The sequence below is a fragment of the Collinsella tanakaei genome, from assembly GCF_021531055.1.
Taxonomy (GTDB): Bacteria; Actinomycetota; Coriobacteriia; order Coriobacteriales; family Coriobacteriaceae; genus Collinsella; species Collinsella tanakaei_B.
In genome coordinates this window covers 1-57,671 of sequence record NZ_JADYTL010000010.1, presented here as the reverse complement: position 1 = coordinate 57,671, position 57,671 = coordinate 1, and the positions used below count along the sequence as shown (strand labels likewise).

General features: G+C 64.7%; 45 protein-coding genes (1 of these 45 running past the window's edge). 19 read left to right on the top strand and 26 right to left on the bottom strand.

Going from position 1 to position 57,671, the window contains the following annotated elements; genetic code table 11:
* Positions 1–1,290, bottom strand: partial view of an ATP-binding protein gene (locus tag I6E04_RS09325; RefSeq protein WP_235422923.1) — the 5' portion only. Its footprint begins 3 nt before the window's first position; the window shows 1,290 of its 1,293 coding nt (coding positions 1–1,290); the start codon lies at positions 1,288–1,290; its stop codon lies beyond the left edge, outside the window.
* A gap of 831 nt (positions 1,291–2,121) precedes the next feature.
* Between I6E04_RS09325 and I6E04_RS09320 the strand changes: the two genes are divergently transcribed.
* Positions 2,122–2,331 (top strand): hypothetical protein, encoded by a 210-nt coding sequence (locus I6E04_RS09320; protein ID WP_235422922.1) that lies wholly within the window; start codon positions 2,122–2,124, stop codon positions 2,329–2,331.
* Between the two features lie 50 nt (positions 2,332–2,381).
* A complete protein-coding gene (locus I6E04_RS09315) occupies positions 2,382–6,776 on the top strand; it encodes a hypothetical protein (RefSeq protein WP_235422921.1) in 4,395 nt (1,464 codons plus the stop codon).
* A gap of 196 nt (positions 6,777–6,972) precedes the next feature.
* Here the strand turns inward: I6E04_RS09315 and I6E04_RS09310 are convergent, their stop codons facing one another.
* Positions 6,973–8,241, bottom strand: coding sequence for an ATP-binding protein (locus I6E04_RS09310; RefSeq protein ID WP_235422920.1), 1,269 nt, complete (start codon positions 8,239–8,241; stop codon positions 6,973–6,975).
* 102 nt (positions 8,242–8,343) lie between these two features.
* Complete coding sequence (gene guaA, locus I6E04_RS09305; protein ID WP_235422919.1) at positions 8,344–9,942, bottom strand: glutamine-hydrolyzing GMP synthase; 1,599 nt, start codon at positions 9,940–9,942, stop codon at positions 8,344–8,346.
* Between the two features lie 331 nt (positions 9,943–10,273).
* On the opposite strand from guaA, the gene I6E04_RS09300 reads away from it, so the two are divergent.
* On the top strand, positions 10,274–11,320 hold the full coding sequence (locus tag I6E04_RS09300) for an asparaginase (RefSeq protein WP_235422918.1): 1,047 nt from the start codon (positions 10,274–10,276) through the stop codon (positions 11,318–11,320).
* Between the two features lie 104 nt (positions 11,321–11,424).
* Here the strand turns inward: I6E04_RS09300 and I6E04_RS09295 are convergent, their stop codons facing one another.
* From I6E04_RS09295 to groES, 6 genes are all read right to left on the bottom strand, one after another.
* Complete coding sequence (locus I6E04_RS09295; protein ID WP_235422917.1) at positions 11,425–11,823, bottom strand: DUF1648 domain-containing protein; 399 nt, start codon at positions 11,821–11,823, stop codon at positions 11,425–11,427.
* A gap of 43 nt (positions 11,824–11,866) precedes the next feature.
* On the bottom strand, positions 11,867–12,943 hold the full coding sequence (gene ychF, locus I6E04_RS09290; protein ID WP_235422916.1) for a redox-regulated ATPase YchF: 1,077 nt from the start codon (positions 12,941–12,943) through the stop codon (positions 11,867–11,869).
* 110 nt (positions 12,944–13,053) lie between these two features.
* Positions 13,054–14,319 carry a 4Fe-4S binding protein gene (locus tag I6E04_RS09285; protein ID WP_235422915.1) on the bottom strand — a complete coding sequence of 422 codons (1,266 nt, stop codon included), beginning with the start codon at positions 14,317–14,319 and terminating at the stop codon, positions 13,054–13,056.
* Positions 14,320–14,463: 144 nt separating this feature from the next.
* Positions 14,464–15,495, bottom strand: a complete 1,032-nt coding sequence (locus I6E04_RS09280) for a YitT family protein (protein ID WP_235422914.1) — start codon at positions 15,493–15,495, stop codon at positions 14,464–14,466.
* A 287-nt stretch (positions 15,496–15,782) separates the two neighbouring features.
* Positions 15,783–17,420 (bottom strand): chaperonin GroEL, encoded by a 1,638-nt coding sequence (gene groL / locus I6E04_RS09275; protein WP_235422913.1) that lies wholly within the window; start codon positions 17,418–17,420, stop codon positions 15,783–15,785.
* Between the two features lie 52 nt (positions 17,421–17,472).
* Positions 17,473–17,760 carry a co-chaperone GroES gene (gene groES / locus I6E04_RS09270; protein ID WP_235422912.1) on the bottom strand — a complete coding sequence of 96 codons (288 nt, stop codon included), beginning with the start codon at positions 17,758–17,760 and terminating at the stop codon, positions 17,473–17,475.
* 286 nt (positions 17,761–18,046) lie between these two features.
* Here groES and I6E04_RS09265 point away from each other — a divergent pair, with 286 nt between their 5' ends.
* On the top strand, positions 18,047–19,264 hold the full coding sequence (locus I6E04_RS09265) for an amidohydrolase (protein WP_235422911.1): 1,218 nt from the start codon (positions 18,047–18,049) through the stop codon (positions 19,262–19,264).
* A 139-nt stretch (positions 19,265–19,403) separates the two neighbouring features.
* Here I6E04_RS09265 and I6E04_RS09260 read toward each other — a convergent pair whose 3' ends face one another.
* From I6E04_RS09260 to I6E04_RS09225, 8 genes are all read right to left on the bottom strand, one after another.
* Complete coding sequence (locus I6E04_RS09260; RefSeq protein WP_235422910.1) at positions 19,404–20,663, bottom strand: DUF4013 domain-containing protein; 1,260 nt, start codon at positions 20,661–20,663, stop codon at positions 19,404–19,406.
* A gap of 278 nt (positions 20,664–20,941) precedes the next feature.
* Complete coding sequence (locus tag I6E04_RS09255) at positions 20,942–21,823, bottom strand: MetQ/NlpA family ABC transporter substrate-binding protein (protein ID WP_235422909.1); 882 nt, start codon at positions 21,821–21,823, stop codon at positions 20,942–20,944.
* 53 nt (positions 21,824–21,876) lie between these two features.
* Positions 21,877–22,542 (bottom strand): methionine ABC transporter permease, encoded by a 666-nt coding sequence (locus I6E04_RS09250; protein WP_235422908.1) that lies wholly within the window; start codon positions 22,540–22,542, stop codon positions 21,877–21,879.
* A complete protein-coding gene (locus tag I6E04_RS09245) occupies positions 22,535–23,422 on the bottom strand; it encodes a methionine ABC transporter ATP-binding protein (RefSeq protein WP_235422907.1) in 888 nt (295 codons plus the stop codon). Before I6E04_RS09245 ends, I6E04_RS09250 begins: the two co-directional genes overlap by 8 nt.
* Before the next feature lie 496 nt (positions 23,423–23,918).
* Entirely contained in the window at positions 23,919–24,476 is a 558-nt protein-coding gene (locus I6E04_RS09240) for an Asp23/Gls24 family envelope stress response protein (protein WP_235422906.1), read from the bottom strand.
* Positions 24,477–24,509: 33 nt separating this feature from the next.
* Positions 24,510–24,887 carry a DUF2273 domain-containing protein gene (locus I6E04_RS09235; RefSeq protein ID WP_235422905.1) on the bottom strand — a complete coding sequence of 126 codons (378 nt, stop codon included), beginning with the start codon at positions 24,885–24,887 and terminating at the stop codon, positions 24,510–24,512.
* Positions 24,877–25,422 (bottom strand): hypothetical protein, encoded by a 546-nt coding sequence (locus tag I6E04_RS09230; RefSeq protein ID WP_235422904.1) that lies wholly within the window; start codon positions 25,420–25,422, stop codon positions 24,877–24,879. Before I6E04_RS09230 ends, I6E04_RS09235 begins: the two co-directional genes overlap by 11 nt.
* 195 nt (positions 25,423–25,617) lie before the next feature.
* Entirely contained in the window at positions 25,618–26,424 is an 807-nt protein-coding gene (locus tag I6E04_RS09225; protein ID WP_235422903.1) for a YebC/PmpR family DNA-binding transcriptional regulator, read from the bottom strand.
* Between the two features lie 328 nt (positions 26,425–26,752).
* Between I6E04_RS09225 and I6E04_RS09220 the strand changes: the two genes are divergently transcribed.
* The 4 genes from I6E04_RS09220 (at position 26,753) to I6E04_RS09205 (ending at position 31,798) form a co-directional block, all read left to right on the top strand.
* On the top strand, positions 26,753–27,220 hold the full coding sequence (locus I6E04_RS09220) for a zinc-ribbon domain-containing protein (RefSeq protein WP_235422902.1): 468 nt from the start codon (positions 26,753–26,755) through the stop codon (positions 27,218–27,220).
* 209 nt (positions 27,221–27,429) lie between these two features.
* Positions 27,430–30,357: a cation-translocating P-type ATPase gene (locus I6E04_RS09215; RefSeq protein WP_235422901.1), complete on the top strand. Its 2,928-nt coding sequence runs from the start codon at positions 27,430–27,432 to the stop codon at positions 30,355–30,357.
* 118 nt (positions 30,358–30,475) lie between these two features.
* The gene (locus I6E04_RS09210) at positions 30,476–31,129 is read left to right on the top strand and encodes a potassium channel family protein (RefSeq protein WP_235422900.1); all 654 of its coding nucleotides are present in this window, start codon (positions 30,476–30,478) and stop codon (positions 31,127–31,129) included.
* A gap of 9 nt (positions 31,130–31,138) precedes the next feature.
* Positions 31,139–31,798: a potassium channel family protein gene (locus I6E04_RS09205; protein WP_235422899.1), complete on the top strand. Its 660-nt coding sequence runs from the start codon at positions 31,139–31,141 to the stop codon at positions 31,796–31,798.
* Positions 31,799–31,840: 42 nt separating this feature from the next.
* Here I6E04_RS09205 and I6E04_RS09200 read toward each other — a convergent pair whose 3' ends face one another.
* The 4 genes from I6E04_RS09200 to I6E04_RS09185 form a co-directional block, all read right to left on the bottom strand.
* Positions 31,841–33,946 (bottom strand): DUF6020 family protein, encoded by a 2,106-nt coding sequence (locus I6E04_RS09200; RefSeq protein WP_235422898.1) that lies wholly within the window; start codon positions 33,944–33,946, stop codon positions 31,841–31,843.
* A 110-nt stretch (positions 33,947–34,056) separates the two neighbouring features.
* Positions 34,057–34,875 carry a prolipoprotein diacylglyceryl transferase gene (gene lgt, locus I6E04_RS09195; protein ID WP_235422897.1) on the bottom strand — a complete coding sequence of 273 codons (819 nt, stop codon included), beginning with the start codon at positions 34,873–34,875 and terminating at the stop codon, positions 34,057–34,059.
* A gap of 147 nt (positions 34,876–35,022) precedes the next feature.
* Positions 35,023–35,304 carry a NifU family protein gene (locus I6E04_RS09190; RefSeq protein ID WP_235422896.1) on the bottom strand — a complete coding sequence of 94 codons (282 nt, stop codon included), beginning with the start codon at positions 35,302–35,304 and terminating at the stop codon, positions 35,023–35,025.
* Between the two features lie 172 nt (positions 35,305–35,476).
* Entirely contained in the window at positions 35,477–37,177 is a 1,701-nt protein-coding gene (locus tag I6E04_RS09185; RefSeq protein ID WP_235422895.1) for an OPT/YSL family transporter, read from the bottom strand.
* A gap of 140 nt (positions 37,178–37,317) precedes the next feature.
* Between I6E04_RS09185 and I6E04_RS09180 the strand changes: the two genes are divergently transcribed.
* Positions 37,318–38,103 carry a type III pantothenate kinase gene (locus I6E04_RS09180; RefSeq protein ID WP_235422894.1) on the top strand — a complete coding sequence of 262 codons (786 nt, stop codon included), beginning with the start codon at positions 37,318–37,320 and terminating at the stop codon, positions 38,101–38,103.
* A 68-nt stretch (positions 38,104–38,171) separates the two neighbouring features.
* On the opposite strand, the gene I6E04_RS09175 is transcribed toward I6E04_RS09180, so the two are convergent.
* Complete coding sequence (locus tag I6E04_RS09175) at positions 38,172–42,797, bottom strand: acyl-CoA dehydratase activase-related protein (RefSeq protein WP_419179995.1); 4,626 nt, start codon at positions 42,795–42,797, stop codon at positions 38,172–38,174.
* On the bottom strand, positions 42,790–43,488 hold the full coding sequence (locus tag I6E04_RS09170; RefSeq protein WP_235422893.1) for a TetR/AcrR family transcriptional regulator: 699 nt from the start codon (positions 43,486–43,488) through the stop codon (positions 42,790–42,792). The genes I6E04_RS09175 and I6E04_RS09170 overlap by 8 nt, the downstream gene beginning before the upstream one ends.
* 224 nt (positions 43,489–43,712) lie before the next feature.
* On the opposite strand from I6E04_RS09170, the gene amrA reads away from it, so the two are divergent.
* Complete coding sequence (amrA, locus tag I6E04_RS09165; protein WP_235422892.1) at positions 43,713–45,167, top strand: AmmeMemoRadiSam system protein A; 1,455 nt, start codon at positions 43,713–43,715, stop codon at positions 45,165–45,167.
* Between the two features lie 90 nt (positions 45,168–45,257).
* Entirely contained in the window at positions 45,258–46,121 is an 864-nt protein-coding gene (amrS, locus tag I6E04_RS09160; protein ID WP_235422891.1) for an AmmeMemoRadiSam system radical SAM enzyme, read from the top strand.
* 83 nt (positions 46,122–46,204) lie between these two features.
* Here amrS and I6E04_RS09155 read toward each other — a convergent pair whose 3' ends face one another.
* Together I6E04_RS09155 and I6E04_RS09150 are read right to left on the bottom strand one after the other, a co-directional pair.
* The gene (locus tag I6E04_RS09155; RefSeq protein WP_235422890.1) at positions 46,205–47,050 is read right to left on the bottom strand and encodes an HAD hydrolase family protein; all 846 of its coding nucleotides are present in this window, start codon (positions 47,048–47,050) and stop codon (positions 46,205–46,207) included.
* A 170-nt stretch (positions 47,051–47,220) separates the two neighbouring features.
* A complete protein-coding gene (locus I6E04_RS09150; protein WP_235422889.1) occupies positions 47,221–48,033 on the bottom strand; it encodes a ZIP family metal transporter in 813 nt (270 codons plus the stop codon).
* A 327-nt stretch (positions 48,034–48,360) separates the two neighbouring features.
* Here I6E04_RS09150 and I6E04_RS09145 point away from each other — a divergent pair, with 327 nt between their 5' ends.
* Positions 48,361–49,275: a LysR family transcriptional regulator gene (locus I6E04_RS09145; protein ID WP_235422888.1), complete on the top strand. Its 915-nt coding sequence runs from the start codon at positions 48,361–48,363 to the stop codon at positions 49,273–49,275.
* A 22-nt stretch (positions 49,276–49,297) separates the two neighbouring features.
* On the opposite strand, the gene I6E04_RS09140 is transcribed toward I6E04_RS09145, so the two are convergent.
* Positions 49,298–49,492, bottom strand: a complete 195-nt coding sequence (locus tag I6E04_RS09140) for a hypothetical protein (RefSeq protein WP_235422887.1) — start codon at positions 49,490–49,492, stop codon at positions 49,298–49,300.
* Between the two features lie 347 nt (positions 49,493–49,839).
* Between I6E04_RS09140 and I6E04_RS09135 the strand changes: the two genes are divergently transcribed.
* The 7 genes from I6E04_RS09135 to I6E04_RS09105 all read left to right on the top strand — a co-directional run bounded on the left by I6E04_RS09135 (position 49,840) and on the right by I6E04_RS09105 (position 57,484).
* Positions 49,840–50,760 carry a DUF3100 domain-containing protein gene (locus tag I6E04_RS09135; protein WP_235422886.1) on the top strand — a complete coding sequence of 307 codons (921 nt, stop codon included), beginning with the start codon at positions 49,840–49,842 and terminating at the stop codon, positions 50,758–50,760.
* Positions 50,753–51,211 carry a hypothetical protein gene (locus tag I6E04_RS09130; protein WP_235422885.1) on the top strand — a complete coding sequence of 153 codons (459 nt, stop codon included), beginning with the start codon at positions 50,753–50,755 and terminating at the stop codon, positions 51,209–51,211. The genes I6E04_RS09135 and I6E04_RS09130 overlap by 8 nt, the downstream gene beginning before the upstream one ends.
* Positions 51,212–51,423: 212 nt before the next feature.
* On the top strand, positions 51,424–52,755 hold the full coding sequence (locus I6E04_RS09125) for an amidohydrolase family protein (protein WP_235422884.1): 1,332 nt from the start codon (positions 51,424–51,426) through the stop codon (positions 52,753–52,755).
* 145 nt (positions 52,756–52,900) lie between these two features.
* Entirely contained in the window at positions 52,901–53,689 is a 789-nt protein-coding gene (locus I6E04_RS09120) for a sulfite exporter TauE/SafE family protein (protein WP_235422883.1), read from the top strand.
* Between the two features lie 223 nt (positions 53,690–53,912).
* A complete protein-coding gene (locus I6E04_RS09115; RefSeq protein ID WP_235422882.1) occupies positions 53,913–55,703 on the top strand; it encodes a 1-deoxy-D-xylulose-5-phosphate synthase in 1,791 nt (596 codons plus the stop codon).
* 138 nt (positions 55,704–55,841) lie between these two features.
* Entirely contained in the window at positions 55,842–56,780 is a 939-nt protein-coding gene (locus I6E04_RS09110; RefSeq protein ID WP_235422881.1) for a D-2-hydroxyacid dehydrogenase, read from the top strand.
* A 68-nt stretch (positions 56,781–56,848) separates the two neighbouring features.
* Complete coding sequence (locus tag I6E04_RS09105; protein ID WP_235422880.1) at positions 56,849–57,484, top strand: flavodoxin family protein; 636 nt, start codon at positions 56,849–56,851, stop codon at positions 57,482–57,484.
* The last annotated feature ends 187 nt before the right edge of the window (positions 57,485–57,671 follow it).

Sequence of the window (57,671 nt, the reverse complement as noted above, 5' to 3'; positions counted from 1 at the left end):
TATCCCGGCGAGGCTGTTCTCATCGAGCAGGAAGTCGAACACGCTCATCGTGACCACACCCCGCTCATCGCGCAGGGGCTTCACCACGTCGCGCACGAGCACAACCTTCCTGAAGCTGTCGCTGATGCCGAGCAGGGATGCCTTCTCCTGGGCCGCCTTCTCGGGCGTCCTCATCTCCAGCGCCGACTGAATATAGACGCGGTCGGAACCCCTGTTGGCGACGAAGTCGACCTCAAGCTGCTTGCGAACGTCCCTGCCCTCCTCGCGGACGCGCTTCTCGACCACGCCAACGTCCACCGAGTACCCGCGCGCCCTGAGCTCGTTGTAGACCACGTTCTCCATGATGTGGCTCTCCTCGACCTGCCGAAAGCCGAGCCGCGCGTTTCGGAGCCCCACGTCCTCGAAGTAGTATTTCAGGGGGCTGCCGATGTAGCCCCTCCCCTTCACGTCGTAGCGCCGCGCCTCCTCGATGACGAAGGCGTCCTCGAGGTAGCCTATATAGCTGGAAATCGTGTTCGAGGAGATCTTGGAGTGGAGCACGCTTCGGAAGGTGTTCTCGAGCTTGCTCGGATTCGTGAGCGTCCCGATGCCTGAGGCGAGCACGTTCACCAGGTCGTCAAGCTCACCACGCTTCCTGATCTCGTGCCTCTCCACAACATCCTTTAGATACGTTTCCTCGAAGAGACGTTCGAGGTAGCGTGCCTTCTGCTCATCTGTATGCATCGAGAGCGCAAGCGGCATGCCGCCGTACACCGTGTACTCCGCCCAACCCTGGTAGCGGTCGCCGTCGAAGCCCTGCATGAACTCGAAGAAGGACAGCGGTCGCACGCGTACCTCGTCCCCGCGCCCCCGGAACTCCGTCATGACGTCATGCGAGAGGAGCTTCGAGTTGCTCCCTGTCACGTACACGTCGACGTTGCCCATGCGCAGAAGCCCGTTGAGCACGCCGTAGAGCCGGGGCGGGACGTCCGGGCTCTTGAGCTCCTCGCGCGAAATGGCATACTGGACCTCGTCGAGAAAGACATAGTACTGCTCGCGCCCGTTCGCGATCTTCGAGCGCAGATGGGCGGACAGCGCGTCGGGGTTGCGGAGAGCGGCGTTCTCCTCGACATCGAGCGCGACCTCGATGATGTGCCCGTCGTCGACGCCCTCCGAGCGCAGATAGTCGCTGAAGAGGTTGAAGAGCAGATACGTCTTCCCGCAGCGGCGGATACCCGTAACCACCTTGACCATGCCGTTGTGCATGCGGTCGATGAGCCTGTTGAGATATCGATCCCGCTTGATTTCCATGTGTGCCTCGCCTTGATTCCCGATCGACTACTATTGAGCAATTTTGCCGTATGCGGCATTTTTTCTCAATAGAAGAAAACGGGCCCTGGGAATCACGCAAATTAACGCATCGAGAACGCCGAGGGTTACGCGAAACACTTCAGCACTTTGACAGCGGAATAACGTCTAGACAGGACGGGGCACAACCCACCCGGCATGATTCGAGCTGTCGGAACAAGAGGGACATCGTGGAGGAGGTCAAGGTCGTCCGCGAGGGCCATGCCGAAGCCCTAACCTGCACGAAGCTCCACACCGCCCGCTGGAGGAGAATCGGTGCAAGCAACGCTTCCGAGAGACCGAACCGGGAATCCGCCGCGGACCAAGGGCGGAGGCGTCTTCCCCGACGGGAGATCAGCCCTGATGCTTGTCGCCGTCCGGCTCAGACACGTCGCCAAGAGTGAGTGGAGATCGAGGCGTTACCTAGATGTGACGCCGCTGGAAGAGGGTCCGTACCGATGACGGGCCTAGAGGACTATCGAAAAGTACACAAACTAGATACTTGACGATGCCAAGGAATGCGGCAACACCTTCGGACAGCTCTAGACATCGAGAACGATAGCGCCCCAGATGTCTGCGGCACCGCGAGCTCGATGACGAATCGCGCCGTTAACGGCTTTATCAGTTCGTCAATAGCAGACGACCGCAAATACGTTCAGCACTGCTTTTCAACGCGCACGGGGCCCCGTTTCGTGATTCTTGCTTGAGAGCCGGCGGCTAATCCTCTTGCCACTGTAGCCCGCTAGAATGTACTTAATTCTGAATTTGCACACGATTTACGTAGTAAGGAATCATATGAACTACAAGGAGCTCATAGAATCTGGCGCTTCGACCCCGGAGATGCAGTCTTACCTCACAGACTCAGAATTAGTGACTGTGACACTTCGCTTGCCACGCACGATGCGCGACTCAGCCAAAGAAGATGCTAGGCTTGGCGGTTTGAACTTCACCTCGCTCTTTAAGCTATGTCTGATCGAAAAGCTTTCCAAAACACAGAGCATCTAGTTTTTATCCAACGATAGGAACCACCTTGCGATTGGTTGAGGAGCCGTTGAGTGAGCATATTTGAGAAGTTCAACAACCAGGGTCTGGGAGATAAGGAGGCATTCGAGGAGCTGTGCTGCCAGCTCTTCGAGACATGGGGTACGCATACGATGAACTTCGATTCCAGCTGGACTTATCGTGACATACGTGGGGATGGCGGAGACGGCGGAATTGAGGCATGCTGGCACAATACGAGCAGCGATGAGTTCATTGGTGTCCAAGCAAAGTGGTTCAGGAAGTCAATAACGCCTTCCCAGTATGGACAGATCAAGAAATCAATAGACAAGGCCAGAGAGGTGCGGCCAAACTTAACGAAATACATCGTTTGTATACCGCATAATCTTACCTCGCTCAGAAAAAGCAAGAACGAGACAATCTCCCCCGGCGAGGAAAGTGCTTGGGAGAAATTCAAAGATTCGATAGAGCAGGCTTATCCAAACCTTGAGCTCGTTCTATGGAACGAGCACTTCGTACTGACCCTCTTGCAGAAGCTCGAAAACGAGGGGTGCTGGCGCTTTTGGTTTGAGAAGACTGCAATCAATTCAGAAGGGATACACCTTGCACTTCGACGTGCAGTAGAGGGCTTGAAAGACCGTTATGTGCCAGAAGTCGTAGGCGACGGTGATATGGCAATCTTTCTCGGCAACTTCTTCGGAACAATCGAGAGTAGAGCCGCCCTTATCAAAGAGATAGACATCTGCCTTAATGTATGCCACGACCTTGCCTATGTGGCCAACTCTTTGGTAAACGTCGAAAACGAGCTATCTGACACATTGAAGGATTCTGCTACAAAGTGCTGCGATGCTGTCACCGCGTATGCTGACCATCTGAGTTTATGGAGACGCATGCTCGTGACAGAGCCATATGGATTGGTCGAAATCGACAACATTATCGTCGACTATGGGGCAATCGAGCGCTTTGAGTTCGACATGCAGGACCTGAAGAGGAAGTACAAGCTAACAGGACATGCAGACGAGCTTATTAAACTGATAGACAGGTTCAAAGAGCTGCCGAGCGAGTACGATATCTGCAGGGCGGTACGTGAAGCGTTTTGCTATCCGCACTGCCTCGTTATTGGTGAGCAGGGAACCGGCAAGACCTGTGGCTTCGCCAGTGCAGCAGTTGGATTCCTGAAGGATGGTAAGCACCTGCCTATCTTTATTCGAGCTGGAGAGATCAACGAGCACGATGGGTGGAGGGAAATTATATGCAATGCTCTCGGTCTATCTGACTGGGATGAAGCCGAACTGTGGCAGGCATTGAGCTCGTCCGCCGCAATGCGCGACGCGCGCGAAGGCTGCGTTACTGTACGAGCCAAGGTCGCTGTGTTTGTCGATGGTCTCGACGAAAGGCCGCCGGCATCAAGCTGGACCTCTTTGGTCAGGCAGGGCGATGCCATTTCATGCGAGTACCCTAGGATTAGGTTTGCCTACTCGTCTCGTCCTTACGGTATTGAGCGCAGCCTCACCGATGATGCCTGGGAATGCACTCATCATGTCGATGACGAAGGCGACGTGCCCGCTCACGAGCTTTTTGACCGCTACATCGAGCGCTACTCAATCGATATTGTCAGCAACAAACACTACAGATGGACGCTCCGTACACCCATGGAACTTCGCATGTTCTGCACCGCTTACTGCGGGAGACGGATAGATAAGGAGGTATCAACCTGCCTAACTGCTCTGGTCAACGCTGAGGTCGACAGACTTGATGAAGAATACGCCGCTCGCACCGGTAAAACTGTCGGACTGTATCAGAAGCCGGTCAGATCCGCACTCTCTGAGCTTGCAATAGCGTTTTTGGAAGACGACAGCAAGAGGAACCGGTCAGCAATCAGCGACGTTATCGAAAAAGCCGGCATTCAGCGCGAATACGCTGACAGAATGCTCGACTTTCTCGAGGGATATGGAATACTCTCCACTTCCCAACAAGCAGGACCAACGAGCGTTTCCCCACCAATTGTCATGTACCAGCCTGGATCGCGTCACCTGTGGGATTACTTCATGGCCGTCGTGCTCATAGAGACGGAAGAAGCTACGGTGGCCAACGCGCTCCTTCATCATGGCGACGTCGCCTACATGTACGCGATACGGCTCATCGAGAAACGTGGCATCCTGCCCTTAGAGAGCAATGAGCTTATCGGATCTCTTGGCACGGCGAGAGTGCGCCAACTCACCATTGATGCACTTGCAGATGCGGAGAAGAGTGCTGCGGGAAAGTTTCGCCAATGGGCCCTTGACGAAATGGCCAAGAGCAGTGATTCGCTTCGCGATATTGTCAATGGGATTGTTGTCCAGGTTGCGGACGTACAGGGACATCCGCTTGGGCCTACTCTTTTAGACGAGTACATGAGGGCATTTCGGACTTCGGTTGAGCGTGATGAGGTCTGGTCGATACCTATCAAGTTGTACGACAACTACAGCCTATCCATGTACTACGAACGAGGTGGCGCAAGGCGTCTACCTCGCTTGCACGGCGACGACATGTGGAACCAAATGCCACTACTGCTTGCCTGGTGCCTTGCAACGATCAGTAACCTGAGGAGACGACATTGCAGAAGCGAGCTCGTAACGTGGGCCATGTATCGCCCAGATGAGTACGTGAAGCTCTTCGACCATTTCAGCGAATGCAACGACCCGCAGATTCGCGAGGATCTGTTTGCCATTGCAGGGGAAGTAATATGTCAGGGACTGGTTGATGACGCGACCGAAAAGCGCTTCGCCAAAATCGCCATCGCCTCGGTTTTCAGTGCACCAGACAAGCCGGGCAACAGAGATGCGTCCATACGACATTATGGAAGGATGATCGTCGAGAAGTGTTGTGTGGACGGTGCCATAGATCCCGGCGCGGCAAAATGCTGTCGTCCGCCGTTTGACGTTGATGCCGCAGCGGGCGCACTTCCCATCTATGTGGATGCCGCTAATGCGAGCAGGATGGAAGGATTCCAGACCATTCATTATGATCTTGCGCGCTACGTACTCGTTGACAAGCTGGAGATGGCGTTTGGTATTTCTCGCCATCGTACAAGCAACGACCACAACGCGGATGATATTCAGCGTATCGTAGAGAATTCCGCCGAAATGATAGACATTGAGCCGCCGGAGTTTGAAGGCTGGGTCATTGCCGCGGCTTATCAGTACCTCGTTGACCATGGATATGATCCGGATGTATTCGTTGGACCGGTCGGAGAGGATGGGTATCGCCTGGGCGGTATCGATCGTAGGATATCGGGCTCTTTCGGCAGTGCCGACCACGGCTTGCAGAGCACGATCATGACCGTTGCAGAAAAATACGTATGGTGCGCGAGGAATGAAATTTGCGGTTTCATGGCAGACAGAGTGCCCGTATTTGCGAGCAAGTGGCAAAATGGACCCGACCAAAATGCCTACGAGCTTGCGTCCGACTACAACGACTTACTGAGCTACCGGAGCCCGCTATTCGAGGCAACCGTGAACCGCCTTTCCGCTGAGAGAGCGGGCATCACCCCATCCTTCCCGGCCTCTTTCTCGTGCGATGACGGCGATTCAATTTGCACCGAACAAAAGCTCAGCGATTGGATTGGCTCCGGGAGCGCTGATGTCCTCATCGCCCTTCTCAGATACAAGCCCAACGTCAGCATTTCTATCTCTGATGACGTGATGCCCGTCGCGCTATATGCTAGCGATTGGGGCATTTGCGGCAAGCAAGCCTGCTGCTGGGCGTACTGCGGCGCCATGGATTCTGCCAATCTGGCAAAACTTGCAGAGAATAGAACGGCATCGATAGATGGCTACGACCATGCTTCCGCGTTTTCCACCAGCATCAACATTGAGGCCACCTATATTTCACCGGTCGAATTCATGTCGGCACCATGGATCAGCGAATACGACGAGGGACACGAGCACGACAAGATCGCCGATGCCCATGTCGTGGCTTCTCCGCTATCAGGAAGCGGTGCCGACAACCTGACTGATATTGGAGACTGCTGGTATCGATTTCCCTCGAAGCTCGCGATGGACCTATGCGACGTGGCACACACCGACGGATTGCGCTATTTCAATTCTGACGGCGACACCATATTCGAGGACGTGGAATATGGCGAGCCGTACAGGCAGCACTATCAAGCATTGCTTGCTAACAAGAACCTACTCTTCGAAGCCCTGTGCGCTCGCGACTTGCATCCTGTTTGGTACGCAACTCTCCAGAGAGGCGGCAACCGGCTTGCAGAGGAACGACTCTCGAAGACCGAAGCGTGGTCTGAGCTATCATGGCTAATCTGGATTGATGAAGATGGTAATTACCATTCGTGCCACATGTCCAATGAATATCCGATGCCGGAAGAAATATATGAGCCTGCAGGATTTCTCAAAGAGCTGCTAGATGAATACTCTACCTGCACCGATGAGGACGAAGGAGCAATTAGGTAAAGCTACTACAACGACAAATTCGTCTTGAACTTGTGGCAGTCCGCAAACCTTCAAGAAGGTTTGCGGACTGCCTTCATGTCGGCCGCCCGACAACGCGAAAGGCAACGCAGCATGGACAGCAAGAACGATAGCAGCCAGGGAGCCACACGGAGCGCGCGGAAATAGACATAAGAGTGACGCAGGTAAGAGCAACTTACTAGCAGTCCGCTCCCGGCGAGACACTCACTTGCTCCAACCCGAACGTCCGCCCCTCCCCGATCAGCTCCGTCACGTTCTCGTGCACGATGCCGCCGCGGTGCTGTATCGGGTCGCCGCGCGTGATGACGAACTTGGGCCAGCTGTCCCGTATCTGCTCGAGCGGGCGGTACTCGCGGTCCTCGGTCTTCAGGTCGTTCATGATGGTCATCGCCACCTGCACGTAGGCGTACTCCATCTCGGGCGAGCGCATGACGAAGTCGCACTCGAGCTTGCCGATGCGACCCACGCTCACCTCGTAGCCCAGGCTCCTCGCGTAGCAATAGACGATGTTCTCCAGCACGGGCCCGTAGTTGATGCGGTTGTCCGTGTTGAGCGCGAAGTAGAAGCTCAGGTCGGCGAGGTAGTACTTCTGCTCGCCCTTGAGCGACTTGCGCGACTTCATGTCGAAGCGTGCGCACTTGCTGATGATCTTGGCATCCTCGAGTATCTGAAGGTAGCGGTTGAGCGTCTCTCGCTTGATGCGGACGCCCTGCCGTTCGAGGTCGGACTGGATGTTCGTCAGCGAGGTCGTCGCACCGAAGTTGTTGATGACGTAGTCGCGCACCTGGTTGAAGACCGAGACGTTCTTCACCTTCACGCGCCTGCGGATATCCTTCTCGAAAATCTCCTTGATGACGGAGCTCACGTAGGCGCGCTTGTCCGCCATCTTGGGGTAGTCGAGCGCCTTGGGGAAGCCGCCCTCGAGGATGTAGCGGTCGAGCTCGGCCACAGGGTTGGAGTCGACCGCCTGCCCGAGGAAGCGCTTCATCTCGCGATACTCCTTGAAGCTGAGCGTCTGCACCTCGAACTCGACGTAGCGCCCCGTCAGCTTGGTGGCGAGCTCGCCGGAGAGCAGGTAGGAGTTCGAGCCGGTGATGAAGATGGAGAATCCGCCCTCGGCGCGGAACTCGTTCACCACCTCCTCGAACCCCTCGACGTTCTGGATCTCATCGATGAAGAGGTACTTCATGCCGTCAATCTTGAGCGCGGGCTCGATCAGCGCCTCGAGCTGGTCCGGCGTCTTCACCGAGCGGAAGCCGTACCGGTCGAGGTCAAGGTAGATGATGTGGTCCTCCCGCACCCCCGTGGCCTTGAGCTCCCCGGCGATGGTCTGCATGAGGCACGACTTGCCGCACCGGCGGACCCCGGTGAGGACCTTGATCACGCCGTCGTCGTGGTAGAACCCGCGGATCTTCTCGAGGTAGTCCTCGCGCTCGAACAAACGCATACTGGCCCCAATCTCTCGACTGGAGCCAGTATAGCAAATATCTCGTTTATCGGGGTATTTTTAGCAGATTTGACGATTAATACCCCCATAACTGCTGATTTTCTACTCCCACTCGATGGTCGCGGGCGGCTTCGAGGTGATGTCATAGGCCACGCGGTTCACGCCGGGGACCTCGGCCACGATGCGGCTCGAGATGCGCGCCAGCACCTCGTAGGGCAGCTTGGCCCAGTCGGCGGTCATGGCGTCGCTCGACTCGACGGCGCGGATGATGACCGGACGCGCGTAGGTGCGCTCGTCGCCCATGACGCCCACGCTCTTGATGTCGGGCAGCACGGCGAAATACTGCCAGCAGCTGTGCTCGGAGTTGCGCTCGCCGGTCGCCTCGAACAGGCGCGCGTTGTAGGCATCGAGCTCCTCGCGCACGATCGCGTCGGCGTTCTTCAGGATCTCGAGCTTCTCGGGGCTCACCGAACCGATGATGCGGATCGCAAGGCCGGGGCCGGGGAACGGCTGGCGGTACACGATGTGCTCGGGCAGGCCGAGTGCCAAGCCAAGCTCGCGCACCTCGTCCTTGAAGAAGTGGTCGAGCGGCTCGATAAGGTCGAAGTGCACGCCCTCGGGAAACGGGATGAGGTTGTGGTGGCTCTTGATGGTCGACGCCTTGCCACCCGTCTTGCGCGCGCCGCTCTCGATGATGTCGGGATAGATCGTGCCCTGGGCCAGGTACTTCACGCCGTCGAGCTGCTGGGCGACGGCGAAGAACTCCTTCCAGAACTGCGTGCCGATGATGCGGCGCTTCTCCTCCGGCTCGGTCACGCCGTCGAGCAGGGCGGCATAGCGGTCCTCGGCGTGCACGTGGATGAAGTCGACGTCGAACTGCTTGGTGAAGACCTCCTCGACCTGCTCGGGCTCGCCCTTGCGCAACAGGCCGTGGTTGATGAACACGCAGGTCATCTGGCGACCGATGGCACGCGCGCCGAGCGCGGCGACCACGCTCGAGTCCACGCCGCCCGACAGCGCCAGGATCACGCGATCCTCGCCCACGGTCTCGCGGATGTCCGCGCACATGGACTCGACGAGGTTGTCCATGGTCCACGTGGGCTCGATGCCGCAGATGTCGAACAGGAAGTTGGACAGGATCTGCTGGCCGTACTCGGTGTGGCGCACCTCGGGGTGGAACTGCGTGGAGTAGAGCTTGCGCTCGGGGCACTCCATGGACGCCACGGGGCACACCTCGGTGGACGACGTCACCACGAAACCCTCGGGCGCACGGGAGACGGCGTCACGATGGCTCATCCATACGGTCTGCTCGATCGGCGTGGCGTTGAACAGCGCGCTCTCGCGATCGCGCTCGATCGTCGCTGGGCCGTACTCGCCGATCTCGGAGTGCGCGACCTCGCCGCCGAGCGCCACCGCCATGGTCTGGTGGCCGTAGCAGAAGCCCAGCACGGGGATGCCGAGCTTGAGCACTTCGGGATCGATCGAGGGTGCATCCTCGGCGTATACGGAGGCCGGACCGCCGGACAGGATGAGCGCGGCGGGGTTCATGGCGCGAACCTCGTCAGCCGTGATATCGCACGGGACGATCTCGGAATACACGTGCAGGTCGCGCACGCGACGGGCGATGAGCTGGCCGTACTGCGCGCCGAAGTCGAAGACGAGGACCTTGCTCCCCGTGCTGCTGGAAGAAGTCTGCGACATGCTGCTCCCTTTCTGCATGCAAGCGAAGGGACGGTGCCCCGGGCACCGTCTCTACTCGAACCTCACTATCATACATGCTCACGCCGCACCTCCTAAAAACTGCACCGCATCGGCGGGTTTATGGGGTCGTCGATCCGCATGGGGCGGCGGTGTGCATGTCCCAAAAGGGGCCAGGAGATAATTGGGGAGTTGCCGGCAAGTTTGCGACAAGTTTGTACCTGGCACCTTCTTGTCGGGAACGCTGCCGACAAGTTTGCGACAGGTTTGTACCTGGCACCTTCTTGTCGCACAATAGGTGCGGACCGATCCGCGAGTGAACGAGGGATGCACGATGAAGAGGATCTTGCTGCTGGCCACCGGAGGCACGATCGCCTCCGCTCAAGATGTGCACGGCTTGGCGCCTGCGCTTTCCGGCGACGATCTCGCCTGCGCCGTGCCCGAGATCGCGGATCTCGCCGACATCGGCGTGCGCCAGCTCATGAACATCGACAGCACCAACATGCGCCCGCGCGACTGGCGGCGCATCGCACGGGCCATCGTCGAGGCGTACGACGAATACGACGGCTTCGTGGTGCTCCACGGCACCGACACCATGGCCTACACCGCCGCCGCCCTCTCCTACCTCATCCAGAGCAGCCCCAAGCCCATCGTGCTCACCGGTTCGCAAAAGCCCATGGGAGATTCGTTCACCGATGCCAAGCTCAACGTGTTCCAAAGCATCGTCTATGCGGTGGACGATCGCAGCCACGACGTGGTCATCGTGTTCAACGGGGCGGTGATCGCCGGCACGCGCGGCCGCAAGCAGCGCACCATGAGCTTCAACGCGTTCAAGAGCGTCAACTACCCGTCGCTGGCTTACATCCGCAACGACCGCATCATCCGCAGCGGCGACGCGCTCGCCCGTGCGCACGGCGTGATGCTTCCCAAGGCCTCGATCGACGGTCCGCGTTTCTTCGACAACCTCGACGAGCGCGTCTTCGTGCTCAAGCTCACCCCGGGTATCGAACCGGAGGTTTTCGAACTGCTCAAGCCGCGCTACGACGCGGTCATCCTCGAGACGTTCGGCATCGGCGGCATCCCCGACTACGAGCGGACCACGCCCGGCGCGCTCACCTTCAAGCAGGCGATCTTTGACTGGGTGGACTCCGGACGCACGATGGTCATCACCACGCAGGTGCCCGAGGAGGGCCTCGACCTCGGCGTCTACGAGGTCGGTCGCGCCTATGCCGAACATCCCGGCATCCTCAAGGGCGACGACATGACCACCGAGGCGCTCGTCGCCAAGACCATGTGGGCGCGCGGGCAATCGGGCGACCCTTCGCGCATCGAGGAGCTGTTCTACCAGCCCGTCAACTACGACCGTCTGCCGACAGCTTGACGTTCCGGCGGCGAAATCAGATCAGACGTTTTTGCACAGGGGCCCGCGCATGCGCGGGCCCCTGACGCCATCCGATTTCACAGCGGCGGAGTAGACCGCCCCGGCTAGAACACGAGTGGGTTCGTGCCCGTCAGCACCATATACAGCAGGTAGGCGTTGGCCACGTTGATCACCGCGGTCGTGATGACGCCGCTGCGCAGGAAACGCTCGGCCAGACCCACGGCCATGGTCATGGAGTCCTTAGCGTGCTCGGCGGCCTTGCGCGCCGTCTGCACGTAGATGCCGAACCCGAACGCGACCGACATCGCCGCCGGGATCAGCATCTCGAACTTGCTGCCGTAGCGCGTGACCGCACCGGTGGCATCGAAGCGCATGGGCACCTCGTCGGGAAGCCCCGGGACGAGCACAAGCGCGATGACGACCGGGATGAGCGCGAGCACGATGGTCGCGATGCCGAGATAGCCGGCCTTCTTCCCGTATTTGAACATGGACAGAGATGACATAGGTGATACTCCTTTGTGCGCGCGACGGACGACTCCGCCCACCTTAGACGTTGAAGCGGAAGTGGACCACGTCGCCGTCGGCCATGACGTACTCCTTGCCCTCCATGCGCAGTTTGCCGGCCGCCTTGGCGCCCTGCTCGCCGCCGAGCTCGATGTAATCGTCATAGGAAATGACCTCGGCCTTGATGAAGCCGCGCTCGAAGTCGGTATGGATCACGCCGGCGGCCTGAGGAGCCGTGGCACCCTGACGGACCGTCCACGCCTTGACCTCCATCTCACCCGCCGTGAAGAACGACTGCAGGCCGAGCAGCTTGTATGCCGCCTGCGCGAGCACCTCCAAGCCCGGGCGCTCGAGACCGAGCGTCTCCAGGTACTCGGCGGCCTCCTCGGGGTCGAGCTCGGACAGCTCGGCCTCGACCTTGGCGCAGATGGGGATCGGGGTGACGCCGTCGATGGGCTCGAGCTCCTCACCGAGCATGTCCTCGTCGACGTTGGCCACGTACAGGATCGGCTTCATGGTGAGCAGGAACAGGCCCTTGGCGGCGGCGCGCTCCTCGTCGGTCATGTCGAGCGCCGCGGCGCGGTTGCCCTCGTTCAGCCAGCCGACCAGGCGCTTGGCGATCTCGAGCTTGGACATGAGGTCGTGGTCGCGCTTGGCCTCCTTCTCGAGCTTGGGCAGCTGCTTTTCGAGCGTCTGGATGTCGGCCAGGATCAGCTCGGTCATGATGGTGTCGGCGTCGCCCGCGGGATCGACGAAGTCTCCGGTGCGGCCGACCTCGCGCATGACGTTGGGATCGGTGAAGTAGCGCACGACCTCGCAGATGGCGTCGGTCTCGCGGATGTTGGCCAGGAACTGGTTGCCCAGGCCCTCGCCCTCGTTGGCACCCTTCACAAGACCGGCGATGTCCACGAACTCGACCGTCGCCGGCACGATGCGGCCGGGGTGCACGATGTCGGCCAGCTTCTGCAGGCGGTCATCGGGTACGTCGACGATGCCGACGTTGGGGTCGATGGTGGCGAAGGGGTAGTTGGCCGCCAGACCGCCCTTCTTGGTCAGCGCGGTGAACAGCGTCGACTTGCCCACGTTGGGCAGACCGACGATACCGATTGACAGAGCCATGGGATCGCTCGCTTTCTCCTATCGCGCCGGTCCGCAGAACCGGCGTCACGTCAACAAACCGTCGCGGCGCACCGTGCCGCGAATCGCACCGCGCAAGACGGCGCGCAGGGCTAGTCCGCCATCTTCTCCACCGAGTCGAGCACCTTGGTGAGGACCTTCTTGCCCTCCTCCTTGGTCTTGGCGATCTCGGCACGCGTCTTGACGGCATCCGCCGCCTTCTTCTGCGCCTCGGGATCGGGCACCACGAGGTCGCTCGCATCGTGCTCGACCATCTTGATCGCGTGCTCCTCGCAGACCTCGGCGCACAGGCCGCAACCCACGCAGTAAGCCGGCTCGACGACGAAGCGCCCGGAACCGAGCAGGTCCGTCGCGTGCGTCGGGCACTTCTTCACGCACTCGCCGCACGCCGTGCAACGGTCGAAGTCGCACTCGGGTGTGCTCACCTGGATGTTCGAGGCCAGCTCGGGATGGGACTGCAGCGTGGAGAGCAGCAGTTGCCGACGCTGGATGAGCAGGCGGCGGCGCTTTTGGGTCGTCGTGCCGCAGGCCGCCTTGAGCGTCTTCTCGAGTTCGGTGATCTTCTTGGAATGGTCGCGCAGACGCTGCGTGACCGACGCGACCGCCGCCGTCGCCGGGTTGAGCTTGCTCACCGCGAGGCCGGTCGTCTTCATGATGTTGTCCATGAACTCCTTGCGCTCGTACTCGCGGCGCTTGACGCATTTGAGCTGCTTGGAGTCCACCTCCAGACCGAGCCCGGTCCCCGCCCACTCCTCGGCGGTGGCGATCGAGTCGCCCAAGATCTCCTCGCCGGTGGTGTTGCGACAGCGTTCGCAGATATCGAGCGGCAGGTAGACGCTCACGTTGGGATAGTCGGCCATCACCGAGAACCACACCTCGGGCGGCACGTCGCCGATGCAGGCCACGACGACCTCGTTCTCGCGCGGGACGCGACGCAGGGCGCGCGTGCAGGTCACGTAGGCCGTGTTGAACGCCGCCGCGGCGCCGGCGATGGAATCGTAGAGCTTCTTGGGGGTCAGGCGCTGGGTGACGAAGGCCTCGGTGGGGCACACGCTCACGCACAGGCCGCATTTGCGGCAGCTGTCCTTGATGTCGATGCTGAAGTCCTCGATCTCGATCGCGTCGACCGGACAGGCGTCCATGCAGGCGGTGCAGCTGCTCTTCTCGTAGTTGCACACGAGGCACGGGATGGAGTTGGCGCGCGGCTTATCCTTGTAGTCCGCGGGGTTCCAATGCGGGGTGCCGTCGCCCTCGGCACCCATTAGGGCGTCGGTCACGCCGCCCAGCGGGTTCTTGAGGGCGCTGATACCCTTGCTGATATCGATGATGTCGTCGAACAGATCGTGCTGTTGCGCCATGCGAACACTCCCCTGGCGCGGTGCGCCGGTCCAAAATGCGTATCATGCGACCTTCTATTCTAGCGGGAATGCATGCGCTGCGCACAACTTTGCGATCGCGCCGGCCGTATTCACCGCATCGCCAAGGCGGGCCGTCGGGATCCGTCAGTCCACCGGACCGCGATAGAAGCGGCCGAAGAAGCTCTCGGTGCGGAACACGTTGATCACCGCGCGGTCGTCATGCGCGCGAACGAGCGCCACGATCTCGCCCACCTCGTAGGAGGACACGACGGTCTCGATGCGCCAGAACGTCTTGCGGCTGTACCCGCCGATCATCTCGTAGCACGAGGAACCGTGCTTGAACGCATCGTGGTAGGCCTCGAGGATGTCGTCGGGTTTCTTCGTGGTGATCTGCAGGGTCATGCGGTCGTAGCGGTGGTAGAACATCTCGATGGTCTTCGTCGAGATGAACTGGAAGATGATGGAGTACGCGGCGGCGGTCCATCCGAACAGATAGCCGAAGATCAGCAGCACGACGCAGTTACCCGCGAAGACGAGGCCCCAGATGGATTTGCCGGTCTTGTTGGAGACCATGAGCGAGATGAAGTCCGTGCCCGCCGTCGAGGCGCCGCCACGCAGCGCGATGGCGATGGACAGGCCGTAGATGAACCCGCCGAAGACCACCAGCAGCACCGGTTCGTCGAGCATCGGCTCGAAGCGCATCTGGCTCAAGAAGAAGCTGGCGAGGAACACCTGGATCATCGAGAAGATCACGAAACGCCGGCTGATGCTCTTCCAGCACACGAGCGCCACGGGGATGTTGAGCACGACCATGCCCACGAACGTGGGGAAGCTGAAACCGAACAGCGAGGTGATGCGGTCGATGAGGATGGCGAGACCCGTGAACCCGCTGGACAGCAGGCCCGCGGGTTGCACGAACACCTGGATGGCATAGGCCTGCAGCAGCGCGGAGACGATCACGAAGCACAGGGTGATGGCACGGCGGACGATGCGGCGACGACGCAGGCTGCGCAGATGCTCGACCTCGGCGACGACGTCGGCGACCACCGGCGCGTCGCTGATGCGCCGGTGCTTTCCGGAAGCCTCCTCCTTGCGCTCGCGCTCCTTCAGCGCGGCGCGCGCCTGCGCATCGCGCACATAGGTGCCCTCTTCCGGCTTGTCCCAATCCTCGGCCATGCCCGAACTACCTCCCCGTGAACCAAGGCGACCCAAGATGCAACGGCATGGTAACACCGACGGCGTGGAGCCACAGTGACAATTCAAGCAGTGGCCGGCGCATCCCCGTCAACGCACCGACCCCAAACAGCGCCCGGGACACCCCCTTTACCGCCTGCCGCCACAAGGAGGTGAACGCAGGAGCGCCCCTCGGTGCTCCCGCGCGAACATTCCGCAGGCCGTAAGGCCGAGGACGTTCGCAAGGGACACCGAGGGGCGCTCCGGTGGGAGATTATCCCCTTTGCGGCTTAGTACATGCCGCCACCCTGCTGACCGGCGGTCGCAGCGGCGATGGCATCCTCAAGAGCGGTGTTCTTGGGGACGTCGGTGACGGTGGCCTCGGTGATGAGGATCAGCGAGGCGACGGAGGCGGCGTTCTGGAGCGTGGTGCGGGTGACCTTGACCGGGTCGAGCACGCCCATGGCGATCATGTTGCCCCACTCGCCGTTGGCGGAGTTGAGACCCTCGCCCGCGGGCAGCGAGGCGACCTTGTCGACCACGACGGCACCCTCGAAACCGGCGTTCTTGGCGATGGTGGCCACCGGCGCGGTCAGTGCCTTCTTGATGATGTCGATACCGATCTGCTCCTCGGGATCCTCGACGACGATACCGTCGAGCGCGGGGATGGCGTCCATGAAGGCCACGCCGCCGCCGGCGACGATACCCTCCTCGACGGCCGCGCGGGTCGCCTGCAGGGCGTCCTCGACGCGGTGCTTGATCTCCTTGAGCTCGGTCTCGGTCGCAGCGCCGACCTTGATGACGGCGACGCCGCCGGAGAGCTTGGCCAGACGCTCCTGGAGCTTCTCGCGGTCGAACTCGGAGTCGGTGTGCTCGAGCTCGCCCTTGATCTGCGCGACGCGGTTGGCGATGGCCTCCTTGGAGCCGGCACCGTCGACGATGGTGGTGTTGTCCTTGGAGACGGTGACGGACTTGGCGGTACCCAGCATGTCGGCGGTGATGTCGCCCACCTTGATGCCGAGCTCGTCGAGGGCGGCCTGGCCGCCGGTCAGCACGGCGATGTCCTCGAGCATGCGCTTGCGGCGGTCACCGTAGCCGGGGGCCTTGACGGCGCAGACGTTCAGGGCGCCGCGGATCTTGTTGAGGACGAGCGTGGGCAGGGCCTCGCCGTCGATGTCCTCGGCGATGATCAGCAGGCTCTTGCCGGCGCGGGAGACGGCCTCGAGCACGGGCATGATGTCCTGGACGTTGGAGATCTTCTGGTCGGTGATCAGGATGTAGGGATCCTTGAGGACGGCCTCCATGCGGTCGTTGTCGGTGACGAAGTACGCGGAGACGTAGCCCTTGTCGAACTGCATGCCCTCGACGGTGTCGATGGTGATGTCGAAGGTCTGGCCGTCCTCGACGGTGATGACGCCGTCCTTGCCCACGACGTCCATGGCATCGGAGATCTTGGCGCCGACGTTGGGGTCGCCCGCGGAGATGGTGCCGACCGAAGCGATCTGCTCCTTGGTCTCGACCGGCTGGGCGTGATCCTTCATGGCCTCGACGGCGGCGTTGACGGCCTTGTCGATGCCGCGACGGATGGCAAGCGGGTTGGCGCCGGCGGCCACGTTGCGCAGGCCGTCGTTGACGATGGCCTGGGCGAGCAGGGTCGCGGTGGTGGTGCCGTCACCCACGGTGTCGTTGGTCTTGGTGGCGACCTCCTTCACCAGCTGGGCGCCCATGTTCTCGATGTTGTCCTCGAGCTCGATCTCCTTGGCGACGGAGACGCCGTCGTTGGTGATCGTGGGAGCGCCGTAGGAGCGCTGCAGGGCGACGTAGCGGCCCTTGGGACCCATGGTGACGGTGACGGCGTCGGCCAGGGTGTTGACACCCTTCGCGAGCTTGGCGCGCGCGTCGGTATCGAACGTGATGTTCTTAGCCATTTCGAATTCCTCCAAAAGATGAACTGTTGAGCTGATCTACTGCGCGGGGCGTCTACTCGACGACGGCGTAGATGTCGTCGACGCGCATGAGCAGGTAGTCCTCGCCGTCGACCTTGATCTCGTTGCCACCGAACTTGCCGTAGATGACATGGTCGCCGACCTTGACATCCATCGGGACGCGCTCGCCCTTGTCGTTGAGCTTGCCGGCGCCCACCGCGACGATCTCGCCGCGCTGCGGCTTCTCCTGGGCGTTGCTGGCGATGTACAGACCGGAAGCGGTCTTCTGCTCGGCTGCATCCGGCTTGATCAGAACGCGGTCTCCAAGCGGCTTAAGGCTCATGCTCGATTCCTCCTTTGTGCGACCATGCGGCGCATTCGCAGCGCTCACCATGGCCCTTGCCTTACGTACGCCAAGAATAATACCCACCTTGTCCGACTTATACAACGCAAAGGCAAAAAATCTAAATTCTCGGCACTTAGATTTCTTCAGTCCCCCTCAGCCATACGTGAACGTGCGTCAGACGTTTTTCACATGCGAAACGGTGCCTGACGCAATTTCACATGTGGATGACCCGACGTCGGTAGAATGTCCTTTGTATACAGGCACCGTTGCAAAAGGACACGCCATGGAAACCGAGGACACCATCACCGCCACCATCCAAACGCTCACCGCCGAGATCGAGCCGCGCGTCATCGAGTGGCGTCGCCATTTCCATAAGCACCCCGAGGTGAGCCTGCGGGAGTTCCGCACCACCGCCGATATCGCCCACGCACTCGACGAGATGGGCATCCCCTACGAGCGGCCGCTCGACACCGGTCTCGTCGCCACCCTGCGCGGCACCGCGCAGGACGCCTACGGCGCGGACGGCACGGCGCGCCGCCGCATCATGCTGCGCGCCGACATCGACGCCCTGCCCGTCGCCGAGCGCACCGACGCGCCGTTCGCGAGCGCGAACGACGGCGTCATGCACGCTTGCGGCCATGACTGCCATATCGCCATGCTGCTCGGGGCGCTGCACGTCCTCTCCCACATGACCGACGAGCTCCACGGCGAGGTCCGCGCGGTGTTCCAGCCCTCGGAGGAAAACGGCTCCGGCGCCCGGATGATGATCGACGCCGGGGCGCTCGACAACGTGGACGGCGCCTTCGCCATGCACGTGTGGAGCGAGGTCGATGCCGGGAAGATCTCCTGCGAAAGCGGCCCGCGCATGGCCAACACCGACTGGTTCCGCATCGACATCGAAGGTGCATCCGCCCATGGCGCGCTGCCGCAGCGCGGTGTGGACGCCGTCGTGGCTGCATCCCAGGTCGTGGACGCCCTGCAGACGATCGTCTCGCGCGACCTGTCCCCCTACGAGCCCGCCGTCGTCACGGTCGGCGAGCTCCACGCCGGCACCGCGCGCAACGTCATCGCCGGCTCCGCCTACCTCACCGGCACGGTGCGCACCTACACCGACGAGGCGCACGACCGCATGCCCTCCCTCATCGAGCGCATCTGCGCCAACACCGCGGCCGCCCTCGGCGCGACGGCGAAGCTCACCGAGTACACGATCGCCCACCCCGCCGTGATCAACGACGAGGCCGCCTCGAAGCGCTGTCGCTCCGCGATCGTCAAGGTTCTCGGCGAGCAGGCGATCGGCCGCTACCAGGGAACGCTTTCGGGAGAGGACTACTCCTTGTACCTGCAGCGGGTTCCGGGCGTGCTCGCGTTCGTGGGCGTGCGCAACCCCGCGATCGGCGCCACGTGGCCGCAGCATTCGTGCTTCTACACGATCGACGAGTCGGCCCTCGCCGACGGCGTGATGCTCGCCGCGCAATACACGGTCGATTTCCTCGCCGAGTAGGAGCGCGACGGTCCTTCTGACGGCAAACGGGAGCGTGGCGCTTGGCCACGCTCCCGCATCGATTCGAATCCGGGTACCGGATATGCACCGGACGGCCCTGCCGAGTGGGCAAAGCGGTCCGGCGGTTTTCGCGTGCAGGCTACACGGTCTGGCCGCCGGGCAGACGGAAGGTATAGTCCTCGTCGCCCTCGTGCGTCCATGCATCCGCATAGCGCTGCGCCCAGTAGCCGACGGCGCGGTACTTGAGCATGCTCGTGAACGCGCCCATGAAGGCCACGACGAAGACGATCAGCGCAAGCACCACGATCATGCCGAAACCACCGGAGAGCAGCGCACCGGCGATGCCGGACCCATAATAGCCGTTGTATGCGGAGCCGGCGACGATGGCGAGCAAGATGCCGACGAGGATCAAGACGACCACCGCCAGGATCGCCCCGGTGATGATGCCAGGCAGCAGCGAAGCGCAGAACAGCTTGCCGAGTTGCTTTTTGTACGGCTGCCACACCTTGCCGAACGAGAAGGCGGACTCCACGCGCCCCGTCACCGCGAGATGCATGACGGCGGCGTCCGAGAACATGGTGAACAGGATGCCGAGCACGAACGAGACGATGTAGAGCAGCATCGTCACGAGCGACAGGATGATGAGGATGCCGGAAAGGCCGCCCATCGTGTCACCATAGCCGTATGAACTCGAGTACGCCCACGCGCCGATGCTCGCCGCTCCGCCGAGCACCATCAGGAGCTGGGCGATCAGCGACGGCAACAAAGCGATAAGCGAAAGCGCGCCCGAAAGCGAGCTGCTGAGGAAGCCGAGCGAGAACAACGACGTGCGCAGGATGGAGGCGTTCGTGTCGAACCCGCGCCCGCGCGACAGCTCGCGGCCCCACTCGATCGCGTAACCGTTGCAGCAGATGCCCGCGATCCACGAGATCACAAGCCCGATGGGGCAGGCGATCCAACCGATGATGGGGATGATCAGCACGAGCAGCGAGACGAGCGCGATGATCGCCGGCAGAAACGCGATCTGCATCACGCGCTTCATGGCGCCGGGCACCTTGGTGATGTCGTCGAACGCCTGGGCCAGGCAACCCTTCGGGTAAAAGCCGCCGGGCGTCTGAGGCGGCGTCGAAGTCGAGGCGGGCGCGGTGTTCCAATCGAAAGCCGGCGGAACCTGCGCCGTCGCGGCGGCGTCCGGAGCGGGCACCTGCTGGGTCCGCCCATCCGCCGCAGCGGATCCGGGCTGCTGGGACTGCGCCTGAGCGGTTGCGGGATCGGGCTGCTGGGACTGGCTAGCGCCCGCGGCCGCCTCCTGCTGGGCCAGCTTCGCATTGGGCGCGCCGCACGCGGGACAGAAGCGGGCGGCATCGTCCATCTGATTGCCGCATCGGTTGCAAAACATCGTCTCCCCTTTCCTTCGCGGATGCCGGGTCGGCACCCGGGGCGTCCCGTCATTGTACGCCATCCGACAGATGGACGGTGCGTGCCCATCCAACGTTACGGAACGCGTAACCGACGCGATAACGCAAGACGCGCACCCCGCGCCTCGGGCATCTCGAGAGGGGCGTCCCGCCCGCACCGGACCGCCAGCGTCCACGCAACGCGAAACGCCCGCCGGGCAACCTCGGGAAACATCCCCGGGCGCCATGGCGGGCGTGTGGAACAGAAGGCGACTCGACCTTAGAAGGCGGGCAACACCGCGCCGTCGTAGGTCTCGTCCAGATAGGCCTTGAAATCGTCCGTGGTGAGCACGGCCACGAGCGCCTGCACGGCCTCGCTGTCCTCATGGTCGGGCGTCGTGCAGATGATGTTGGCGTACTCGGTCTGGATGACCTCGGACTGCGGATCCTCGGAGGCGACCGCGTCGCGCAGCGACAGGCCGGCATCGATGGCGTAGTTGCCGTTGATCACCGAGAAGTCGACATCGGCGAGCGTGCTCGGCAGCATCGCGGCTTCCTGCTCGATGATCTCGAGGTTGTGCGGATTGTCCACGATGTCGTTCTTGGCGGCCGTGATCCCCGCGTCCTCGGACAGGGTGATGAGCCCCAGATCCTGCAAAAGCAGCAGGGCGCGCCCCTCGTTGGTGGGATCGTTGGGAACCGAGATCTTGGCGCCATCGGCCACGTTGGCGATGTCATCCGACTTGCCGGCGAACACGCCCATCGGCTCGAAGTGGATGGAGCCGGCGTTCACCAGGTCGGTGCCGTTCTCCTCGTTGTAGTTGTTGAGGTAGTTGATGTGCTGGAAGTAGTTGGCGTCGACCTCACCGGAGCTCGTCACCTGGTTGGGGATGATGTAGTCGGTGTACTCCTTCACCACGAGCTCGATGCCCTGCTCGGCCAGAAGCGGAGCGGCGTACTCGTTCAGGATCTCGGCGTGGGGCGAGGGCGACGCGGCGACGGTCAGCGTGGTGCTCGAGGCGGCGGCGCTGCCCGCCTCGTCGGTGCCGGTGTCGCTCGAGCCGCAGCCGGCAAGGCCCGCCAGGCCGACAAGCCCCAGGCCGGCGACGGCCGCCTTGATGGCGCTGCGGCGGGAAAGATCGATGTTCGAGATGGTGTTCATGGGAAACCTCTTTCTTGGATGCGAAGGATGGAACTGGAAGGCGACGGTGAGCCCTAGCGGTGGTCGACCTTGCGGGCGATGAGGTCGCAGATGCTCTGGATGAGCTGGACCACGATCACGAGCAACACGACGGTGATGATCATGAGCTCGCTTTGATAGCGGTAGTACCCGTAGCGGATGGCGATGTCGCCCAAGCCACCCGCGCCCACGGCGCCGGCGATGGCGGTGTAGCCCAGCACGGCGATGAGGGTGACGGCGACGCCGCGCACGATGGAGGGCAGCGCCTCGGGCAGCAACGCGGAGAACACGATGCGCGGCACGCTCGCGCCGCAGGCCTCGGCGGCCTCGACCGCATCGCGCGGGACCTCGGCGAGCGACTGCTCGATCATGCGCGCCACGAAGGGCGCGGTGGACACGACGAGCGGCACGATGACGCCGCGCACGCCCGTGATGGTCCCCGCGACGGTACGGGTCACCGGGATGAGCAGGATGAGCAGGATGATGAAGGGCATCGAGCGCCCGATGTTCACGATCCAGCCCAGCACGGCGTTGGCGACGGGCGCCGGTCGCAGGCCGCCGGGTGCGGTCAGGTGCAGGATGACGCCGAGCACGATGCCGATCACGTAGGCGATCGCGCAGGACAGGAACAGCATGATGAAGGTATCGAGCGTACCCTGGGCGAGCAGGGCACCGTACTCGGAAAGAAAGTCGTTAAGCATCCCACTCCACCTTTCCGAGCAGCACGCGCGTCGCCTCGGCCTGGGGGTCGGCGAACACGCGCTCCACGCTCCCCTGCTCGACCACGTGCCCGCTCTCGAGCACCGCGACGTTGTTGCAGATCTTCTGCACCACGTCCATGGAGTGGGTGATGACCACGAGGGTCACGCCCGTCTCGCGGTTGATGTCGCGCAGGAGCTTCAAGATCGTGTTGGTGCTCTTGGGGTCGAGCGCGCTCGTGGCCTCGTCGCACAGGATGACCTCGGGTTCGCAAGCGAGCGCACGCGCGATGGCGACGCGCTGCTGCTGGCCGCCGGAGAGCTGGGAGGGATACGACGATGCCTTCTCGCGCAGACCGACACGGTCGAGGAGAGCCAGGGCGCGATCGCGATCCGCCGCGGTGACCTTGCCGTTGGCGGCAAGGTACGGGAAGCACACGTTGTCGAGGACGGTCTTTTGCGCAAGCAGGCCGAAGCTCTGGAAGATCATCGCGACGCGGCGACGGTAGCTGCGCAGCGCGGCACCGGACAGCCCGGTCACGTCGAGACCGTCGACCACGATGGAACCGGAAGTCGGCCGCTCGAGCAGATTGATGGTGCGCACGAGCGTGGACTTGCCGGCGCCGCTCATACCGATGATGCCGAAGATGTCGCCGTCGGCGATATCGAGGCAGATGTCCTCCAGCGCATGGACCTTGCCGTCGGGTGCGGCGAGGGTTTCCGCCGCCTCGGACGTCACCGCGGTCGCGGCGGCGGCTGCCATCGCAAGGTTGGACCCCTGCGCCGAAGCGAGCGAGACGGCCTCGGCCGACTCGCGCGCCACATGACCAGAGCCCTTTTTGGGCAGGTCGAACGATTTATACACGTGTTGGATACTGATCACGGGATTGGCTCCGCTCGATGATATGGATGAGGCAAGAAGGCGGGCCGCCTCCCGCCGGAGACGACCTAACGAAGGCGCCCGGTCTCCCCATGCGCGAGCGATGCGCTCGGCATGGCAAAGTGCCCGGGCGAGGGCATCTCCATGACCATCATCATATGTGCGGCAAACGTAAACATGGGATTTAGGGTAGCAGGGCGCTTTACCCGATGCAAGTACGCAGACGAAAAAGTGACAGAGCGGCCGAACGGGCAACTTGTTGCACCTCGGCTTACGTCTCGGCTCGGTATACCCTCGCCTGTGCAGATACGGAACGCTGCCGACTCGACTGTACAGAGGGCGTTCCGCAGGCGCACGCTCGATGCGGCACCAATGTCCCAAAAATCTCCTAGCCCCTTTTGGGACACTGCCGCATGGAAACGGCGCGGCGGAACGGGATATCCCCGCTCCGCCGCGCCGGACAGAACAGCAGATCGAAGCCGCCGTACGCGAAAACGACCTACTCGGCGTTCTCCTGAGCGTGCTTGTGGCTCGCGGCGTACTCCTCGCGCGTCATGACGTCCTCGATGCGCAGGTTGATGCCGGCGACCTCAAGGCCCGTCATGGACTCGAGACGCTCGGTCACGCGCGCCTTCACGTCCTCGAAGACGGCGGGGGCATACGCACCGTACTCGATGATCACCGAGATGTTCACGATGACACGGTTGTCGTCGGTCACCTCGACCGACACGCCCTTGGTGAGGTTCTCGGCGCCGAGCGTCTCCTGCACGAAGTGCATCAGGTTGCCCTTCATGCCCAGGACGTGCGCGGCCTCACGCGTGGCGATCGCGACGATCTTCTCGATCACGCCGTTGGAGTAGGTGAGGGAGTCCTCGGAGTCGAGCTCCTCGTCCTCGTCCCCATCGGCGTCGATCGCCTCGTCGGCTACCTCCGCGACCTCATCGACTGCATCCGCCGCATCGCCGGCGACCGCTTCCACCGCGTTCTCGGCGGCGTCCTCGACGCGCTCGTCGGCCTCGTCCTCGTGCGCAACCTCGATCTTCAGTTCATCGCTCATGAGATGATCCCCTTTCGGTCTACGTGCGGCGCGTTAGCGCTTGCCGGAAAACAGTCGCCTGAAGAAGTTCACGATGCCGTTGTCGCCATCGCGGATCTGGCCGAGCGCGGCACCAACGCCGGCGAATATGGCGATGACGATGGTCGCCCACAGGCCGATCGTCAGGATCAGCACCGCGAGCACGAACCCGATCACGCCGTAGAGCACCGTGTAGTGATGCGAATCGGCATATGCCCACACCGCGGCGCCGAGCCCCTTGATGAACCCGATGGCGTCCGCATCGAGGCGATGCGTCCGGCGCTTGGGCTCCTCCACCGGCTCGGTCGCCTCGTCGGCGACGGGACCCTGCTCGATGGACAGCTTGGGCGACGCGGACGACCTGCGCCCGTCGGAGGCGGTCTTATCGCTCATCTGGAACCTCCCTGGTGATGATGGTGGTCTTGCTGGGCAGGAAGCGCACGCGCACCTCGATGCCGGCGGTGCCGAGCAGACGGGTGCACGCGTCGGTCACGCGCTGCTGTATACCGTGTGCGAGTCCGTCGAGGCCTTCGTCGGTAAAGGCGATCGCCTCCACGAGCAGGCGCGCGCGGTCGCGGTCGCGTCCGATGATACGGCCCTCCACGCCCTCGATGAGCACGTCGCCGGCAGCCGCCGCGCGCGTGGCGGCGGACGTCAGCGCCTGCAGGCTCACCTCGACGTTCGGATTGCCGTCGGGATGCACGCACGTCGGGTCGGGGCGCCGGGCGTAGGTCGCGATGACGTTCACGAGCACGCCGAGCCCGAGGATGCCGATCGCCACGTACGCGCCGATACGGCCCGCAGGCGTGTCGAGCAGGGCCCGCACGCGATCGCCCATGACGCCCGTCAGCAAGCAGAGAGCGGCGCCGAGGACGGCGACACCCGACAAGAGGTGAATGGTGGCGAGGATGTTCCTGAGCGCTCGCACCGCCGTGCTCCTTCCGATCGTCGCGACCGCCGCGCGGGGCCGCCCATGGATGTACGTATACCCGTCGGCGCGCCCCTTCTTACACGGGCGTCGCCCGCGATACGCACCGGTAACGGAAAGCCGGGCTCACGAACGGCGTCGCGAACCCGGCTCGATGTAGGCTTCGATCCGCGCGGGGACGAGGCCGGCTGGAGGTTACTCCTCCTCCAGGGCGGCGACGACCTCGTCGGTCATGTTCATGGTGTGGTAGACGTCCTGGACGTCGTCGAGATCCTCGAGACGGTCGATGAGACGCTGGACCTTCTTGGCGTCGGCCGGGGTCACGTCGGTCGGCGTGGTGGGGACCATGGTGAGCTCGGAGCCCTTGACCTCGATGCCCTGCTCCTCGAGACCCTTGGAGACGGCCATGAGGTCGCCGGGGTTGGTCCACACGACCCACTCCTCGCCGGCATCCTCGTAGTCATCGCCGCCGGCCTCGGCGACGGCCATCATGAACTCCTCCTCGTCGCCCGCGGCGCCGTTGGCCATCATGTTCTCTTTCTTGTCGTTGGGATCGACGATCTCCTTGGCGACGACGACCTGGCCCTTGCGCTCGAACTGGAACGCCACGGAACCGGAGGTGCCGAGGTTGCCGCCCGCGTGGCTGAACGCGGAGCGGACGTCGGCGGCGGTACGGTTGCGGTTGTCGGTCAGGCACTCGACGTAGACGGCGACACCGGCGGGACCGTAGCCCTCGTAGACGATGTTCTCGTAGACGGCGGCGTCGGCACCGGCACCGAAGGCCTTGTCGATGGCGCTCTTGATCTTGTCCTTGGGCATGGACTGCGCCTTGGCCTTGGCCACGGCGGCGGCGAGGCTGGCGTTGTTATCGGGATTGGGGTCGTTGCCGAGACGGGCGGCAACGGTGATGTTGCGGCTCAGCTTGGAGAAGAGCGCCGAGCGCTTGGCGTCCTGCGCGCCCTTGCGATGCTTGGTAGTGGCCCACTTAGAGTGTCCTGACATGCGAGGCTCCTTCGAATTCATACCACCGTCGCACACGCGCGGGCGTGCGGACGGCCCATAGAAACACACGTTCAAGCATGATATACCGAATGCCCCCGCAGCAAAAGACCCCGACGCCGTTGCCACGCAAAGCGCACGGACCGCCCTGCGTGGAATCGGGGTGCGCGCAATCGGATCGGACGGTTCCCTCCCTGTCAGGATACCGGCGCGTTAAATCACCCGTACCAACCCATCTGCCCCGGTATCGCTTGCGCCCTGCGTGGTAAGCTCTATGCAACCGACGGAATCCGTCTTTCCCGTCGCGCACCTCATGGAAGGAGCCACCGCCATGTTCTGCCCTCAATGTGGTCATCAAAATCCCGATAACGCCAAATTCTGCGCCGGCTGCGGAAAACCGCTGCCCGAGTTCCCCGGCACCGCCCGTGCAACCACCGCTGCGAGCGCACCGCAGGCGACTGCGGCGGCACAGCCTCAGCAGCCGACCGCCGAACCGAGCCAGACCTACACCTACGACCAGGCATCCTCCTCGCCCATCGTCGAATACGGAACCCCCGTGCAGCCTGCGAACTCCAACGACACGACGCTGCGCATGGTGGCGTTCATCTTCTGCATCCTGTCGTGTGTCGGTTTCGGATGGCTGATCGTCCCGCTCATTTGGATGGTCCCCATGACCGTCCATGCGTACGGCATCTACAAGGGCAATAAACCCAACACGATGACCTTCGGCATCTGCACGCTCATCTTCTGCAACTTCATCGCGGGCATCCTGCTGCTCCTCTCCACTAAAGACGAGTAGGCGCGGATACCCACTCAAACCGGATCGTCGTGAAATCGGATCTGCCCAGTCTCACGGTTTCTGAAAACATTCTTAAAAAGTTGTTGCATGGTTGACGGCACATGACTATGATGCGTGCCAACCACAGGGAGGTCGCGCGAGCCCTGTGGCCATGTATTCCGCTTTTCCGCCGGAGCGCTCAGCTCCGAACGGTGGGAAGGAGAGGTCTCATGGGACGACCGAACGATGCATCGTCGCATGCGGCGATGAGCCAAGATCCCGACCCTCACCTGGGGTCGACCACGCATGCACGAGCAGACGCGAACGCTGACGATCTGCTGGAATCAATCAGACACGCGACAATCGAAGATGCACTCGAACGGCTTTCGGCGAACACCGGTGGGCTGAGCTCCGAGGAAGCGACGCGACGCCAGGCGACGCACGGCAAGAATCTGATCGAATCGGGCAAGAAGCGCTCCCCCGTGCTCGCGTTCCTGTCGAACTTCACGCACCTGATGGCGATCCTTCTGTGGGTCGCGGGCACCATCGCCTTTATCGCCGGCCTGCCCGAACTGGGTGTCGCCGTGTGGCTCGTCAATATCATCAACGGCGTCTTCAGCTTTTGGCAGGAGGCCCGCGCGAGCCAGGCGACCGAAGCGCTCAAGAAGATGCTGCCCGCTTACACCGACGTCATCCGCGACGGGCAGGAGCAGAAGATCTTGGCCGAGGACCTCGTCCCAGGCGACATCATGCTGCTCGCCGAGGGCGACAGGATCTCGGCGGACGCCCGCGTCATCGCAAGCTCGGACCTGCAGGTCAACCAATCCACCTTGAACGGCGAATCGAACCCCTCGCGCAAGGTCGCCGACGCCGTGCTCGAGGAAGGCCTCTCGCCCGCCGAGATACCCAACCTGGTATTCGCCGGCACGAGCGTCTCGGAGGGTAACGGGCGCGCCGTCGTCATGCGCATCGGCATGGACACCGAGTTCGGCAAGATCGCGAGCCTCACCCAGAACATGCAAGAGGCCCCCAGTCCGCTTCAGCGCGACCTCGACCGGCTGACCAAGCAGGTCACCGTCTTCGCCATGTGCATGGGCCTTATCTTTTTCGCCCTGAGCATGTTCGTCGTGCACGAGCCGTTCGCGAGCTCGTTCATCTTCGCGCTCGGTATGGTCGTGGCCTTTATCCCCGAGGGCCTGCTGCCGACCGTGACCTTGTCGCTGGCCATGGCGGTACAGCGCATGAGCAAGCGGAACGCCTTGGTCAAGAAGCTGAACTCCGTGGAGGCACTCGGATCGACGAGCGTCATCTGCACCGATAAGACCGGCACGCTCACGCAAAACGAGATGACGGTCAACCACCTGTGGACCGCGACGCGCGAATACGACCTGACGGGCGTGGGCTACGCGCCGACAGGTTCCATCGAATCGCAAGGGACGACGTACCGCGCCGTGGACGATCCCGATCTGGAGCTCTTGCTCGAAGGCGGCCTTCTGTGCGGCAACGCGCGCCTGCGCGCGCCGGAGGACCCCGAGCATCGCTACGAGGTCTACGGCGACCCCACCGAGGCATGCCTGATCGTATCCGCGCAGAAGGGCGGCATCGATCCCGCCGAGCTCGAGCGGCGCATGCCCCGCGTGAAGGAGCTGCCCTTCGAGAGCCGCCGCAAACGCATGACCACGGTGCACGCACTCGAGGACCCCATCGACGGCGCCACGCGCATCGCCTTTACCAAGGGCGCGCCCAACGAGGTCGTACGCCTTGCCGACACGATCCGCGTCGGTGGGCGAACCGTACCCATGACCGAGGAGCTCCGCGCGCGGATCATGGAGGCCAACGACGGCTACGCCGCCGACGGCCTGCGCGTGCTCGCCGTGGCGTACCGTCCCCTCGGCGCCCAAGCGGCGCGCGAGGGAGTGCCGGCATCCATGAGCGCCTACACGCCCGAAACCATCGAGTGCCACCTCACCTTCGTCGGCCTCGAGGTCATGATGGATCCGCCTCGTCCTGAGGTGGCAGCGGCCGTGGCGGAATGCCGCCGCGCCGGCATCCGCATCGTCATGATCACCGGTGACTACGGCCTCACCGCCGCGAGCATCGCACGCCGTATCGGCATCGTGGACGGCGACGACCTGTCGGTCATCTCGGGCTTCGAGCTCGCGCACATGGACGACGCCGAGCTCAAACGCCGCCTTGCCGGGCAGGTGGTCTTCGCCCGCATGGCACCCGAGCAGAAGCTGCGCGTGGTTTCGGCCCTGCAGGAGATGGGCGAGGTCGTGGCCGTCACCGGCGACGGCGTGAACGACGCGCCCGCGCTCAAGAAAGCCGACATCGGCGTGGCGATGGGCGTCGCCGGGACCGACGTGGCCAAGGAAGCCGCCGACATGATCTTGACCGACGACAACTTCGCCTCGATCGTCGCCGCGATCGAGGAGGGACGCGCCGTCTACAGCAATATCCGCAAGTTCTTGCTCTATATCTTGAACTCCAATGCGCCGGAGGCCGTGCCGAACGCGGTGTATCTGCTCTCGGGTGGAGCGGTCCCGCTGCCGCTGACCACCATGCAGATCCTCACCATCGACCTGGGCACCGACATGCTGCCGGCACTCGGCTTGGGCACCGAACCGCCCGAGCAGACCGTCATGGACCAGCCGCCGCGCGACCCCAACGAACGGTTGCTCAACCGTCGCGTGCTGGTCAAGGCGTTCCTGTGGTACGGCCTCATGGGCTCGGTCGCCGCCATGATCGGGTACTTCTTGGTCAACGTGCTCAACGGCTGGCCCGACGTCCCGCTGGCGGGTCTGGGCGACGAGGCCGACCCGGTCTACATCCAGGCGACGACCATGACGCTCGCCGGCATCGTCTTCGCCCAGATCGGCCAGGTCATGAACTGCCGTACCGAAAAGACCTCGGTGTTCAAGGTCGGCCTGTTCTCCAACCGCAAGATCCTGGTCGGCATCGCCTTCGAGGTCGTGCTCATCGTGTTCCTCACGATGTTCCCGCCGCTGCAAGGCGTGTTCCACACCGCCCCGCTCGCATGGCAGGACTACGTCTTTCTGTGCTGCATCCCGCCCGTGGTGGTCGCGATCGAGGAGGCGCGCAAGGCGTGGCTGCGCCATCGCGACGCGGTGCGCGCGAGGCGAGGTGGTGCGCGATGAAATCGCCGGCACCGGCGAGGTACCCGGCGCGACAGGTGCGCCCCACACGAGGGCGCCGCGACGTCGCCTGGCTTCGCATGATGAAATCTTTCTCCCCTCTTCGTAAGGATGGTGCACGATGAACGTGATCGTCGTTGGCGTCGGTTTCATGGGATCCGGTTTGGTCAAGCGCCTTACACGGCAGGGATTCGACGTCACCGCCGTCGACCGCGACCAAGCCGCCCTCGACGCGCTCGGATCAGATTTCGAAGGCGCTCGAATCTGCGGCGTCGGATTCGACCGCGCGGTACTGGAGGAGGCGGGCATCACGCGCGCGAGCGCACTCGTGTCGTGTATGGGATCCGACGAGGCCAACATCGTCGTGGCCCACATCGCGCGCAGCATGTTCCGCGTCCCGCGCGTCATAGCCCGCCTGCACGACCTCTCCAAGGCCGAAACGTATCGGCGTCTGGATATTCAGACCATCTCGCCCAACGCCTGGGGTATCTCGCGCATCTGCGAGCTGCTCACCTATCGACAGCTCGACGGCGTGTTCGAGATCGGTTCGGGCGAGGTGCGCCTGGTGCGCGCGGACGTGCCGCCGCTGCTGGCGGGTTCGACCGTCCGCGAGATCACCAGCATCGGGGAGGTGCAGATCGTCGGCGTCTCCCACGGCAACGAGACGTTCATCCCCACGCAGGGGACGATTCTCGCCGACGGCGATATCGTCTACGCGGCGGTCGCGGCCTCGGCAAGTCGGAAATTCAAGCAGATGCTCGGCATCGGAGAGTAGGCGATAGCTATGCAGATCATCATCGCGGGCGGCGGCAAGGTCGGCGCCCACCTGGCATCCCAACTCTGCGGCGATGGCGAGAAGGTCACCATCGTCGAGAGCCATCCCGAGGCGATCGCGCGCCTGCACCGCACGTGTCCGGAATGCACCGTGATCGAGGGCAGCGCGACCGACCCGCTCGTGCTCGAGCGCGCCGGCATCCACATGGCGGACGCCCTCGCCGTCGTGACGGGCAAGGACGAGGTGAACCTCGTCATCGCCATGCTCGGCAAGATGGAATTCGCCGTTCCGCGCGTCATCTCACGGGTGAACGACCCGGCAAACGCCTGGATGTTCACGCCGGCAAACGGCGTCGATGTGGCCATCAACCAGGCAGAGATCACCGTGCGCTTCATCCACGAGGGCATGAACCTGCGCGACATGTTCACCCTCATGAAGCTCGGACGCGACGAGCACAGCATCGTCCAGGCGACGGTGAACCCCGGCTCCAAGGTCGACGGCACTTCGCTCGCCGACATCGCGTTCCCCGCGCAGACGATCGTCGTCGCCGTCGAGCGCGGCGACACCCTTACCGTCCCCAACGGTCGCACCGTACTGCACGCCGGCGACGAGGCGATCCTATTCTGCAGCCGTGAGGGACGGGACGCGATCCGCCGGCTCTTCGCATAACGGCGCAGCGCGGGAAAACGGGTGGATTCGGGCCGGGAGTCGTCACGCAACGACCCCGGCCTGTTTCCACGCCCCGAGTGCCGCGGTACCGGCAAAGGGCAGCGTGAACATCACCGGATACAGGTAGCGCAGGTAGGTCGACCCGTTACAGGGACCGATGAGGCACACGGCGAGCACCGCGACGAGCGGCAGCAGCAGGGCGCAGGAACGCCAGCGGCGCTCGCGCACCAGATACACGAGCAGCAGCACCAGCAGCCACACATACGGCGCCGACGTCATCGCCAGGGAGAGGACCGGCAGCTGCAGCCATGCCGTCCGGTAGAGGTCGACCGCGTGGCCGAGCGCCTCGGATACCGGCGTGAACCAGCGATGGAAATCGAACTGCGCGCGGTTCTCCTCGCGCGCCATGATCGTATCGCTTGACGCCGCGGTGTACATCCAGGGCGTCCGCTCGCTGGGATAGAAGTAGCCGTAGTAGTTGGCGATCGTCGCCGAGAGGTAGCAGGCCGGGTCGCGGAGCAACTGCGCCGCCCATACGCGTAGGTACGCCGCAAGGTCATCGGATGTCGCGCGCTCGTTGAAGCCGTTTTTGACCGCGTCGGACTTGGTCGGCACATAGCGGGACGCCAGGGTATCGTAGCCGAGCACGCGGTCGATCATCGCGCGTTCCTCCGCGCTCACCGACCCATCCGAAGCGCCGTCCGCGATACCGGCGTTCGCCCCGTCGTGCTTTGCCACGTAGCGCGCCGTCTGCTGGAACGGGATGGAGAGCGCCTCGCGACGGCTGCCCGGCGTGATATGGAGCGCCGGCATGACGACGGCGGTGAGGGCGACCTGCACGGCGAGGGCCACGACCAGCGCGGCGACCGCGCAGCGGGCGACACGGCGGGGCGCCCCCACGGCGATCCCGTCGGTGCGGCGCGCGGCACGAAGACCGATCACGGCGAGCGCCGCGCAGATGACGGCAGGGAATACCACGCCGCCGTTGCGCAGCACCGCCGTTGCCGTGCAGGCGAGGATGAACAGCGCCCCGTCGCGAAGACTCCAGCGCGGTGCACCCACCACGGCACCGGCGCGCGGGAACGTGGCGAGCAGGATAGCCGCCTGCGCCACCATCAGCGCGAAGGCGTCGGCGAACAGCACGTCCTTGGTGGCCAGCACGGCATAGTTGGAAAACAGCGGCACCACGGCGAAGATCACGAGCACAACCGCGCGGGCGCCCGCAGGGGCGCCGAGCCGCCTGAGCGTGGACACCAGATACGCCGCGCAGGCGGCGGTCGCCGCGAACTGCAGGGCCGTGTAGATGAACAGCCCGACGTTCTCGTCGCCGAACACTGCCATGCCGAGCTGCACGCATCCGCCGAGGATCGCGGTGTGCACCACGGGATGGTGGCCGTTGAGCAGCACGTCCGGGTCGAGCAGTTCGAGATACGAACTCGTCCCGCTCGGCAGACCGAACCACTGACGGATCTGGTCGCCCGTGTCGCCCATGAACACCCCGGGGACGCTGGCGACAAGCGCCGGCAGCCACGCGACGATCAGCACGGAAAACGGCACGGCGAACGGATGCCGGTCGAACAGGCGCCACGCGATACGCGCGAGCGTGTCCGCACCCCGCGCGCCCGTATGCTCCCGCCGCCGCCCCGCTCGATCGAACAGCTCGAACAGCACGGTGATCCCGACGATACCGCAGATGCACCAGCCCGCCGCGGCGACAAGCGACTCGATGATGCGGCTCGCACCGCCGAGCACCAACGAGGCGTCACCGGCCACATCGTAGCTTTTCCCCACCACCATGCAGCAGGCGAAACCGAGTGCCGGCAGCAGCACCGAAGGTCTCCGGGCGCTCCGCATGCCGAACACGACGGCGCGGATGGGAAGCGCCGCCAGACCGGCGAGCGCGAGCAAGGCGGGCGCCGATACGCGCCCGGAGCACGAAAGCAGCACCTCGTAGCAGATGTAGAGCGCACCGGTCGCATCGGGGTCGATGCGCCGGATCGCCTCATAGGAGGAAGCCGCGGGATCGAGTGAGGCCGCGATCGCCACGAGCAGCGCCATGGCGCATGCCGCCGCCGTCTGGGCAGGGCGGTAGCGCGCGAACAACAGCTCGCGCACGCAGGGACCTCGGCGGTTGTCGCGTGATGCCATACGGTATCGTCCTTTCGGTCATCCCCCCCCGACACCGACACGTTCACGTCAAGCCATCGGTACCCGCTCGCCGTTCGAGCAGACACCTCACCCGTATATCCCTGTAACCCTCATTCCTCGATATAGGCGCGCTGCGGCCTGTCGGCGCGCTGTGCGTACGCGATCAGGGCGACGCCGATGACCACGAGCGGCAGGCTCAGCAGCTGCCCCATGGTGATGACGCCGCCGAACAGGTAGCCGAGCTGCGCGTCCGGCACGCGCACGAACTCGACGAGGATGCGCGCCACGCCGTACCACGCCACGAACACGCCCATGAACGTCCCTTGGGGCGGGATCGGCGTGCGGCGCGAGAGCACCTGCATGATGCAGAACAGCACGACGCCCTCGAGCAGGGCCTCGTACAGCTGCGAGGGGTGCCGCGCGATGTCTCCCCCGCTCTCGAACACCACGCCCCACGGCAGGTCCGTTGGTTTGCCCCACAGCTCGCCGTTGACGAAGTTCGCGCAGCGGCCCAAAAACAGCGCCGCCGGCGCGCCGATCACCGCGAGGTCGGCGATGGTCCACACCGACAGGCGGTACAGGCGGCACACGAGCGCGCCGCCCACGATACCGCCGACAAGGCCGCCGTGGAAGCTCATGCCGCCGTGGTTGAGCGCGAAGATCTCCAGCGGGTTCTCGAGATAGTAGCCCGCCCCGTAGAAGACGACGTAGAACAGGCGCGCCCCGACGATGAGACCGAGCACGACACCGGTGACGACCGTCACGAGGTCCTCGAGCGACACGCCGAGCTTCCAGCGACGCTGGGTGCGGTACATGACGATCGCCGTGAGGATCGAGCCGACGATATAGGCCAGGCCGTACCAGTAGATCGTGATCGGCCCCCACGAAAACGCGACGGGATCCAGGCTATGGTAGAGCTCGTTGAGCACGATACCCCCTTCGAGCGGGACGGGACGAACGACGGCGCCCGTGCGAAGCAAAGCGGGTGGGACGCCGCATCTCGTATTCGGTCCCTATACAGACGATGCGGCCACGGTGAGGTGGCCGCATCGCGCACAGGTCGTTTGACGCCGCGATTAGAACGGGGCGTACTCGTCGTACAGGTCGGACATGTCGCCGCCCATCTCGTTGACGGCCACGACGCTCGTGACGCCGGGCACGTGCTCCTTCAGGATGCGCTCGATACCCATGGAGAGCGTGAGCTGGCTCATGGGGCAGCCGGCGCAGTGACCGGTGAGCTCGAGGGAGACGACGCCGTTCTCGTCGACGCCGTGATACTCCATATCGCCGCCGTCGGCCTGCAGGTTCGGGCGGATCTCCTCGAGGACGGCAAGCAGCAGCTTCTCGTTGACAGCCACAGGGGGCTCCTTTCCTATGCGATCGTGCGGGCGGGCGCGACCGGCCCGCAGGTATCCGTTATGGTACTACAAGCTGATACCCACCTGAAGCCGCGACAATCCCCCGAACGAAGACAACGGGAAATCGCTGTCGTTCGCACGGAACGATCGACGATCCCGAGCGGATCCCGCATCAGCCCGCAAGACCGGACGCCACGGTCGCGAAGGCCACGATGACACCCACGATGGACTCGCCGCCGAGCACGCCCGAGGCGACGACCACGCCCGCCTCCTCCGAAGCCTCCGCATCCGTTCCGCGGACGGCGCAGACGCGGTCGTAGGCCGAGCGGACCACGGCGCCGAGCACGGTCGAGATGGACATGTAAAACGGCAGGTACACGCCGAGGCCGAGCATCATCGAGGGAATGCCCGCCACGTAGAGCACCGCGCCGGCGAGCAGCCCGATCGCGAAGCCCGGCACGCTCGGGATACCCGACACCATCGTGGCGACGACGTTGGCCTGGGCGGACACGAACAGCGCGTCCGTGCCGAACGCCTCGGGTCCGTAGGCCGTCACGAGCGCGACCATGACTGCCACGGCGACGAACGTTCCCAGCACCGCGCCGATCGCCTGGCCGAACCACATGGAACGCGGACTCGTGCCGATGATCTGGCCGGTCTTGAAATCGCTCATGACGTCTCCCGCAAGACCGCACGCCACCGCGATGATGCCCGCGACGAAGAACAGCTGCACCTGCGTTGCCTCGGAGAACGCCGCCACGAACAGCAACACGATGAGGCCGAAGATCTCCATGGGGTCGATGCCCGACTGACCGACGGACTGCGCGCTCATGATGGCCGTCACGAAGGCGAGCAGCACCACGACGACGGCGACCACGGGGCCGAGGTCGAGGACGAAGCACACGATGAGCGCCGCGGCCGCGGCCATGAGCGCGAGCACGCCGGCGTCGTAGCGCGAGATGAAGCGGGAAACGAAGCCCTGCGGTGCGTCCTGGTGCGCTTCCGGCTCACCGGCCGACGCGCCGCCGTGGGCGACCGTCTTGATGCGCGCGCGCCGCAGCACCGGCAGCGCGATGTCGCGGATCACCACGCCCGCGCCGGACCCCATCATGAGCCCCATGCCGAGGCTGCTCACGATGCCCTGCGCCGTTTCCGTATCCCACAGGCCGATGGCGTCGCCGCCGACCACGATGCCGAACCAGCCGAGCACGGCGCCGAGCGCCCAGTAGACGATGGAGCGGCGACCGGCCAAAAAGCCCACGGCCCAGCGCATCGGCGAGTTCTGGATGCCGAAGGCCACGCCCGGCACCGGCAGCTGCAGCACGAGCGAGGGCATAAGGGCGAACACGTCGCGCGCCACGCACCACAGGCCGGCGATCGCCATGGAGCCGAAGAGCTTGCGCCCGGTGGAGCCGCCGTCACGGCTGGCGAGCAGCGTCTCGGCCGCGGCGGTGCCGATGGGGTACTCGAGGTCGGACTCCTCGACGAAGTGCCGCTGGATGAGCGCGGTGCACACGAGGCCGAGCAACGTGCCGGCGAGCGCCACCGCGAGCATCTCGCCCCAGCCCACCTGATCGGTCATGCCGAGCATCCAGATGCCGGGGATGGTGAAGGCCAAACCGCCCGCGACCATGGAACCGGCGGACATGATGACCTGGGTGATATTCGCTTCGTTGAGGCTCGTCTTGCCCACTGCGCGCAACAGGACGAGTGCGGTGATGGAGGTGAAGATGGTCGGCCACGGCAGGGAGCCCATCTTGAGGGCGGTGTAGACCGACGACGCCGTGATGATGACGCAGCCGACGCAACCGATCAGAATGCCGGCCGCCGACAGCTGCCCGCGCAGACCCGCGCGGTCGCTCGTAGAGCTCATGTTGTTCTCCCTCGTATATCCGCTTCCCCTCGAACCGGGAAGTCGGGTTACGGAACGGACGCGTGAGATTATACAATGCCCACGAGCCTCGGGGCACCATGTAGAATTACCCCAGGGGTTATTTTACAGAGGAGGACGATATGGAGCGGGTTCTGACCGTCGACGTGGGGAACACCACCACGCGCTTCGGGCTGTTCACCGCCGACGACGGCGACGCGCCCGAGCTGCTGGGCTCATGCGAGTTCACGACCCAGCAGCCGCTCACCTGCGACGAGGCGCGCATCCAGGTGCGCCAGGCGCTCGCACTGCTCGACGCCCGCGACATCGACGGCGCCATCCTCTCGTGCGTGGTCCCCTCGCTGACCGACACCTGGCGCCAAGCGCTCGCCGCCCTTTGCGACAGGCGGCCGCTCGTGGTGGGGCCGGGTCTCAAGACCGGCGTCCAGATGCGCTACGACGACCCATCCGAGGTGGGGCCGGACCGCATCGCCGACGTGGTCGCCGCACGGACCGCCTACGGCGCGCCGGCGGTCGTGGTCGACCTGGGCACCACGACCAACTTCGAGATCATCGACGACCGCGGAGCGTTCGCCGGCGGCATCATCGCGCCGGGCGTCGCGCTCGGCGCCCGCTCGCTCGCCGCGGCGGCCGCGCGCCTGCCCATCATCGAACTGCGCGCGCCGGCGCGCGTCATCGGCCGCAACACCCGCGCCGCCATGCAGTCGGGCGTGGTCTTCGGCGAGGTCGCGCGCATCGACGGCCTGCTCGACGCCGCGATCGCCGAGGCCGGGCTCGCCGATCCCACCGTCATCGTGACCGGCAAGGGCGCCGCGACCATCGCCGCGCTGCTGCGCCACGACGCAGCCGTGGACGACACCCTCACGCTGCGCGGCCTCGCCCTGCTGTGGGCGGCGAACCGGAAATAGCGGGAAAATGGGGACTGTCCCTATTTTCCCGCCCTGCCGGATACGAACTGGGAAAAAGGGGACTGTCCCTATTTTCCCATCAGACGGTCGGCGACGGCTGCCACGGCCTCCTCGCTTACCGCGCCGCAGGCGGTGCAGGACCCCGAGGCGCCCTCGTCCTCGTCGTGATGCGGACGGAACTTGGAATCCACGGCGTCCATCTCGAGCGGTTTGATATGCTCCATCGTGAAGCCCTTGCCCGCGCGCATGTTCTCCTTGGCGACCGAGATCATGAGCTTGATACGGTTCAGCTGGTTCACCTCCGAAGCACCCGGGTCGTAGTCGACGGCCACGATGTTGCTCTCGGGATGCAGGCGGCGTAGCTCCTTGATCACGGCCTTGCCCACCACGTGGTTGGGCAGGCAGGCGAACGGCTGCGTGCAGATGATGTTGGGCGCGCCGTGATCGATGAGGTCGAGCATCTCGGCGGTGAGCAACCAGCCCTCGCCCATGTTGTTGCACAGCGACAGAACCGTGTTGGCCTTCTCGGCCATAACGGAGATGGGCTCGGGGCGCTCGAAGCGCACGGACTTCTCCAGCAGGTCGTCGACCGGCTTGCGCATCCAGTCGACCGCCGCGATCGCCGCGTCCATCGCGGCACGCGATGCCGCGGAGCTGCCGAGCTCGTCCTTCTGCACCTTGGCGTTGCTCATCGAGTACAGGAAGAAGTCGAGCAGACCCGGGACCACGGCCTCGCAGCCCTCGTGCTCGATGACCTCGACCACATGGTTGTTCGCGGTGGGATGGAACTTGACGAGGATCTCGCCGACCACGCCCACGCGCGGCTTGGAGCCCTCGCCGACGAGCGGCATGGTGTCGAAGGCGTGGATGGCCTCGCGCGACAGCTTGGTGAAGCTGCGGCGCGTGAACTTGGGCGCGAGCTTGCGGGCGCGCGCCATGTACTCCTCGAACAGCGCGTTCGCGGCGCCCGGCGTAGCCTCGTAGGGGCGGCAGCGATAGAGCATCTGCATCATCACGTCGCCGAACAGCACGCAGTACACGGCGGCCTTGAGCAGGCCGGGCGACAGCTTGAAGCCGGGGTTGGACTCGTCGAGCTTGACGGCGGCCAGACTGATCACGGGGATCTCGGGGTGACCGGACTCGCGCAGCGCCTTGCGGATGAGCGCGATGTAGTTGGTGGCGCGGCAGCCGCCACCGGTCTGGGAGATGATGACCGCGGTCTTGGACAGGTCGTAGCGGCCGCTCTCGATGGCCTCCATGATCTGGCCGGTCACGAGAATCGACGGGTAGCAGATGTCGTTGTTCACGTAGCGCAGGCCGGCCTCGACGGCGCCGCGATCGGTGGAGGGCAACAGCTCGAAGTTGTAGCCGCCCGCCTTCATGACCTCCTTCACCAGGTCGAAGTGGATCGGCGCCATCTGCGGGCACAGGATAGTGTAGCCCGCATCGCGCATCTCCTCGGTGAAGGGCACCTTCTCGAACGCAGCGGAGTTAGCGCGGCGCTGCGCGGACAGCGCGTACTTGTGCGTGGCGAACGCCGGGGCATCGCCACTCGGCGTCACGGGCGCGGCGTCACCGGGCTCGTAGGCCTCACCGGCGGCAGCGGCCGCGGCGGCGCGCTCGGCCTCCTGGTCCTTGAGGGCGGCCATGAGCGAGCGGACGCGGATGCGCGCCGCGCCGAGGTTCGACACCTCGTCGATCTTGAGCACGGTGTAGATCTTGCCGGACCCCTCGAGGATCTCCTGGACCTGGTCGGTGGTGAGGGCGTCCAGACCGCAGCCGAAGGAGTTCAGCTGGATCAGGTCGAGATCGTTGCGCAGCGTCACGAGCTTGGCCGCACGGTACAGGCGGCTGTGGAACATCCACTGGTCCACGACGCGGATCGGGCGGTCGGGCTTCACGAGGTGCGCCACCGAGTCCTCGGTGAGCACCGCGAACCCGAAGCTCGAGATGAGCTCGGGCAGGGCGTGGTTGATCTCGGGGTCGTTGTGGTAGGGGCGCCCGGCGAGCACGATGCCGTGGCCGCCGTGCTCCTCGATCCAGGCGATGGTCTCCTCGCCCATGGTCTGGATCTGCTCGTGGAAGGCGGCGTCGGCCTCGTAGGCGGCGTTCACCGCGGCGTCGATCTCGGAGCGGGTGATCTTGGGCCCGCGCACGCGACCGCGCCCGGCCTCGGCGTCGGCCACACGATCGACGGCGATGAGCTGGTACAGGCGGCGTTTGAGCTCGATCTTATCGTGGTATGGCACGAACGGGTACATGAACTCGACGTCGTTGGCGGCGATGTCGTCGATGTTCAGACCGAGCGCCGTGGGATAGCTCATGACGATCGGGCAGTTGTAGCAGTTGCCCGCGGCCTCGTCCTCCTTGCGCTCCCAGCGGATGCAGGGCATCCAGATGAAGTCGACGTCCTTGTCGATGAGGTTCATGATGTGGCCGTGGGAGAGCTTGGCCGGGTAGCACACCGACTCCGACGGCATGGACTCGATGCCCGCCTCGTAGACCTTCTTGCTCGAGTTGTCCGACAGCACCACGCGGAAGCCCAGCTTGGTGAAGAACGTGTGCCAGAACGGGTAGTTCTCGTACATGTTAAGCGCACGGGGGATGCCCACCGTGCCGCGCGGGGCGTCGGCCTCGTCGAGCACGGGGCGGTCGAACAACAGCTCGTTTTTGCGGGCGAACAGGTTGGGGGCCTCGGTCTTGGTCTTCTTGTGGCCCGCGCCCTTCTCGCAGCGGTTGCCGGTGATAAAGCGACGGCCGCCGCCGAAGTCGTTGATGGTGAGCTGGCAGTTGTTGGAGCAGCGGCCGCAGCGGGCGTGCTTCTGCGTGACGGTGAGCGTCGCGATCTCGTCGGCCGTGAGAATGGTCGAGACACCCGCCTCGCCCGCGCGGTCGCGCGCGAGCAGGGCCGCACCGTAGGCGCCCATGCAGCCGGCGATGTCGGGGCGGATGGCGTCGACGCCGGTGAGCTGCTCGAAGGCGCGCAGGGTGGCGTCGGACATGAAGGTGCCGCCCTGGACGATGACCTTGGTGCCGATCTCCTTGGGATCGCGCAGCTTGATGACCTTGAACAGGGCGTTCTTGATGACGGAGTAGGACAGGCCGGCGGCGATGTCGCCCACCGTCGCGCCCTCCTTCTGCGCCTGCTTGACGCGGGAGTTCATGAACACCGTGCAGCGGCTGCCCAGATCGACCGGGTTCTTGGCGCGGATGGCCTCCTCGGCGAAGGCGCGCACGTCCATGTTCATGGACACCGCGAAACTCTCGATGAAGCTACCGCAGCCCGAGGAGCACGCCTCGTTGAGCATGATGTGCTCGATGACGCCGTCGCGCACGCGCAGGCACTTCATGTCCTGGCCGCCGATGTCCAGGATGAACTCGACGCCGGGCAGGAAGGCCTTGGCGCCGCGCAGGTGCGCCACGGTCTCGATCTCGCCCGAGTCCGCCTTGAGCGCCTCGATGAGCAGTGCCTCGCCGTAACCGGTCGTGGTCACGTGCCCGATGGTGCAGCCCGCGGGGATGTGCGCGTAGAAGTCGGCCATGATCGTCTTGGCCGTGCCGAGGATATCGCCGTTGTTGTTGCCGTACCAGGTGTGCAGCAGCTGGCCGTCCTCGCCGACCATAGCCGCCTTCATCGTGGTGGAGCCGGCGTCGATGCCGATGAACACGCGACCGCCGGCATAGCTCGCAAGATCGCCCTTGGGCACGACCTCGCGGTCGTGGCGGTCCTTGAAGGCGCGGTAGGCCTCGTCGTCGGCGAACAGCGGGTCCAGGCGCGCGACCTCGGAGCCCTGCGTGTCGCCGAGCGCGTCGATGGCCGCGATGAGCTCGGGGAACGTGGAGAGCTTGTCGGACTCGCGGGCCATGGCGGCGCCGCTCGCCACGAACAGGTGGGCGTTCTCGGGCACGATGCGGTGCGCCTCGTCGAGCTCGAGCGTGATGTAGAAGCGATGACGCAGCTCGGAGAGGTACTGCAGCGGGCCGCCGAGGAAGGCGACGTTGCCGCGGATGGGGCGGCCGCACGCGAGGCCGGAGATGGTCTGCGTGACGACGGCCTGGAAGATGGAGGCCGCGACGTCCTCGGGACGGGCGCCCTCGTTCAGCAGCGGCTGGACGTCGGTCTTGGCGAACACGCCGCAGCGGCTGGCGATCGGGTAGATGGTGGTGGCGCCCTTCGCGAGCTCGTTCAGGCCGGAGGCGTCGGTGTGCAAAAGCGTGGCCATCTGGTCGATGAACGCGCCCGTGCCGCCGGCGCACGTGCCGTTCATGCGCTGTTCGATACCCTGATCGAAGTAGATGATCTTGGCGTCCTCGCCGCCGAGCTCGATGGCGACGTCGGTGGCGGGGATGAGGGTCTCCACCGCGCGCTTGCTCGCGATGACCTCCTGCACGAACTCGAGGCCGAGCCACTGCGAGAGCAAAAGGCCGCCCGAACCGGTGATGGCGCAGGTCATGGGCGTGTCGCCGAGCAGACCGACCGCGCCGGCGAACAGGTCGCGCGCGCAGGCGCGCACGTCGGTATGGTGGCGCTGGTACTTGGCGTAGACGATGCCGTTGTCGTCGTTCAGCACGGCGAGCTTGACCGTGGTGGATCCCACGTCGATGCCCAGATGCAGCGTCCCGTAGACGTTGTCCGGGTTCCAGATGGCCCCCTCGGGCACCGCGGTGCCGTCCATCTTGCTGTCCTCACTCATGGGTGCGTCCTTTCCGTTCCTCAAGCTGCAGATTCAAGAGTTTCATGCCGTATGCGGGCACGTTGATGTCGATGGGTTTGCCGTACAGGTCGCCCGGGCGCACGAAGGCGATGACCGTCATGATGCGCGCCATGGTCTCGGGGCTCTCGCGCAGGCCGTTTTCGAACCAGCGCTGCACCACGCCCACCTCGGCGGTGACGACGTAGCTCAGGTAGTAATCGAAGAACGCGCCGAGCGCCCCCGGGAAGATGCCGGTCTGCATGCGGTCGGCCACCGTGGCGCGCGCGAGGTCGATGAGTTTCTTGATGAAAGCGGGATCGCCGCCCGGGCCGAGCAGCGAACCGATGAGCTCGCTGTTGTCGCGCAGGTAGCACAGCAGCTCAACCGAGCCGGGCGCCGGCTCGAGCTCGTCGATGTTGCGGTAGAGCTCCGGCAGCGTCGCCGAGCCGATGCGCTCGATGCGGCTGCGGATCTCGTGCAGCAACGCCGTCTCGACCTGCTCGACGAAATCGGGGATGTCCTTGTAGTGCGTGTAGAACGTGCGCCGCGTGAGGCCCGCGCGGTCGGTGAGCGACGCCACCGTGATGCGCGAGAGGTCCTCGCCCTCGCCGAGCTGCTCGGTCAGCGCGCCGATGAGCGCATGTTGCGAGCGGCGCGAGCGGCGGTCGCACCTGTAGTCGGCCTGAGCCATGCAGTCCTTCCGGTTGCAATTTCACTCTGTGTGCATTATTGCACACCGTGTGCATGAATATACCGCGGGCACCCGCCGGCACCGTCTCTGCACAAGCGACAAGATGGGGCCGGGTTCAAACTTGTCACCCTTTGGCCGACACCGTGTCGTCTACAACGAACACGTCCCCAAATAACCCATTTTGGGAATACTGGGAATATGCCTTCGCATAGGGAGATGATCGCATGTCCATCCTCGCCGCCTTCGCCGTTCCGCATCCGCCGCTGATCGTGCCCGGCGTGGGAGGTGGTCGCGAGGCGGGCATCCAGGCCACCATCGACGCCTACCGCGAGGTCGCCCGTCGCATCGCCGATCTCGCGCCCGAGACCATCGTGATCTCGAGCCCGCATGCGACGTGCTATCTCGACTACCTCCACATCTCGGGCGGCGAGGGCGCGCGCGGGACGTTCTCCCAGTTCGGCGATCGCGCCGATGGGAGCCGTGTGCACTACGACCGCGAATTCGTCGACACCCTCTGCCGGATGGCGGACGAGCAAGGTCTTCCCGCGGGAACGGCCGGAGAGCGCGTCCCCGACCTCGATTGGGGCGTGCTCGTCCCGCTGCATTTCGTGCAGGAGGAATATGAGCGCCGCCGCGCCGCAGGAGACGAGCCGGGAGCCTACCACATTGTGCGCATCGGCATATCCGGGCTCTCCCCGCTCGACCACTATCGCCTGGGCAAGCTGGTGCAACGCGCCGCCGACGACCTCGACCGTCGCTGCGTCTATATCGCCTCGGGCGACCTGTCGCATAAGCTCGCCGAGGACGGGCCGTACGGCTTCGCGGCGGACGGCCCCGTGTTCGACGGCTACGTGTGCGACGCGTTCGCAGCCGGCGATTTTCTCGCCCTGCTCACCGCCGATCCGGGCATGTGCGAGCGCGCCGCCGAATGCGGCCTGCGTTCGTTCCAGATCATGGCGGGCACACTCGACCGCACGGCGGTGTGCGCCGAGCTGCTCTCGCATGAGGGGCCCTTCGGCGTGGGGTACGGCATCGCCGCGTTCACGCCCGCAGGCGCCGTCGGATCCGACGGATCGCGCGCGATCGACGAGCGGTACACGGCGTGGCGCGCCGAGGATATGGCGCGGCGCAAGGCGGCGGAAAGCCCGTGGGTACGGCTCGCGCGCTTCGCCCTCGAGTCCTACGTGCGCGAGGGGCGGCGCATCGATCCGGCGCACGACCTGCCTGACGACTTGGCCGCATCCCTTCCCGACGAGCTGTTCTCCACCGCGGCCGGCGCGTTCGTCTCGCTCAAGAAGAACGGCCAGCTGCGCGGATGCATCGGGACCATCATGCCCACGCGGGACACGCTCGCCGCCGAGATCTGCGCGAACGCCGTCTCGGCGGGCTGCCGCGACCCGCGCTTCGATGCGGTCGATGCCGACGAGCTGGACGAGCTCGTCTACGACGTCGATGTCCTGTCGGCGCCCGAGCCCATCGACGGGCCCCACGAGCTCGACCCCACGCGCTACGGCGTGATCGTGAGCGCGAGCCGCGGGCGGCGCGGGCTGCTGCTCCCCGACCTCGACGGCGTGGACACCGTCGACGAGCAGCTGCGCATCGCGGCGCGCAAGGGCGGCATCAATCTGGATGAACCCAGCGTCACGCTCGAACGCTTCACCGTCACCCGCCATCTGTAACGGAAACAGTGGGAAAAAGGTGCCTGTCCCCATTTTCCCACGCGGGAAAATGGGGACAGGCACCTTTTTCCCATCGGCTTTGGAGGCATCATGAGCACGACCTGCACCGCGTGCCCGCGGCATTGCCGGCTAGCGCCCGGGCAGCTCGGATTCTGCCGAGCGCGTAGGGCGCGCGACGGGGTCGTCGTCGCAGAGAACTACGGCCGCGTGACCTCGCTTGCCCTCGATCCCATCGAAAAGAAGCCGCTCGCGCGCTTCATGCCGGGCACCTTCGTGGTGTCGGTCGGCAGCTACGGCTGCAACCTGCGTTGCCCGTTTTGCCAGAACGCCGACATCTCGCATGCGGGCGAAGCGGATATCCCGTGGCGGGACGTCTCGCCTGAGGAGCTGGTGGGCCTCACGATCGATGCGCGCGCACGCGATAAGCGCGTCACGGGCATCGCCTACACCTACAACGAGCCGCTCGTGGGATGGGAATACGTGCGTGACTGCGCCCGTCTCGCCCATGAGCACGGCCTCGTGAACGTGCTCGTGTCCAACGGCTGCGCCGAGGCGCACGTCCTCGACGAGCTCGCCGGCCTCATCGACGCGGCGAACATCGACCTCAAAGGCTTCACGGACGCGTTCTACGACACCTGCGGCGGCGCGCCGGGTGCACTCGAGCGCGTCAAGGGAACCATCGCGCACCTGGCGGCAGACCCCGCCTGCCACCTGGAGGTCACCACGCTCATCGTGCCCGGCATGAACGACACGGACGACGAGATCGATGCGGCGGCGCGCTGGCTCGCCTCACGTGACGAAGGGCGTGGGCGCGAGAGCATCACCTACCACATCACACGGTTCTTCCCGCGCTGGCACATGACCGACCGCGGGCCGACGCCCGTGGAAACCGTGTACCACTTGGCAGACGTCGCCCGGCGCCATTTGGAGCACGTCTATACCGGCAACTGCTAGGTGACAAGATCGGACCTGGCACCATCTTGTCGCCACGACAACGGGAACCACCAACCGACAAGATTGAACCTGGCACCATCTTGTCACAAGGAGTTGCGACGCCGCTGTTTGCGGACGGTGGCGACCATGTGGCGCGGGACCGCGTGGAAGGCGCAGCGGCCGATCGTGTGGCGGGCGGCGCGCTTGGAGGCGGCGCTGCCGTTTGAGGTCGCGTACGAATGCTCGAAGCGCTCGAGCATGGCGATATCGTTGCCACCGTCGCCGTAGACCGCCACCTCGTCCTCGCGAACGCCGAGATGCCGAGCCAGCCACGCGATCGACGCGCCCTTGTTCACCGCCGGATCGGTCATCTCGAACATCACCGGCGAGAAGGGGGCGTTCACCACCAGATCCGCATGCTCGGTAAGAAACGCCTTGAGCTCGGCGGCGAGCCCCGCATCGGCAACGCGGCAGTTGACCTTGAGCACCTCACGATCGAGCAGGTCGGAAAGCGGCGTCTCGAAGGAGATTGACTGCTGGAACACCTGGCGCATGCCACGCATGGCGATTTGGCGCCACCAAGGATCGGAGGCGAATCCGGCCGTGCGCATCTCGGCGGTGCCGGTCGCAAAGGTCCCCTCGAGCGCGATGCAGTCGAAGCAGATGCCGGGAAAGGCGGGGATCAGCAGCTCAAGCAGCTCGGGACGGACCGGAAAGGTCTTGAGCACCCCGGTGCGGTCCGCGACGATGGCACCGTTCGCCCCGCAGACCTCGACCGGCAGGTCGCCGAAGCCCAAGTCGGAGCCGGACAGCAGAGTCCGCCCGGTCGCAAGCACCACGTGCGCTCCGGCATCGGTCACCTCGCGGATGGCGGAGACGATCGTGCGGTCGACCTTGTGGAACGCGTTGAGCAGCGTCCCGTCGAGGTCGCTGGCGAACAGCTTGATCACGAATACCTTCCAATCAATGGGAAAAAAGTGCCTGTCCCCATTTTCCCACAACGGAGACGACTTGCTGAGATGCCCGAGATCGCCCCGAAAGAGGAGGGAGCACGCCTGATGAGCGGCGACCGACCGAATGAGGGGCGAGGTCGGGCATCTCGGCAAGTCGCGGGGACGGTTCAACCCAACGCGACGTCGAGCACCATCATGATCACGAATCCCGCGATGACCCCGAACGTTCCCACATTGGAATGCTCGCCCAGATGAGCCTCGGGGATGAGTTCCTCGACCACCACGTAGATCATCGCGCCGGCGGCAAACGACAGCAGCCACGGCATGAACGGCTGGATCCAGCCGGACACGAGCACGACCAGGATGCCGAAGATAGGCTCCACGATACCCGACAGACTACCCATGGCAAACGCCCGCCGACGGGAAAGCCCCTCGCGGGCGAGCGGCAGCGAGACCGCCGCGCCTTCGGGGAAGTTCTGCAGACCGATGCCCACGGCGAGCGCGACGGCCATGCCTAGGTAAGCATCGCCCGCCGCGCCGGCGTTTTGCGCCGCCATCGCGAACAGCAAGCCCACGCTCATGCCCTCCGGGATATTGTGCAGGGTCACGGCTGACACGAGCAGCGTCGTGCGCTTCCAGCCGCTCGGCATACCCTCGGGCTCGTCCGCCCCGGCGTGCAGATGCGGCAGCAGCGAATCGAGCAGCACCAGAAAGGCGACGCCGAGCAAAAAGCCGCCCGCCGCCGGGACCCACCCGACCTGTCCGAGCTCCTCGGCCTGCTCGATGGCGGGATTGAGCAGCGACCACACCGACGCGGCGATCATCACGCCGGCGGCGAATCCCAAAAAGATATGGTGCATGAGCTTGCGCTCGCTGCGGAAGAAGAACACCACGGCCGACCCGGCGCTCGTCATGAACCACGTGAACCCGCATCCGGCGGCAGCCCACACGAGCGCACGCATCATCTCGGCATCGATCATACCGACCTCCTTCGATATCCATCGCACACCGCGAACGCCTCCCATACGCACAGGGCGGCGCCGCGGATCCGTATCGGCAACATGCCAAGATGGTACCCACCGGGCGGTGAGTCCGATACATATCGACGCATATCGCCGCCGATTCCGCACGCCCGGCACGCGCAGGCTTTTGACCTGCTCTTTTCCACCCCCTTACCGGCGGGCGACCCACTTCTACGTGTGGTTGAATACCCACAAAACAGCTAGCCGAACAGCATGCGTTCATCATATTGTGACTATGTATGACCAGACGGATAATCCGTCGCACATTCGAAACGCACGGTGATCATGGATATACGACAGATTCGATACTTCGTGTTCGCATTGGAGGGCGGATCGCTTTCCGCTGCGGCGAAGCGTCAGTTCGTGACGGTGCAGGCCGTCTCCAAGGCCATCTCCGAGCTCGAAAGCGAGCTCGGCGCCCGCTTGCTCGTCCGTGGCAACCGCGGCGTCAAGCCCACGGCGATCGGTCAGGGTTTCTACGATCACGCGCGCAAGGCGCTCGCCGCCTTTGACGAGCTCGATGACTTCGCCCGCTGCTTCCCCACGGACAAAGACCCCGATACCATGCTCGTCGCCCTGTGCTCCCCCGAGTTCGCCAACCGCCAGAGCTTCATCACCAACCTCGAGAAGTTCACGAGCACGCACCTCAAGATGAAGGTGAGCATCATCGTGACCGGCGGCCGCGAGGCCATCGAGGCGCTCCGCCGTGGAGAGATCGACGTCGCTTGCACGCTCGGCGAGTACACGAGCCCCGACACCGACATGTTCAAGATCGGCAGCCTGCCCACCGGTATCGCCGTCGCCAAGACGAACCCCTTGGCGCGCAAGGGGTTCGTGACGCTCGAGGACATGCGCCCCTATCCGGTGGTCTGGTCCGAGACCTACGACGAGTTCAACCGCTCCATCCACGTGATGTACCGCAAGCGCGGCCTCAAGTCGCCCAGGGCCATGTTCACGCCCGAGACGACCGAAGCCGAGATCGATGCCTTCTTCACCGAACATAACGGCATCGCCTTCGCCGCCTACCTGCCGTTCTCACAGATCGTGCAGGACTACATGACGCTCGTGAGTATCGACCCCGCGCAGACGGTCAAGATCCCTTTGTGCCTCATCACCCTCAAGTCGCACAAGACCGACGCCTACCTCAAGTTCGAGCGCAGCGCCGGCTTCATGTTCCGCGGGGGCGGCTTCCTCAAATAACGCGCAATAGCGTCTGCCGTTTTCACATGCTCATCTGGGAGAGTCCCTGGTCTGCCAAAAACGACATCGACCAAAGATATGCCATGGACGGCACCGCGGCGTCACGCTCCTCGCGACGCTCGTCACGACGAGGCGCGAGAAGCTCGATTCCCCTCGGCTGCCAGGCGGGTTGCGCATCCACTACGGCAACGTCGCCAGTCTGTCGGATATATCCCATGATGATCGCCTCCGCAATCCTTGAATCCGATGGGCACACGATGCGCTCGAGCGTATCGTGCCACGGCGACGTGGGGCGCAACGCGCTCGACGCCGAAATTCATCACATGGAAAAGAAGACGTAGCACGTTTGTCATCTGCTGGAAACAATAAAAGAACACCTCTGCGATCCGCCCTGCGGGTGAAGAACGTCAGACGTTTTTTCACACCGACGCAAATGGGTTGAACGGAACACGTCCCCACCCAACCCCCAACCAACCTCGCTGATGCATGCTTATGACCTGCGCGTTCAAGCGGCTAAACAGTCGCGCCGCGCGCAGCAGGCATACGATTTGGGGAGGAAGACCCGTGGCTGACAACGCCAAACCGCAAGCTTCCGCGTACGCGTACATCTCGCTTGCCGAGCGCATCCGCGCCGAATGGAAGATCTACATCGTCGCCCTCGTATTCGCCGTGGTGGCGAGTGCGATCGGACAGATCGCCGTGCCGGTGGGACCGGGACAGCTTATCTTGTTCCCCATCTTCTACTCGCTCATCTTGGGCATCCTATCCGGCCCGAGCGTCGCCAAGATCTTCAAGTCGCGCGAGGTCAAAGCGGCGTCCAAACTCGTGATCGTGGCGATCTGCCCGTTCATCGCCAAGCTCGGCATCAACGCCGGCGCTGCGCTCGACACGGTTGTGTCGGCGGGTCCCGCCCTGTTCAGCCATGCCGCGGGCGACATCCTCACCATCGTGATCGCCCTGCCCGTGGCGCTCGCGCTCGGCCTCAAGCGCGAGGCGATCGGCGCCGCGAGTTCCATCAACCGCGAGACCAACCTCGCCGTCACCACCGACGTCTTCGGCGCCGAGAGCCCCGAGGCACGCGGCAGCCTGTCCATCTACGTGGTGGGCGGCATGCTCGGCACTATCTACTTCGGCCTGATGGCGAGCATCGTGGCCGCCTTCAACATCTTCCACCCGCTCGCGCTCGGCCTTGCCGCCGGCGTGGGTGCCGGCATCATGATGGCCGCCGCCGTGGGGTCGCTGTCGGTGATCTATCCCGGCCAAGCCGACCAGATCACCGCACTCGCGAGCGCGTCGCAGACCATCGCCGGCATCGACGGCGTATACCTGGCGATGTTCGTCGCCCTGCCCTTCACCGGTTGGCTGTACAAGAAGCTCGAGCCGCGCTTCGCCGCATGGCGCCACGAGCCGTCCGAGGTCCTCGGACAGGCCGGCTCCGGTGACGCCGCCGCAAACGTGCAGGCCAAGGAAAAGGACGGTGAGTAGCATGATGCGCTCGATCGAATGGGGCTTTTTGTTCGTGCTCTCCGGTATCGGCATCGCCCTTGCCAACTTCGTGGGCTTCCAGGTGGGCATCGCCGAGAGCCTGCCGGGTATCTGCGTGGTCATCGTGCTGTTGCTGCTGGGCATGGCATGCACCAAGCTCATCCCGCTCAAGCTCCCCATCGTGGCGTACGTGTCGGTGCTCGGCCTGCTGGTCGCCTGCCCGATCTCGCCGATCCGCGACTTCGTGATCTCGTCGGTCGCGGTCATCGACCTCACCGCGCCGCTCGCACTCGTGGGCGCGTTCGCCGGTATCGGCGTCGCCGACCAGCTCGGATTCTTTGCCAAGCAGGGCTGGAAGATGGTCGTGGTCGGCATCGTCTTCATGACGGGCTCGTTCGTGCTCACCGCCGTCATCTCGCAGCTGCTGCTCGGCCTCACCGGCGCGATTTAGGCTGACATGCGGGGATGGAGGATATCCCTCAATGCTCAGACAGTCCTCTTCGCGACGGAGGCGCCGCTGGCGCCTCCTGCTCATGCGGAACTGCACTTGAGGGATATCCTCCATCCTCGGTAGCCAATCTGATCGCGCCGGGGAGGACGAGCTGCCGCTGCGACGGCGTCGATCACGCCTTCGCTGCTTAGGTTTTAGTTGGAGGGTTTTCCATGGTTGATATCGTTATCGAAAATGTGAGCGTACTTATGCCGCATGCCGAGGGTGTTGCGCGTCATCGGACCGTCGGTATCGCCGAGGGCAAGATCGCCTTTGTGCGCGACGCGGACGCCGAGGCGGATGCCGTGCTCGAGGCCGCCACGCGCATCGACGGCACGCACAAGCTCGTCATGCCGGGCCTGGTCGATTGCCACACGCACACCGGCCAGCAGCTGCTGCGCGGCCGCGTGCTCGACGAGCTGCCCATGATCTGGACGCGCATCATGCTGCCGTTCGAGTCCACGCTCACCCCGGAGCTCATGCGCCTGTCGGCAAAGCTCTCGGCCCTCGAGATGATCAAGAACGGCACCGCGGCGTTCGCGGATGCCGGGTCGTACTTCATGGATGAGGCGGCGACGGTCTACGAGCAGGCGGGCCTGCGCGGCGTACTATCCGTATCGACCATGGACCAGCCCGGTCTACCCGCATCCATCGCCATGACCTGCGATGAGGCCGTCGCGGCGGCCGATGGCCTCTACGATCGCTGGAACGGCGCAGCCGAGGGCCGCCTGCATGTCGCCTACGCCCTGCGCGCGCTCATGAGCTGCTCCGAGGAGCTTATCCGCAAGACCGCCGACCACGCCAACGAGCGCGGCGCCCTGCTGCAGGCGCACATGAACGAGTACGCCGCCGAGGTCAACTACAGCCTGCAAAACCAGGGTGTCCGTCCCTTCGAGTACCTGGAGCGCCTGGGAAACGTGCTCTCCGAGCGCTTCCTGGGCGCCCACTGCCTCATGCTTTCCGAGGTCGAGAAGAACATCCTCGTGGAGCGCGGCGTCAAGGTGTGCCACTGCCCGTTCTCCAATTGCGCCAAGGCCACGCCCGAGACCCCGAGCCTGCGCAGCCGCGGCGTGGTCGAGGGCCTAGGCTCAGACGGTGCCGCCCACGGCGGTCTGTCACTATGGGCCGAGATGCGCCTGTTCCGCTCGATCATGAACGTCGAGCACGGCGTGCCCATCGCCGACCCCGCTGTCATGCCGGCGCGCGCCATCGTCAACATGGCGACCGAGAACGGCTACGTGTTCTTGGGCGAGCCGGATGCCGGCCGCATCGAGCCGGGTGCCGTCGCCGACCTCATCACCGTCGACTTGCGCAACGCCGGTATGTACCCGTCCGGCAACGTGGTCAACACCCTCGTGGAATGCACGACCGGCTCGGACGTGCGCGACATGGTGGTCGACGGACGCCTGATCATGGCCGACCGCCGCGTGCTCACCCTGGACGAGGACGCCATCCTCGCCGAGGCTGACGAGTACCAGGCCTACCTGGACGACCTGAACGCGTAACGGGACCGCACGCGTCTCCCGTCGACCCCACGCGTCCCCGCCGGGATCCGCCTCGGTGGGGACGCGCCCTGCCTTGCAGCTCACCCAAAAACGGGTTGAACGGAACACGTCCCCAGCCAACCCATCTCATGAAAAGAAGCCCTTTATGACCCTGTTCCTTGTCACCCTCATGAACGCGCTCGTCGGCGCCTGCATCGGCCTGACCGGCATCGCCGGCTTCCTGCTGCCGATGTTCTACGCAGGCTTTCTCGGCCTGACGCCCATCGAGAGCCTCGCGCTGTCGTTTGCCGCCTTCATCGTGTCGGGCATCCTGGGCTGCCCCGCCTACCGCAAGACCGGCGATCTGCCGCTGCGCGCCAGCGCGAGCCTGCTCGCCGGAAGCCTGATCGGTGCGGTCGCGGGCACGCGCGTGGGGCTCATCTTGCCGCCCGCGGTCCTCGCGGTCATCCTATACCTGGTTGTGCTGGCAAGCGGCACCTCGGTGCTCATCCGCATACGGGCTGACGCCGCGCGCTCGGACACCGCCGCAGACGCCAGCTCCGACCCGAAGGCCGCCGGTCGACCCTCCCCCGTCGTCCTGTTCGTCATCGGCGCAGTCACCGCCGTCGTGTGCGCGGAGTCGGGAGCCGGTGGGCCGGTGCTCGTGGTGCCCGTGCTCATGCTGTTCGGGATCCCCGCGCGCCAGGCCGTCGCCATGGCACTCATCGACTCGGTCGCCGTGGGCATCCCAGCCGCAATCGGCTACTTTGCCGGCGGCTCCATCGGCGCCGAGGTGTGGACGCTGCTGCCCGCTGCCCTGATCGCCCACGGAGCAGGCGTCCTCGCAGGCGCCGCCAACGCGCACCGCATCGACGCGTCCACGCTCAAGACGATCGTCGCCGGTGGCTCCATCCTCATCGCCCTCATCAAGCTGGCCCAGCTCATCGTAGGCTAGCCGGGGCGCTCGGACGGTCGGCTGCACGCTCACGTAATCAACACGAGGGCGACAGCGCTACGTTTACCGTCGTTCACCGGCGCGGATGACGATTCCGACCACCGACGACGTCGCGACACTCACACAGATGCCACGCATCCCACGGGAAAGTGTGAGACACTGGATTGGTTACGCAAGCGCGTTCGATGCAAGCCGAGCGGACATCGAAGGGAGGGGCGCGCAGATGTATCTTTCGCATATCGCATCACCGGCCGATATCAAGCATCTCGATCGCGACGCTCTCCCCGACCTGTGCCGGGAGATCCGCCAGGCGCTGCTCGAGTCGTCCGCGAGCGTGGGCGGCCACATCGCCCCCAACCTCGGCGTCATCGAACTCACCGTCGCCTTGCACCGGGTGTTCGACTCCCCGCATGACAAGATCGTCTTCGACGTCTCGCACCAGATCTACGCGCACAAGGCGCTGACCGGCCGCGCGCAGAGCTTCATCGATCCGGCGCATTACCACGACGCCTCGGGCTTCGCCAACCCGCTCGAATCCGAGCACGACCTGTTCGCCATGGGCCACACGTCCACCTCCATCGGTCTGGGCGTCGGCCTCGCGCATGCGCGCGACCTCATGGGCGCGAGCTACGACGTCGTCTCCGTGATCGGCGACGGGTCGCTTTCGGGCGGCCTCGCGTTCGAGGGGCTCGACAACGCCGCGGAGCTGGACGGCGGCCTGATCATCGTCATCAACGACAACAACCAGTCCATCGCCGAGAACCACGGCGGCCTGTACCGCAACCTCGCCGAGCTGCGCGCCACGCAGGGCCGCGCCGCGAACAACTTCTTTTGCGCCCTCGGGCTCGACTACCGCTACCTCGAGGCGGGCAACGACGTGCTCGCCCTGGTGGACGCCCTCACCGAGCTGCGCGGCTGCGAGCATCCGGTCGTGCTCCACGTGCATACCGTCAAGGGCATGGGATTCGCGCCCGCCGAGGCCGACCCCGAGGCCTGGCACCACGTGGGCCCCTTCGATATCGAGACCGGCGCCAAGTCGGCCGCTCACAGACCCGCGCACGTCGACTACGCCGAGCTCACCGCCACCCACCTGATCCCCCGCATGGAGCGCGACCGCTCCATCGTCGCCGTGAACGCCGCGACCCCCTATATCATGGGCTTCACGCCCGAACGCCGGGCCGCCGCGGGTCCGCAATTCGTGGACGTGGGCATCGCGGAGGAACACGCCGTCACGTACGCGACCGCACTCGCCGCGGCGGGCGCCAAGCCGGTGCTCGGCCTGTACGGCACGTTTTTGCAGCGCGCCTACGACGAGTTGTGGCACGACCTGTGCCTCAATGCCGCACCCGCCACGATCCTCGTCTACGGTTCGTCCGTGTACGGCAACACCGACCAGACGCATCTGGGCTTTTTCGACATCGCCATGCTCGGCGACATGCCCGGCCTGCGCTACCTCGCCCCCACCGGCGCCGAGGAGTACCTCGCCATGCTCGACTGGTCGCTCGGCCAGCGCGAGATGCCCGTCGCGATCCGCGTGCCGGTCGCCGCGGCCGAGGCCGCCGGCATGCCCGAGGGCGCCGACCTCGCCGCACCCCGCACGGTGATGCGCGACTACGCATCCGCCTCCTACCAGGTGGTGCGCGAGGGCTCCGACGTCGTGATCTTGGCGCTCGGCGATTTCTTCGGAAAGGGCATGCTGCTCGCCGACGAGCTCGAACGCCGCGTCGGCATCCGCGCCACGCTCGTGAACCCGCGCTTCATCAACGAGCTCGACCGCGACCTGCTCGACGAGCTCGCATGCACGCATCGGCTCATCGTGACCCTCGAGGACGGTGTGCTCGAGGGCGGCTGGGGCGAGAAGGTCGCGCGCTATCTGGGACCGTGCGACGTGCGCGTGCGCTGCCACGGCGTGCACGCCGGATTCCCGGATCGCTACGATCCCGAGGCGCTCCTCGCGCGCAACGGCATGACGATCGAGGCCATGGCCGCCGACACGCTGGAGCTGCTCGGCTGATCGCCGCTATCTGCGCGGGCGCGCCGGACGATCGATGGGCTTCGGACCATATCGGACGCCTTGTTCCGAGCGCTATACTGATACGGCGCGCACGGCACGCGGCGCGCGATCATCTGCACCGATCCGAACGGAGACCCCATGAACGTCCTGGTCCTTCTTCCCTTCCACGACGGACAGCGCGCAACCCTCGAAGCGGGCGCGCCGGATGCCGAGTTCGTCTACACCACCAAGGCCGACGTGACCGACGAGCAGATCGAGGCCGCGGACGCCATCATCGGCAGCCTGGCGCCCGACCGTCTGCCGGCGGCACGCAACCTCAAGCTTTTGCAGCTCAACTCCGCGGGCTACGACAACTACGTCAACCCCGCGGGAACGGTGCCCGCCGACGTCAAGCTCACCTGCGCCGTCGGCGCCTACGGCCAGGCCGTGTCCGAGCATATGTTCGCCATGCTGCTCGCGCTTATGAAGCGCTTGATCGGCTATCGCGACGACCAGCGCGCGCACGAATGGACCGACCGCGGTCCGGTCACCACGCTTGCGAACACGCGCGTGCTCGTGCTGGGCGCAGGCGACATCGGCGCGCATTTCGCGCGGCTTTGCTCGGCCATGGGGGCGCACGTATGCGGTCTGCGTCGCCACGTGGGCGAGGTACCCGAGGGCTTCGAGGCCATGCGCACGATGGACGAGCTGTTCGACCTGCTGCCCGACGCCGACGTCGTCGTGTCGTTCCTGCCGAGTTCGGATGCGACGCGCCGCCTGGCGGACAAGAAGTTCTTCGATGCGTGCAAGCAGGGCTGCTACTTCGTCAACGGCGGCCGCGGTGACCTCGTCGTACAGGACGACCTGATCGCCGCGCTCGAGAGCACCAAGCTCGCCGGCGCCGCCATCGATGTGACCACGCCCGAGCCCCTGCCCGCCGACAGCCCGCTGTGGGACGCGCCCAACCTGTTCATCACCCCGCATGTGGCCGGACAGTTCCACCTGTACACCGTGCTCGACAACATCGCCGCGATCGCCGCGGAGAACCTGCGTCATCTGGCTGCCGGCGAGCCCCTGCGCAACGAGGTCGCGCATTAAGCCGCTGCCGGCATGAACGAACTTTCCCGCCGGCAGCGGCCGCGGAAAGCACATGAGGAGGGATCGACATGAAGGTCATGCTCGTCAACGGCAGCCCGCGCAAGGCCGGCTGCACCGACCGCGCGCTGCGTGAGGTCGCGCGTACGCTCGAGGACGACGGCATCGAGGCCGAGATCTTCTGGATCGGCGCCAAACCCGTGGGCGGATGCGTCGCATGCGGTGGGTGCTCAACCACAGGCGCCTGCGTGTTCGACGACGTGGTAAACGAGTTCCGTATCAAGGCCGCCGAGGCGGACGGCTTCGTGTTCGGCGCGCCGGTGCACTACGCGCACGCCGCGGGTTCGCTGCTCGCGTTCATGGATCGCCTGTTCTACGCCAACGGACGCGCAGGCCAGCCCAACGTGTTCGCCTACAAGCCGGCGGCGGCCGCGGCGAGCGCCCGCCGCGCGGGCACCACCGCCGCGCTCGATGACATCCAGAAGTTCTTTACCATCTCGCAGATGCCCATCGTGAGCTCGCGCTACTGGAACAACGTCCACGGCAACAGCGCCGAGCAGGTGGAACAGGACGAAGAGGGCCTGTGGACCATGCGCCAGCTCGGGCGCAACATGGCCTGGATGCTCAAGTGCATCGAGGCGGGGCGTGCCGCCGGAATCGAGCTGCCCGAACAGGAAGCCGGCACCTGGACGAATTTCGTACGCTGACCCGCGCGGTAAGTCCGTTTTGGACGCTTGCGCGGCAGCAGACCCGTCGGACGAGCGCCCGAAACCGTTCGTTCCGGCGGGCGGTTACAAAAACGGGCACTTTCTAGTTGAATTCCCGCGTTTGCACGCGTATGCAAACGGCGGCGCCGCATTGCGGCGCCGCCGTTTATTGTTTTGTATGTAGTTC

Bases quoted from the DNA above. Each gene is read 5' to 3' on its own strand.
- I6E04_RS09320 (WP_235422922.1), top strand. From the start codon at position 2,122: ATGAACTACAAGGAGCTCATAGAATCTGGCGCTTCGACCCCGGAGATG.
- I6E04_RS09310 (WP_235422920.1), bottom strand. From the start codon at position 8,241: ATGCGTTTGTTCGAGCGCGAGGACTACCTCGAGAAGATCCGCGGGTTC.
- guaA (WP_235422919.1), bottom strand. From the start codon at position 9,942: ATGTCGCAGACTTCTTCCAGCAGCACGGGGAGCAAGGTCCTCGTCTTC.
- I6E04_RS09300 (WP_235422918.1), top strand. From the start codon at position 10,274: ATGAAGAGGATCTTGCTGCTGGCCACCGGAGGCACGATCGCCTCCGCT.
- I6E04_RS09295 (WP_235422917.1), bottom strand. From the start codon at position 11,823: ATGTCATCTCTGTCCATGTTCAAATACGGGAAGAAGGCCGGCTATCTC.
- ychF (WP_235422916.1), bottom strand. From the start codon at position 12,943: ATGGCTCTGTCAATCGGTATCGTCGGTCTGCCCAACGTGGGCAAGTCG.
- I6E04_RS09285 (WP_235422915.1), bottom strand. From the start codon at position 14,319: ATGGCGCAACAGCACGATCTGTTCGACGACATCATCGATATCAGCAAG.
- I6E04_RS09280 (WP_235422914.1), bottom strand. From the start codon at position 15,495: ATGGCCGAGGATTGGGACAAGCCGGAAGAGGGCACCTATGTGCGCGAT.
- groL (WP_235422913.1), bottom strand. From the start codon at position 17,420: ATGGCTAAGAACATCACGTTCGATACCGACGCGCGCGCCAAGCTCGCG.
- groES (WP_235422912.1), bottom strand. From the start codon at position 17,760: ATGAGCCTTAAGCCGCTTGGAGACCGCGTTCTGATCAAGCCGGATGCA.
- I6E04_RS09265 (WP_235422911.1), top strand. From the start codon at position 18,047: ATGGAAACCGAGGACACCATCACCGCCACCATCCAAACGCTCACCGCC.
- I6E04_RS09260 (WP_235422910.1), bottom strand. From the start codon at position 20,663: ATGTTTTGCAACCGATGCGGCAATCAGATGGACGATGCCGCCCGCTTC.
- I6E04_RS09255 (WP_235422909.1), bottom strand. From the start codon at position 21,823: ATGAACACCATCTCGAACATCGATCTTTCCCGCCGCAGCGCCATCAAG.
- I6E04_RS09250 (WP_235422908.1), bottom strand. From the start codon at position 22,542: ATGCTTAACGACTTTCTTTCCGAGTACGGTGCCCTGCTCGCCCAGGGT.
- I6E04_RS09240 (WP_235422906.1), bottom strand. From the start codon at position 24,476: ATGAGCGATGAACTGAAGATCGAGGTTGCGCACGAGGACGAGGCCGAC.
- I6E04_RS09235 (WP_235422905.1), bottom strand. From the start codon at position 24,887: ATGAGCGATAAGACCGCCTCCGACGGGCGCAGGTCGTCCGCGTCGCCC.
- I6E04_RS09225 (WP_235422903.1), bottom strand. From the start codon at position 26,424: ATGTCAGGACACTCTAAGTGGGCCACTACCAAGCATCGCAAGGGCGCG.
- I6E04_RS09220 (WP_235422902.1), top strand. From the start codon at position 26,753: ATGTTCTGCCCTCAATGTGGTCATCAAAATCCCGATAACGCCAAATTC.
- I6E04_RS09215 (WP_235422901.1), top strand. From the start codon at position 27,430: ATGGGACGACCGAACGATGCATCGTCGCATGCGGCGATGAGCCAAGAT.
- I6E04_RS09210 (WP_235422900.1), top strand. From the start codon at position 30,476: ATGAACGTGATCGTCGTTGGCGTCGGTTTCATGGGATCCGGTTTGGTC.
- I6E04_RS09205 (WP_235422899.1), top strand. From the start codon at position 31,139: ATGCAGATCATCATCGCGGGCGGCGGCAAGGTCGGCGCCCACCTGGCA.
- I6E04_RS09200 (WP_235422898.1), bottom strand. From the start codon at position 33,946: ATGGCATCACGCGACAACCGCCGAGGTCCCTGCGTGCGCGAGCTGTTG.
- I6E04_RS09185 (WP_235422895.1), bottom strand. From the start codon at position 37,177: ATGAGCTCTACGAGCGACCGCGCGGGTCTGCGCGGGCAGCTGTCGGCG.
- I6E04_RS09180 (WP_235422894.1), top strand. From the start codon at position 37,318: ATGGAGCGGGTTCTGACCGTCGACGTGGGGAACACCACCACGCGCTTC.
- I6E04_RS09175 (WP_419179995.1), bottom strand. From the start codon at position 42,797: ATGAGTGAGGACAGCAAGATGGACGGCACCGCGGTGCCCGAGGGGGCC.
- I6E04_RS09170 (WP_235422893.1), bottom strand. From the start codon at position 43,488: ATGGCTCAGGCCGACTACAGGTGCGACCGCCGCTCGCGCCGCTCGCAA.
- amrA (WP_235422892.1), top strand. From the start codon at position 43,713: ATGTCCATCCTCGCCGCCTTCGCCGTTCCGCATCCGCCGCTGATCGTG.
- amrS (WP_235422891.1), top strand. From the start codon at position 45,258: ATGAGCACGACCTGCACCGCGTGCCCGCGGCATTGCCGGCTAGCGCCC.
- I6E04_RS09150 (WP_235422889.1), bottom strand. From the start codon at position 48,033: ATGATCGATGCCGAGATGATGCGTGCGCTCGTGTGGGCTGCCGCCGGA.
- I6E04_RS09145 (WP_235422888.1), top strand. From the start codon at position 48,361: ATGGATATACGACAGATTCGATACTTCGTGTTCGCATTGGAGGGCGGA.
- I6E04_RS09140 (WP_235422887.1), bottom strand. From the start codon at position 49,492: ATGGGATATATCCGACAGACTGGCGACGTTGCCGTAGTGGATGCGCAA.
- I6E04_RS09125 (WP_235422884.1), top strand. From the start codon at position 51,424: ATGGTTGATATCGTTATCGAAAATGTGAGCGTACTTATGCCGCATGCC.
- I6E04_RS09120 (WP_235422883.1), top strand. From the start codon at position 52,901: ATGACCCTGTTCCTTGTCACCCTCATGAACGCGCTCGTCGGCGCCTGC.
- I6E04_RS09115 (WP_235422882.1), top strand. From the start codon at position 53,913: ATGTATCTTTCGCATATCGCATCACCGGCCGATATCAAGCATCTCGAT.
- I6E04_RS09110 (WP_235422881.1), top strand. From the start codon at position 55,842: ATGAACGTCCTGGTCCTTCTTCCCTTCCACGACGGACAGCGCGCAACC.
- I6E04_RS09105 (WP_235422880.1), top strand. From the start codon at position 56,849: ATGAAGGTCATGCTCGTCAACGGCAGCCCGCGCAAGGCCGGCTGCACC.